Consider the following 57,671-nt stretch of genomic DNA (forward strand, 5'->3'; position numbering starts at 1 on the left):
CATTGTATAAGGAATATACAGTTCGGCTCTTGTACCCACAGGCATATAAATCAGTGCAGCAGCCCATCCTTGAATCAAACCGGAAAGTGCCATTGTAGTCGGCTCTGCTATTTCCGGATTAAATTCACCGGAATAGTTACTGTCGAAAACTTCTCCAGTCACATACTTACCCTTATAACTGATCTTTACAGAATCTGTATACAACGGATAAATACATTCCTGAGGATCCTCACGATAATCTTTTATCCATTTGATATACACCTGCTGCAATTTGTTAGGGGTAAAAGTAAGATCTTCTTCCGGTTGGACAGCATAGCTCTTAATACTCCACTTATCCTTTTCTATGGTTGTCACCTTACTGTTGTTCAAATCTCCAGGCAGTCTGTTAGCCTTTGCTTCGGCAGCGATAGAATCCAGATAATAGTCATTGAACAAAGCCCATTCACTATTAGAATCCGGAGTTTCGTCATCGTTGTTGCATGCCACAAAGGCAAAAGAAAGCATGAAACATAGTACAACAAATCCAAAAATCTTCTTATTCATGTTGCAGTATCAATTATTGCAATGTTTTCAGCAGACTGGTAATGCTTACCTTGTCGGCAATAATATTATTCAAATCGGCAATAGCCACACGTTCCTGCTGCATGGTATCGCGGTTACGCAATGTCACGCAGTTGTCTTCCAGTGTCTGGTGGTCGATGGTAATACAGTACGGAGTACCGATTGCATCCTGACGACGGTAACGTTTTCCGATACTGTCTTTTTCATCGTACTGACAGTTGAAGTGGAACTTCAGGTCGTTGATGATTTCACGTGCTTTTTCAGGCAGACCGTCTTTCTTTACCAACGGCATTACGGCCAATTTCACCGGAGCCAATGCTGCAGGCAATTTCAAAACAACACGGCTTTCTCCGTTTTCCAAAGTTTCTTCTGTATAAGCAGCACTCATCACACTCAAGAACATACGGTCTACACCGATAGAAGTTTCAATTACATACGGAGTGTATGATTCGTTGATTTCCGGATCGAAGTACTTGATGCTCTTACCAGAGAATTTTTCATGCTGGCTAAGGTCGAAGTTAGTACGGCTATGAATACCTTCTACTTCTTTGAATCCGAATGGCATCAGGAATTCAATGTCGGTAGCGGCATTGGCGTAGTGAGCCAGTTTTTCATGGTCATGGAAACGATAATGATCATCACCGAAGCCCAGTGCCTTGTGCCATTTCAGACGAGTTTCTTTCCATGTCTTGAACCATTCAAGTTCAGTACCCGGTTTTACGAAGAACTGCATTTCCATCTGCTCGAATTCACGCATACGGAAAATGAACTGACGGGCAACGATTTCGTTACGGAATGCCTTACCAATCTGTGCAATACCGAACGGAATCTTCATACGTCCAGTCTTCTGTACGTTCAGATAGTTCACAAAAATACCCTGAGCTGTTTCCGGGCGCAAGTATACTTTCATTGCACCATCTGCAGTAGAACCCATTTCTGTAGTAAACATCAAGTTGAACTGACGTACTTCTGTCCAGTTCTTAGTACCAGAAATAGGGCAAACGATTTCTTCATCAATAATAATCTGACGCAATTCATTCAAGTCGTTTGCATTCATTGCAGCCGCAAAGCGTTCGTGCAACGCATCGCGTTTAGCCTGGTGTTCCAACACACGAGGGTTGGTTGTACGGAACTGCTGTTCATCGAATGCTTCACCAAAGCGTTTCGCTGCTTTCGCTACTTCCTTATTTATTTTTTCATCATACTTTGCAATCTGGTCTTCAATCAAGACATCGGCACGATAACGTTTTTTCGAATCACGGTTATCAATCAATGGGTCATTGAATGCATCTACGTGTCCGGATGCCTTCCAAATAGTAGGGTGCATAAAAATAGCCGAATCAATACCTACGATGTTTTCGTGCAGCAACACCATGCTTTGCCACCAATATTGTTTGATATTGTTTTTCAGTTCCACACCCATCTGTCCGTAATCGTATACGGCACCAAGTCCATCATAGATGTCGCTTGACGGGAATACAAAACCATATTCTTTACAATGTGAAACCAGCTTTTTAAAAACGTCTTCTTGTGCCATTTTCTTAGTTTTATTTAATTTCTTATAGTTATTTGTCTATGTAGTAGGGCACAAAGATAAATATTTATAAGTAAATAAAAGATGTTAGTCTCTTAATTTATCTTTTTTTCCTACTTTTGCAAGTAGAAAAACGATCTTATGAAACAAAAAAACATCGATAAATACACATTGATGACTACAGCTCCGGTCCCTCGTCTGATTGGTTCGCTTGCTGTTCCCACCATCATCAGTATGTTAATCACCTCTTTTTATGTAATGGCCGACACCTATTTCGTCGGGAAAATCAATACCCAGTCTACCGCAGCTGTTGGTATTTCTTTTTCTGTCATGGCCATTATCCAGGCTTTCGGATTCTTTTTCGGACACGGTTCTGGCAACTATATCTCACGCAAACTGGGTGCACGCGAATATCAAAGTGCAGAAAAAATGGCTTCTACCGGTTTCTTCTGTGCCTTCATAGCCGGCACGCTTATTACTGTGTTTGGACTGATTTTCCTGAGTCCCATCTGCAAAGCCTTGGGGTCTACTTCTACCATCCTCCCCTACTCGGAAACTTATTTAGGTATTATCCTTTTAGGTGCTCCGTTTATGGCTTCTTCACTGGTATTGAACAACCAAATGCGTTTTCAGGGCAATGCAGTATATGCCATGATTGGAATCATCGTAGGTGCTGTACTCAACATCGGACTGGATCCGCTTTTGATTTTCGTCTTCGATATGGGAATTGCCGGAGCCGGCATTGCTACTTTGGCAAGCCAGATATGCAGCTTTATTATTCTACTCTATATGGATAGAAAAGGAGAAAACATCCGGATACGTTTCAGTAATTTTACTCCTAAACTTTCTTTATTGAAAGAAATTCTATATGGAGGAAGTCCTTCTCTCTGCCGTCAGGGCCTGGCCAGTACAGCTACAATTTTACTGAATGTAGCAGCAGGAAGATATGGTGATGCGGCAATTGCCGGTATGTCTATCGTAACTCGTATCTGCATGTTTATCAACTCTTTTGTCATCGGATTCGGACAGGGATTTCAACCGGTATGTGGTTTCAATTATGGAGCAGGATTTTACACTCGTGTACGACACGGATTTTGGTTCTGTATTAAGCTTGGAGTGATTTTTTTAAGTATCTGTTCCATTATCGGCTACATCTACGCTCCGGAAATTGTATCGTGGTTCAGAAAAGAGGATGCACAAGTGATTGAAATTGGCGCCCGTGCTCTACGCTGGCAACTCATCACCCTCCCCTTAGGCACATGGGTTATTCTTTGTAATATGTTGTTGCAAACCATCCGTAAACCGGTACGTGCCGTAATTCTGTCATCGGCCCGTCAGGGATTGTTTTTCATTCCATTTATACTGATACTTCCTTACCTTCTTGGCTTGCAAGGAGTTGAAATGTGTCAGGCTGCTGCCGATTTATGTTCATTCCTTCTAGCCATTCCACTCACCATAGGAGTATTGAAGGGAATGAGAGAGGATCATCCGCAAGCCATACAAGACAATGTGGAAGGGTAATGACAAGAGAAATACTGTTATTACTTTCTGCCATAAATTACAAGCTATATCCAACGTCGTCGATTTATAATCCGTCGACACTGATTATATAATCGGCGAGGTTGATTATACAATCGCCGCCGTCAATTATAGAAGACAACTAATACAATTAATATATTATATTAAGATAGAGTATAATTCACATTATAAGACCACTATCTACAACTTAGTACATCACAACTTTCTTCAAAAAAATTCGTCCTACTCTTTGTTTTTCTGTATCTTTGCTTGAACTTATATTTTTTGAGCAGATATTTTATGAGCGAAGACATATTGGATAGAGAAGAAACAAACACACCTGAAAAAGAAGAACATTCAGATTACAAGCCGGTAGACCAGACAGACGAAAACGTAAAACATCAGTTGAGCGGAATGTACCAGAACTGGTTTCTCGACTATGCATCGTATGTGATTCTGGAACGTGCAGTACCGCATATAAACGATGGTCTGAAACCTGTACAACGCCGTATCCTACACTCTATGAAGAGACTGGACGACGGACGCTATAACAAGGTGGCTAATATCGTAGGTCACACCATGCAGTTTCATCCTCACGGTGATGCTTCCATCGGAGATGCGTTGGTACAGTTAGGACAGAAAGAGTTACTGATAGACTGTCAGGGAAACTGGGGAAATATTCTCACGGGAGACAGCGCAGCAGCTCCCCGTTACATTGAGGCACGTTTATCGAAATTTGCATTGGATGTGGTCTTCAACCCCAAAACTACGGAATGGCAGGCCTCGTACGACGGCCGAAACAGAGAGCCGGTTACTCTTCCTGTCAAGTTTCCGCTCCTGCTCGCTCAAGGAGTGGAAGGTATTGCCGTAGGTTTATCTTCCAAAATTCTGCCTCATAACTTCAACGAACTGTGCGAAGCAGCCATTGCTTATTTGCACGGAGAGTCTTTCCAACTTTATCCGGACTTCCAGACAGGAGGTTCCATCGATGTATCACGTTACAATGATGGAGAACGAGGAGGCGCGGTACGTGTACGTGCCAAGATTTCAAAGATAGACAACAAGACATTGTGCATCAGCGAAATTCCATATGGAAAGACGACTTCTTCACTGATCGACTCCATATTGAAAGCCATTGAAAAAGGTAAAATCAAGGTACGTAAAGTAGATGACAATACAGCCGGGAAGGTAGAAATTCTGGTTCATCTGGCTCCCGGCGTGTCTTCGGACAAGACGCTGGATGCCTTGTATGCCTTTACCGACTGTGAGGTAAGTATCTCTCCCAACTGTTGTGTGATAGACAATAAAAAGCCTCACTTTCTTTCGGTGAGCGATATCTTAAAGAAATCAGTCGACAATACCCTCGACCTGTTACGCCAGGAGCTGAACATCCAGAAAGGAGAAACTCTGGAAGCCTTGCATTTCGCTTCACTGGAAAAGATCTTCATCGAAGAACGTATCTATAAGGATAAACGCTTCGAACAGGCTGAAAATATGGATGCGGCTTGCGAACACATTGACGAACGACTGACTCCTTTCTATCCTCAGTTTGTACGTGAAGTAACCAAAGAAGACATCTTGAAACTGATGGAAATCAAGATGGCACGTATTCTGAAGTTCAACAAAGATAAAGCTGACGAACAAATTGCACGACTGAAGGCTGAGATAGAAGAAATTGATAATCACCTGGCTCATATCACAGAATATACCATCGACTGGTACAGACGGATTCAGGAAAAATATGGAAAGAATTATCCGCGTCGGACCGAAATACGCAACTTCGACACCATTGTGGCAACCAAGGTAGCAGAAGCCAATGAAAAACTGTACATCAACCGCGACGAAGGTTTCATCGGTACAGGACTGAAAAAAGACGAATTCGTATGCAACTGCTCGGACATAGACGACGTCATTATCTTCTATAAAGACGGAAAATATAAAATTGTACGTATAGCTGACAAACTGTTTGTGGGCAAAAACATCTTGTACGTTAATGTGTTCAAGAAAAACGACAAACGTACAATATACAATGTAATCTATCGGGATGGAAAAGATGGTTTCTACTACATCAAGCGATTTAACATAACGTCTGTAGTACGCGACCGCGAATATAATCTGACACAAGGAACACTTGGTTCGAAAATTGTCTACTTTACAGCCAACCCTAACGGAGAAGCCGAAGTCATTAAAGTGATGCTTCGTCCTAATCCCCGTATCAAGAAACTGGTATTCGAAAAAGATTTCAGCCAGGTCAGCATCAAGGGAAGACAGACAATAGGAACCAAACTGACCCGCTTTGAAGTACACAAAATTACATTAAAACATCGGGGAGGATCTACCTTGGGAGGACGTAAGGTATGGTTCGACCATGATGTATTGCGACTGAACTACGACGGACGCGGACAGTTCCTTGGTGAATTCCAAAGTGACGAACGTATTCTGGTCGTGCTGAAGAACGGCGAGTTCTATACTACCGATTTTGACTTGAACAACCATTATGATGCCAACATACAAATTATAGAAAAATTCAATCCGGATAAAGTCTGGACCGCGGTAATTTACGATGCCGACCAGCAAAACTATCCGTACTTGAAGCGTTTCTGTTTTGAACCGGTCATCAAACGACAAAATTATATCGGAGAAAACAAACGCAGCCAACTGGTATTTCTGTCGGGAGAGGTCTATCCTCGTGTAAAGGTTGTATTTGGAGGAGAAGACAGCGGCAAACAGCCGGTAGAATTTGAAGCAGCCGATTTCACCATTGTGAGAAGCTTCAAAGCCAAAGGTAAGAGAATAACCAACTTCAACACGGAGAGTATTGAAGAACTGGAACCCACTCGTATGCCAGAACCTGAAGAAACAACAGAAGAAGAGAGTAATGCTGCGCCGGATAACAGCGAGAGTGAATATCCTGCCGAAGAAAACGGACAAATGAATTTATTTTAACAGCTATCCGCATGAAACAAACCTTACTTGCTTTTATACTGGGATTGCTTTTCTTCCTTCCGGCCCATGCACAGGAAGACAGTCTACAAGCAACCCGCTACGTCATGCGCTCTACACTTTTTGGAGCTGGATATAACAATGTACTGGACACTTATCTCACTCCACTGGAATATACAGGCCCGGAAATTCGTATTATGCACGAACGGATGAGAATGACCCGCTTAATGAAGGGAAACGTATCTACACAAAGCATCTTTCAAGTCCAAGCCTCATATACGGAAAATATTTCCCAGACAGCCAAAATGTATTACGGACTTATTAACTGGAGTTATGCCCTGCATTACCAGTTCCGCATCAGCGATCAGTTCAAGATTCTGGCAGGTCCCATGATCGACCTGAACGGAGGAGTCATCTACAACGAACGCAACTCCAATAATCCGGCCCAGGCCAAAGCATATGGAAGTATTGCTGCATCCGGAATGGCCATATACAAATTCCATATCAGACAATACCCTTTTGTATTACGCTATCAGGCTAATCTTCCTTTGATGGGTGTCATGTTTTCACCGGAATATGGAGAATCGTACTACGAAATATTTTCACTGAATAATGGAGGGAAGAATGTATTGTTTACTTCCCTGCATAATGCCCCCTCGCTCCGACAGCTCATCACGCTTGATTTTCCGATACGGAAAACCATTATGAGGGTCGGTTACCTGTGCGACATTCAGCAATCTAAGGTAAACAATCTGAAGACTCACTCCTACTCACACGACTTCATGATTGGTTTCGTACGCAACCTTTACTTACTAAAAGGAAAAAATAAAATAAGCATGCCCGAAAAAGTAACTCCTTTTTAACTTATGAAACATATATTGCTCCTATTTATATTCGTATCCGGAATGTTTTTCCCTTCATGCATTCGTGAAGATGTATCCGGTAATACTCCGGAATCTAATTTTGAATCGCTTTGGAAAATCATTGACGAACAGTATTGTTTTCTTGACTATAAAAATCAGGAATACGGATTAGACTGGAATGAAGTGCATAGCCGCTATGCACAAAGAATCACTCCTTCGATGACTTCTGCCGAGTTGTTTGAAGTACTCTCGGATATGGTGAACGAATTACGCGACGGCCATGTGAATCTGAGTTCCGCACTGGCTACTTCGCAATACAGAGCCTGGTTCGACAGCTATCCCCGAAACTTCAGCGACAGTATACAAAGCATCTATCTGAAAAAAGATTACGTAAACTCTTCCGGACTGACTTATCAGATACTGGAAAACAACATAGGCTATATTTATTGCTCAAGTTTTTCAAACGGAATAGGAGACGGTAATTTGGACCAGACTCTATACGAACTCCGCTTATGCGATGGACTGATTGTTGATGTACGAAACAACGGAGGGGGTAATCTGACTACTGCCCAAAAGTTGGCTGCCCGCTTCACCAACGAAAAAACATTAGTAGGTTATATGTGTCATAAAACCGGTCCTGGCCACAATGATTTTTCAACTCCTAAAGAAGTGTATATAGAGCCCTCCGACGGCATACGCTGGCAGAAAAAAGTGGCAGTACTGACAAACCGCAGATCGTATAGTGCCACGAATGACTTTGTGAACTCCATGAAGCAATTTCCTAATGTCACTATAATCGGAGACAAAACCGGAGGAGGCTCCGGACTTCCTTTCAGTTCCGAAATCCCCAACGGATGGTCTATCCGCTTCTCTGCAAGTCCGATGTTCGATCCTCAAATGAATCAGCTGGAATTTGGTATCGACCCTGATGTAAAAGTAGACATGACTACGGAAGATATACAACGCGGGAAAGATACAATTATAGAAACTGCATGTAATTTATTAAAGAAATAACCTCAATATTTGGTAAAAATAAAAATATCATCTATATTTGCACTCGCAAAAGAGAATTTCTAGCGCATGTGGCGTAATTGGTAGCCGCGCCAGACTTAGGATCTGGTGTCGTGAGACGTGTAGGTTCGAGTCCTATCATGCGCACGAATTTTCATTAATAAACTAAATCCCCTAATAGACAGAGTTTATTAGGGGATTTAGTTTATGTTCAGGAAAGAAGTAAAACTCCAATTATAAGTAAACTGTTTTTATCCTATTTTCTTCCACTGCAATCAATAAAAACCTTACCTTTCTACTTGAACCAATCCTAAACGAATCGCTTTTATAACCAAATCTACAGCATTACGGGCTTCGAGTTTCATCATAAGACTCTTACGGTGAGTCTCAACTGTATTGACCGAAACATGTAAGCACTCTGCTATTTCACGAGTCTGCTTACCTACTGCAATTTCCTTAAGTACTTCTTTTTCACGCTGTGTTAACCACATACCACTTTCAGCCATCTCTTTCCGTCTTTTTGCCGACTGTAGTTCAAACTCTTTAAATTCTCGACAGAAATAAATACCTCCCTGTAATACAATCCTCACTGCATCTACCAGTTCTGAAACCTCAGACGACTTAAAGACAATCCCATTTAAATTCTGCTGCATAATTTTCCTGACTATCCAAGGCTCCTCATGCATCGTATTCACTATAATATGGGCTTCCGGATACCTTTGACTAATTTTTTTCAATAAAGTAAGACCATCCATATCCGGAAGTTCAAGATCTAAAATATATAAATCGAAAGATCTCTTTTCAAGCATCAAAAGTACTTCATTACCAGAAGAAGCAAGGCTTACCTCTCCTATTTCAGGCATTTCTGAAATTACAGATTGAAGACCTTGCAAAATCAAAGCATGATCATCAACCAATAAAACTGTTGCTTTTTTATTTTTCATTTAATTTATATTTTTAATACTTTTGACATTAAACTCAACACAACATCCTTCTTATTTGCCTAGTGATTTCCTTTATTTTTATCACAAAAAAAGATAGTTTTAACGATAACAGACTCACCGAAAACCGTGATTTTTCTAGAATATATAATCGTCTCCATACAGATGACTATTCTTCTTTTTATGATTCAACAACTATTCCTCTATTATCATATACAGAAAAATATCATACATCCGTATCCAGCCTTTCTTCCCATAAAATTTTTAATAAACACTTCTAAAAAAGCAACGCTCCCAGCCTTACTGGCCGGAAGCGCGCAACAAATCTTTTTGTAATACATCCACTCCGGGAAATCCTACGTAACGATCTTGTAATTTCCCATCGTAACTTATAATGATATAACCGGGAATACCTTTTATACCATACGTCCGACATAAATAGTCCCACTGACTTTGTGTCAATCTATAATGTACACCTTTTATCTCTGTAATCGCTGTTTTCCAAATATCTTCCGGAGAAGAGGGACCTGTAACATACACATATACTACATCCTTAGAAATCATATCCTTACGCAACGAACGCATCGCCCACATGCTTCTCCTACAGGGTCCACACCATGTAGCCCAAAAATCAATAAGAACAGCTTTCCCTCTATAAGAAGATATAATAGACGGTAAAATATCTGCCCCAGAGACCAAAGAATCAAGTTCCGCTATTACATATCCATCTTCTGCTTTATTCTGACGGGTGATAGATTCTATGATTTCTGCTTTCTTATTAATATAAGTACACAACTCTGTCTGATGAAACCCTTTCATCACCTTTTTATCAGATGATTCTAATTTACGGTTTTTAATCAGATTACTGCATACCGATTTAGCCAAAACCACTTCCTTCCACATTTCAGACTGGGGTTGTCTATTATTATACAAAAGAGAAGCATAATCAGCATAGTCATATCCATACCATGCATAAGGAGACACAACTTCCTCTTTCACCTCCCCCTGCTTTGTTCCACGAATATAACTATCGAGCAGAAGATTCGTCTCCACATACTCCTTATATCCTTTTCCGGCCTCCTTATGATGATGAAGAGAAGTCAACAATTTATTCATATGTTTGTCAGAATCGGCCACAAGCGGATATCCCCATCTAGCCAATTCGGTGTTCAAATTTTTCTCTCCGCCATCAAACCAGGCTTTCTGCTTGTCACGATAAAGATGCGACAGAACCCGAGATGCAGACATGCTCAAACGAGGCAGATGGATATACACAGTCATCTCCTCACCCGGTACAAGAAACAAATCCAACTGAGCGCAATTGATTTGCAACTTGGCACCACCTGCCATCAAAAGTTCTGCTTCAATATGGAAAGAGCCATCCTGACGTACTTTCACATTCCTTCCCCAATCATTTGGAAAAAGCCAGTCGGCATGACGGAAGACTACCTCCATTTCCATCTCTTCCGAATAGCCCAAAATATATCCATTGATAATCGTTCTTCCAGGCTGCAAACGAGGTTCCGGCAAAGAAGGAGTAGGAGTTAAATATTGTGTTTCCAGAAAACTGGGTACATATACATAAGGTTCCGCTTCGTTCAACTGTATCCCCCATATTTTCCAGCCTTCTTGTTCCGACACAAAATCTACAATCTGTACATCCCTTGGAATCGGCTCAAAAGACAAAGTCACTTCCATTCTCCCCGATTCAGGAATCCGCTCCGGCTCAGTCTGTCCGTCAATAGACAAACAATCAGACTCCCGAAGCATAAATTTTTGTGTTCCAGACGTCAAATAAGTATCCGATGAAATCACCGCCACCTCTCCTGGGGTTCCATAAAATACGGCATCTGCCTGAGTCTGCTCCTCAGTCAATACCAGACGCTTGAATTCTATGCGCGAGGTATTTGACGTTACAAAACAAGGATTATTTATATCGCGTTTATGATAAATTCCAGCCTGTGTATGCAAACAAATCAGGCACAAGACACAATATATCCAAGCCCATTTCATAACTTTAAACACAATTATTCTTCGTCGTACGTTTGGTAAAGAAAGTCATTGTAAGGGTACTTCTGTACATGGAGTTCACGGACTTTCTTATAAAGAATATTTCTCAATTCTTCAATATTTGTTTTATTACGAGCTGAAATAAAGATACAGTTATCATTCATTCTCGCCATCCAGGTATTCATCAGTTCTTCCAAAGTGATGTTTTCCTTCGTTTTCGGAGTCAAATCATCTTCTGCTTTTTCCACATACGTGTATGCATCAATTTTATTGAAGACAATCATAGTCGGCTTACCTCCTGCCCCAAGATCAGCAATTGTCTTGTCCACCACCTGAATCTGCTCTTCGAAATCCGGATGAGAAATATCAACTACATGCAAAAGCAAATCAGCCTCACGCACTTCATCCAATGTCGACTTGAATGATTCTACCAAATCTGTAGGAAGTTTACGGATAAATCCTACTGTATCGGAGAGCAAGAAAGGCAAGTTTTCAATAATCACTTTTCTGACTGTAGTATCGAGCGTAGCAAAAAGCTTATTTTCTGCAAAGACCTCACTTTTTGCCATCAGATTCATCAGTGTAGATTTTCCCACGTTTGTATAGCCCACCAAAGCCACACGAATCATGCGTCCGCGATTCTTTCTTTGCGTAGACTTCTGCGTATCAATCTCTGCCAAGCGTTGTTTGAGAAGAGACATACGGTTCAAGATAATACGACGGTCCATTTCCAGCTGAGTTTCACCCGGACCACGCAAACCTACCGAACCTTTACCTCCACCTGCACCGGAACCACCTCCCTGACGTTCCAAGTGGGTCCACAAGCGCTGCAAACGAGGCAACATATATTTATATTGTGCCAGTTCTACCTGTGTCTTGGCATTGGCAGTCTGCGCACGCATGGCAAATATATCCAGAATCAATGAAGTACGGTCCAGTATCTTTACTTTCAATTCATTTTCGATGTTTCTAATCTGTTTAGCAGATAACTCATCATCGAAAATCACCATACCAATTTCATTTTCTTCCTCTTCCTGAGCAAGCAGATATTCTTTTATTTCCTGCAATTTACCTTTTCCGACATAAGTTACAGAACTGGGGGTATCCAACTTTTGAGTAAAACGCTTCACAACCTCCGCTCCGGCTGTTTCTGCAAGAAAAGCCAGTTCGTCCAGATATTCATTTGTTTTACGTTCATTTTGAGTTTGAGTAATCAAACCAACCAACACAGCCTTCTCGGTCTGTGCTTCTGATATCACAAATTCTTTCATTCAGTTTCTTGTATTTCTTTGTCTTGCAAAGATATAATTTTTTCTTTATACAATCATCAAACGTTACTTGTATCGACGACTTACTGTATAAGTAACATTTCCTCCTGTATGAGGTATAAAAAAAGGAGTTAAAGTAGTCAGAGTATTTTTCAACTCCAACTGCTTTAACTCCTCCTATATTATTAATCCCCTATTCTATTAGAATCCAGGATTCTGTTTCAATGCTCCGTGAGAAGCATTGATATTAGCTTGCGGAATCGGGAATACAGCCATATTATCACCCGGTTTTACTTCACCCTTCACCGGATTATTAATTGATTTTCCATTACGCCACATATCCCATGCCATGTGTCCTTCACCATTCAACTCCAGACGACGTTCTGTCAGAATATCCTCAATGGTTACACTAGCAGTAGAACCTGCTACATAGTCTGCAATACGTTCCTTGCGTAAATCATCGATATATTTGGCAGCTGCTGTTTCATCATTGGTTTTCAGAGCAGCTTCTGCAGCGATCAAATAGATTTCAGACAAACGGAATACTTTTGCATTGTTTACGTAAATCTGACCATCACGACCCGGATATTTCTGAGTATAGAAAGCTTTGTTTTCCTGTTTCGGACCATAACTTTCTTCCATAATCATTCCACTGCTTACACGAATATCTTTTGTATAAGCTGGATTTTTCACAAAATCTTCTACAAAAGAGTCACTCATTGCAGCTTCAGCATAACCACTTGGGTCTGTATAATATCCCAACGAGTTACGCTGTGGGTTATACTGCGAAGTAGTCTGGAATTCAAAAATGCTTTCATCTGTAAATTCTTTAGCCCATACAGAAGTATAGTCTGCATATTTGTACAATGAATACGGACCTTCTTCGATAATTTTCTTTGCATCAGCCAAGGCCAGTTTATTATGCTCAGTAGTACCGTTCACATTTACATCATCCAAATACAGGTTGACACGAGCACGCAATGCCAAAGCTGCCCAATAGTTCATATGACCAGTTGTATTATTCTTATCGTGTGTACTTTCAATTGGCTCCATCAGTTTAATGGCTTCATCCAAATCAGCCAAGATAGTTTCGTAAGTCTGCTTCAAAGTCGCACGTTCAGGCACAAATGTGTAATCAAAAGTTTTTGTAGCCAATACGATACCCATATCATCCATGCTTTTTGCTACAGTAGGAAGTTGTGCATATACACGAGCTAGGTCGAAGTGAAACAAGGCACGCAAAGCATAAAGTTCACCCAAACAAGCATTTACTTCATCACCAGTAAGTCCTGCAGCTTGAGCCTGCTCCATAACCTTATTTGTACGAGCAATTGATTTATAGAACAACTGATAGATAGCATCTGGTAAGTTTCCGGTAGAAGTAGCTAGATATCTTGAAATTTCAGTAGCCATATTATTACCGCCTACACATTTATAATCACTACCCTTCAAGTCAGCAAACAGACCAAAGTCACCTGTATAGTTACCAAATTGACTCACATTACCAGTCTGGGTTTCGTATATACCGTTTATGGCATATTTCAAATCGTCTACAGTCTGAATAGCAGAGCCAGAATCCCAAGAATCAGACGGCTCCTTATCCAGTATATCGCAAGAAGCCAATGCTACTGCAAACGCAAATGCTGCTATATATTTTAATTTCATAATTTCTGAACAAGTTTAAGATTAGAATTCTAAGTTTACACCAAATACACAGCTCTTCAACTGCGGAGTATCTACCTGACGGTAACCGTTGATTGCTACATCCGGATCAACATTATCAGTCTTTGCCCAGATCAGGAAAGGATTGTTGGCACGGAAGTACACTCTCAGACGATTGATGTATTTCTTCACCGGAATGTTGTATCCTACAGTCAATTCACGCAAACGGATATTGTCTGTTGATTTAACCTGACGGCTTGAGAAACGGTCAGGACGCTGAGGATTACCATAAACAGGTTTCGGGTTAGCGGCATTATCACCCGGTTTAGTCCAATAGTCAGCTGCATCAGCTTCTGGAACTGTATTTCCTAAACGATAACCATCATTGTGAGTAAAATAACCCGGATAGTCGAACATGTCACCACCGAACTGATAAGAAATCAAGAATGACAAGTCAAAATCTTTGTAAGTGAATGTATTAGTCAAACCACCCATTACATCAGGCAATGCCTTACCTACAATACCCCATCCAGCTTCTTCATATTTATTAGTTGTACCTTTAGAATGATCTGTCGGATCCACATACCACAGACCATCACCATTATCAGGATTTACACCTGCCCATTCCGGTAAATAGAATGAATACATTGATTCACCTTCGCGGTGGATGTACATCTGACCGTCACCATACTGGATATCCTTACCTTCCGGCAGTTCCTTAATAATAGCCTGCTGATAGGTCAAGTTAAAGTTAGTTGTCCATGAGAAGTCCTTTGTAGTAATATTCTGTGAATTTACTTCAATTTCCACACCATCGTTCTTCAATTTACCCAAGTTATCCCAACGGCTTGAAAAACCTGTTTCATAGGCAGTCGGAACCTGGAACAACAAATCAGTAGTATTCTTCAAATAATATTCAGCAGACAAAGTTACCTTACCGAACATATTCCATTCGAAACCAACGTTCAAGTTCTTTGATTTTTCCCAAGTCAGTTCGCTGTTTGCCAACTGTGCCCAATAAATAGCTGGATTATTTCCATATCCAGAACCTGCATAAAGGTCCATGTAACCATAGTAATCTGTAGGCAAGTTACCATTTGTACCGTAAGAAGCTTTTACTTTAAAGTCTGTAAACAACGGCATATCTTCCATGAAGCCTTCCTTACTCAAACGCCATGCACCGGATACAGACCAGAAGTTAGCCCAACGGTTGTCCTTACTCAAGCGAGAAGAACCGTCACGACGGAATGAAGCTGACAAGTAGTATTTGTCATGGTAGTTATAGTTTACATTACCAAAGTAAGACATCATTGCAGAACCATAATCATAACTTGAAGCAGCATCAGGCTGTCCGTTTGACAATTCAGGCAAATGAGTTGAATAGTTTTTAGCGACAGAAATAATCTGCAACAAATTCTGGTCTTCCAATTCAAAACCGGCCATTATTGACAAGTTATGTACATCGTTGAAAGTATCAGTATAAGTCAATGTATTTGAACTTGTCAATGTTGAGTTCTGGAAAGTGTAACGAGAGCCCATACCACCTACAGCAGCACCGTTCACACCGTCACGGTCCCAATACTCAAAGTGTTTGTTGTCGATATAATCGTATCCGAAGATAGATTTGAAGAAAATCTTATCCAGGAAATGCAAGCCCAGTTCAGCATTGGTCAAGCTACGGAACATCTTACTTTGGATCCATTCCATAGCAGTATCGCTATCCTTACCACCCAACATCAGGTGAGGGTTGCTTACCTGGCCATAACCTGCATTTGCATTGTATGTACCGTCTTCATTCTTTACAGGAGCAGTTGGATCCATCGCGAACAGGATACCAAGCGGAGAACTTGTACCCAAACCTTGAGCCTGGTCATTCTGGTCACGGAAACCGTTCTGTGTAGTAGAAGCGATCATCTGTTTTACAGAGAAATCAGCCCAGTTATTGATTTTCTGGTCTACATTTACACGGGCAGAGATACGCTGGAAATCACTTCCTAATACAATTCCTTCGCTCTTGTTGTAACCTACACCTGCATAGAATTTAGTACTCTGGTTACCTCCGTTCAATGAAACCTGATGATTCTGAGTAACTGCTGTACGGTAGATTTCATCCTTCCAGTTTGTATTGGTATTACCTGAAGGATCGTTTACAAATGAAGCTACATCATTATTTTGATCAACAATTTGATAGGCTTCATCTTTAGTCTGAACACCTTCATATACCATATAATAGTTAGCCAAAGATTCACGAGCATATGCGATATAATCTGAAGCACTCATCATATTATACTGGTCAACAGCCATCTTATTCCATCCCACTTCACCGTTGTAAGAAACACGGGTCTTACCTTCCTTACCACTCTTGGTAGTAATGATAACCACACCGTTCGCTGCACGTGAACCGTACAGAGAAGCAGCAGCCGCATCTTTCAACACTGTCATGCTTTCAATATCATCAGGATTCAAAGTACTCAACACACTCTGAGACTTTCCGTAATAGTTCATATCACCATCTGATTTCATAACCACACCGTCGATTACATACAGCGGAGTCTTAGAACCATTAATAGAACCTACACCACGGATATTCATTTCACCCATAGAACCCGGGTCACCAGTAGCAGAAGCTACACGTACACCGGCCATTTTACCAGAGAAAGCCTTATCCAAAGATTCTTTAGAACCTGAAGTAATCTGTTCAGCCTTGATAGTAGAAGCAGAACCAGTGAAAGAAGACTTCTTTGCTGTTCCGTAAGCCACAACCATTACTTCGTCCAGCATCTCACTATCAGATCTCAAAACAACTTTCATAATAGGCTTGATTTCAAGTTCTTGAGTCTGCAAACCGATAAATGAAACCACCAAAGTTTTTGCTGAACTTGGCACATTAGTCAATGTAAAATTACCATCCAGATCGGTAACAGTACCAACAGTAGTACCTTTTACCAATACAGATGCTCCCACGATAGGTAAACCGTCTTCTTCAGAAGTAACAACACCTGTTACTTTAGAGACTTGTGCGTTTACCAGACCTATTCCTATCACCAGGAAGGTCATTAACAGCATCAATTTTCTTTTCATAAAAATCTCTCTTAAAGTTTAACCTTACAATTAATAATTATTGTTTTACTCTAAATCGAGTGCAAAAATAATAATAAAAATTAAATATCTTGCATTTTAAAAGCAAATCATGGCAAAAAAGCTGCTTTTTAACACTTTTACCACCGAAACAAGTATAAATAATTAATATTTATTGAATAAAATATAGACTTATGTAAAGGAGGAAAAGATATGTCAATGCATAAAATTAAGTATCGTATTGTATATAATCGTAAAAAGGTATTAAATAAGAAAGGAGAAGCACTTATCCAGATAGAAGCATACCTTGATAAAAGAAAAGTGTATTTTTCCACACATATTTATATATCTCCTGAACAATGGAATACTCAAAAAAGAATTATACAAAACCATCCTCATCAAGAGGAATTAAATCGTATGATTGATGAATTTATCTTAAAGTTACAATGGAAAGAATTGGAGTATTGGAAAAAAAATATACCTATCACATTGGCAATATTGAAATCGGAAATCAGCAAATCCCATCTTTCCTCGGAATCATTTATTACATTTGGTAGAAAATGGGTAGAAAGTTCTTCAAAAAAGGAAAGTACTAAAAATAACTTGAAAACAACCTTAAATTTATTGCAAACCTATACACACTCTCTCAATTTTTCTGATATAAGGTATTCTTTTTTATTAGACTTTGAACATTATCTAATTAAACGACACTATGCAATAAATACGATAGCTAAACATATGTCACACTTGAAAAGCCTGATTAATGAAGCAATCAAACAAGGATATTTATCCCCAGAAGATTATCCTTTTCGGAATTATCGTGTAAAAACAGGCCCTACCAGACATTCATATTTATTACCAGAAGAGCTTGCGGCATTAGAGAAACTCACCATTCCAGCCCAATGGAATCATCTTTCACACACACTGGATGCTTTTTTATTTTGCTGTTATACAGGGTTACGATATTCAGACTTCAAACAGCTGACTCCGAAAAATTTCATCTTTTTAAACGGAGATCATTGGTTGATATTTCGTTCAATAAAAACGAAAGAAGAAATAAAATTACCTTTAAATTTACTATTTCATGGAAAAGCACTTTTAATAATAAAGAAATATAAAAATAAAGAATCTTTTTTCAAATTAAGACCTAATCCTACGATAAACAAAGAATTGATACGATTGGGAAAAATGGCTCATATAAACAAGCACTTCTCTTTTCATACAGCCCGTCACACAAATGCTACATTATTAATATATAATGGAGTACAAATAACAACTGTACAAAAACTGCTTGGACATCGAAATATAAAAACAACTCAACAATATAGTAGTATTTTCCCTGAAATGATAGTTAAGGACTTAAAACGCTGGCAAAAGTAAAAGGCCTTATTAAATAAAAGAAAACTATAGAAAACAGGTAGAAACCTATATCAAACAACCTTCTCACAAAATACAGGGAGTAAGGTCTTATAAATAGAAAAGATATACATATATTCTCATAATCAACACATTAAAAATATATAAAGTTCAGCAAAAACTTTGGTGGTTTCATTTATCGGTTTGCAAACTCAGGAAGTTGCAATTAAACCGATTGTAAACGTTGTGTTAAAAACAGACAGCGAAACACTGGACGAAGTTGTGGTTGTTGCTTATGGTACAGCAAAAAAAGAATCTCTTACGGGATCTGTATCTGTTGTTGATTCTAAAAAAATAGAACAACGCATCGGTACCAGTGTGACTGGCGCACTGGAAGGTTCGGCTCCTGGTATCCAGGTAAATAATACTTATGGAGAGCCTGGTGCTAACCCTTCAATCCGTATTCGTGGTTTTGGTACGATCAGTACACAGTCTGGAGCAGCCGACCCCCTCTATGTAGTTGATGGTGTTCCTTTCGATGGTAACATATCAGACCTGAACTCAGCAGATATTGAATCTATGTCTGTCTTGAAAGATGCCGCTTCTGCAGCCTTGTACGGTAACCGTGCAGCCAACGGTGTAGTATTGATTACCACCAAAAGAGGTAAGGAATATGGCAAGACTTCAATCTCTTTATCAACTAACCAAGGTATGTACACCCGTGGTATTGCAGAATACGACCGATTGGGCGCAGATCAGTGGATGGAAGCAGAATGGTTGGGCTTAAAGCATTATGCAATGTCTACTCCATCTTTAAGTATGAATGAAACAGACGCTGCTTCATATGCAACCCAGAACTTAATCAGTTCTTTGGTAAAAAGAAACATTTACGATGCAGCAGACAATGCATTGTTCGACAGCAACGGAAAATTAATCGCCAACAAACTTGCAGGTTATAATGACCTGGACTGGGCCGATGCACTGGAGAGAAAAGGATATCGTCAGGAATATACCTTGTCAGCTACGACCACTGGAGAGAAATTCAATGTATATTCTTCTGTGGGCTATTTGAAAGAAAACGGTTATATCATCAATACCGGATTTGAACGTTTTTCGGGCCGTGTCAACACAACCTATAATCCTACCAAATGGTTAAAGACAGGTATCAACCTTTCTGCGACAGCTCAGAATCAGAACTATAACGAGAATGCTTACGGTTCATATTATGCAAACCCGTTCTATACTTCTCGCTACATGGCTCCTGTATATCCAATCTATGCACATAATGCAGACGGTTCTTTAATCTATGATGAAGATGGCAACAAACAATACGATTTGACTTCTTCTTATTTAAGCAACCGACACATCATTTACGAACTTCTGACAGACCAACAGCAACAGAAACGTAATACTTTAGGCGGACAGGCTTACGCTACCATAAACTTACCATATGACCTCTCTGTAACGGTAAAAGGTGATTTGTCTCATAGAACCAATAATATCAGCCAATATAACAACCCAAACATTGGTGATGGTGCAGAAAACAATGGACGTTTGACTAATTACGCCTACCAGTACCGCACATTCAACGTACAGGAACAGGTTAACTGGAAACGCTCATTTGGTAAACATAATGTAGACTTGATGTTAGGACACGAAAATTACGGTTACCTGATGGAAGTTACTTACGGTATGAACACCAACATGAGTGTATCAGGCAATTATACCATGGGGAACTTTACAACCAATTCTTACTACCAGGGATACAATGACGAGTATAAAACAGAATCATATTTGTCTCGTCTGCGTTATAACTTCGATGAGCGTTACTTCTTTGAAGCATCTCTCCGTCGCGACGGTAGCTCACGCTTCCACCCGGATCATCGCTGGGGTAACTTCTTCTCTGTAGGCGGTAGCTGGAACATTTCAAAAGAAGCATTCATGGAAGAAGTTGAATGGGTAGATTATCTCAAGTTGAGAGCTTCTTATGGTGAAGTCGGTAACGATGCCGGTGTTTCTTACTATGGCTATATGGCATTATACGAATTAGGAAAGAATGGTGGTACTGGTGCCTTACTCAAGAAATCACTTCCTGCCGATGATATTAAATGGGAAACTACCCAGACTATCGACATAGGTATTGATGGTAGATTATTCGACCGTCTGAATTTCTCTTTGGGATACTTCGACAAACGTTCTAAAGACCTGTTGTTTGAAGTTAAACTTCCGTTGTCTGCAGGATCATTCCCGATGAACGATGCTTCTGTAAATATGACACAGTATAAAAATATTGGAACGATTTCCAATAGAGGATTTGAATTTGCTGCAGATGTAGATGTACTGAGAACTAAAGACTGGAATTGGAACATCGGATTGGATGCAACTTTCTTAAAGAACAAGATCATTACTTTGCCAGACGGACAGGACATTCTCCAGGGAATGCAGAAATATTCTGAAGGACATTCAATCTACGAATTCTGGACATATCATTTTGTAGGGGTAGACCAAATGACCGGTAATTCACTGTATACCCTTGATCCTGCACAAAAGAGCAAGGCTGCTGAAAGTGGAAAATTAGTAACAATCAACGGAACAGATTACACTACTGATACAACTTATGGTCTAAAAGACTGGGCTGGTACTGCTTTACCTACAGTATATGGTTCATTCCGTACTTCTTTGAGTTGGAAAGACCTCACATTCGGTGCTTTGTTCACTTATTCATTAGGTGGAAAGACTTACGACTCTGGATACGCTAATTTGATGAGCACAGCAGCTGCAAGTGCTTCTGCATTACACACAGATGTATTGAAATCATGGAACGGTGTACCCGAAGGTATGACAGAAACATCGCCTAACCGTATTGACCCGAATGGTATTCCAGTACTTGACCATAACTTAAGTACATATAACAATGCCTTATCAGATCGTTGGTTGACAAGTGCTTCATATCTGGTACTTAAGAACATCAACCTGTCTTACCGCTTCCCTAAAAAGATCATAGGTAAATTAGGTATTGCTGGATTGACTATCAATGCAGGTATTGAAAACTTGTTTACATTGACTTCACGTAAAGGTTTAAATCCTCAGTACTCGTTCAGCGGTTATTCTAAGACGGGTCAAGAAGATGATACTTACGTAACAGCGAGAGTATATAATTTAGGTCTGACTCTGAACTTCTAACTTATTAGTGTGTAAATTATTTATGAAAAAATATATAAAAACAATATTTTCAGGAAGTTTGCTTTTAGCAAGTTCCATGATGGTTTCATGTGCCGGTGATTATCTAGATACTGCCCCCACCTCTTCTGTGGGTTCTGTTGATGCTTTTGCTACTACAGAAAATGCAGCAATGGTTATTAATGGTATTGCGCAAGCCATGTGTTATCAGCAATTTGCCTTTTCACAAGGATACTGCGGAGAAAATCAAATCAAAACGGTTTTTGGAGAATACCCAAGTCAGAATTTCGTATATAACATGTTTGCACCAGGATGGGCACCTATCTTTAATGGTGAATACTATACTCAGAAATCCACTACCTACTGTGCATACCCATGGTACTATTATTATACACTCATCAGTAATGCCAACTCTGTCATTATGAATATAGACGGTGCAGAGGGGCCAGAAACGGATAAGGCTTTTATAAAAGCACAGGCACTCACCTACCGTGCTTATGCGTATACACAGTTGATGGAGTTTTATACTTACCGCTGGTCTGATACTCAGAACGGTACTACAAACGGGGTAGTCTTGCGTCTGGATGAAAGCACAGGTGAAATGCCGCTGTCTACAGTCATGGAATGTTATAACCAGATATATCAAGACTGTAAGGATGCTATTTCGCTTTATACACAGTCTGGCAAGGACCGCGAATCAGGTAAAGTATGGCTGCCTAATTTAAATGTAGCTTATGCTGTTTACGCAAGAGCTGCCTTGAACCGACAGGATTATCAGACAGCACTGGATAATGCGAAATTGGCTCGCGCTAATTATCCGTTGATGTCAAATGCCGAATATAAATCAGGCTTTTGCAAACCTACAAGCGAATGGATTTTCGGCAGCTATGGAGACGGTACTGAAAACATGTGGTACTGGACATTCGGTACTCAGTTTGGTTGCAATGGATATTATGCAAATAATACAGAATATGGTGCAGGAGCTATTGACAGAACCTTGACAGACAAGATTCCTGATAACGATGTGCGTAAATCATTATTCCTTACAACAGATAAGTTCCCAGGCTTTGACTGGACTGACGAAAACGTATTGAATCAGACTTATGCTTACTTTGGTACTGTAAAAGACTCTAAACCTGTAACAACTACAGAAATTTGGAAAGCAGTAAACGCATACGTTACTTCTATGACTCCTTCCGGATTAACAGAAGCTTATCAATCAGGATACTATTATTTAGGTGGACAGCTTAAATTTTGGGTATTCGATACTCCGGGGGTTTCATACCTTTGCCATATCCGTTCTTCGGAAATGTTGCTAATCGAAGCCGAAGCAAATTACTTCTTACACAATGAACCAGCAGCACAAGAAGCTTTAATCGAGCTGAATGCTACTTCTGGTAGAAATCCTGAATATACTTGTAACAAAACAGGAGAAGAGTTATTCCAGGAAATTGTAGATTACAGAGGATTGGAATTATGGGGAGAAGGATTCAACTGGTATGACTACAAGAGATGGAACAAAGACATAGTCCGTGTTGGTATTCCTGACGGAGGAAATGTACATGCAGCCACTGCAACTACAGTGACAGCTACAGGGCACAACAATTGGACATGGGAAATCCCTGAAGCAGAAACCAATTATAATCCTGGAATCAATAAACCTCAAGAAAAATAAGATGGTCCAACCATCATAACCTATCACAAGTGTACTGCAAAATTAATTGCAGTTCCTGCCTCAGTTAAAGAGGGTGCTTCCAAGCACCCTCTTTTTTTATACAACAAACGAACTTAAACACGAATATCCACATACTCATAACGACATACACTCTCTACTGTGCTTTCCTTCATCCATTACCGTAACGACTCCTCATTAATAACAACTGCAGTCCTTACCTGAAAAAACTCGATTTTTTTCAGGTAAGGACTGCAGTTTTACCATGTAAGGACCGAACAAAGATAAAAACAAATATATCGGATATATTCCTTACCTTAAGGAAATGAAAAGAAAGACTCTGCTGCAACAAGTAGTACAAGAGAATACAAACAGAAGCTTGAATAACAAAAAACCTCCTGCAACCCTCAAAAGGGTTACAGGAGGATCTGCTTAAACACTATAGTGATGAAAAGTTATTTCACCTGGATAACCAAATAACGGGACACGCTCCAGAACTGGTTTGGATTAGTAATTTTTAAAGTCAACTGACCTTTATTGTCTTTAACCAATTCATATGATCCTGCCGGATGAGAGGTCAACAACTCAGCGCGTTTAGAAAATAATTTAATTTCCTTTTCTGTACGGATATCAATTTGAGTGAAGTACTCCTGATTGAATTCTTTATCTTTCAACACATCACCCTTCTTCAGAATTTTCTGATCCTTCAATTCTGATTTTGTTCCGAATACATACCATGCTGCATTCAAAGCTTTATCCTGTGCTGCTACAGTTTTTGTCTTTACCTCATTCTCAGCTGTCAATTCATCCACATTCTGATTTAATCCTTCTACAGCCTCATCCAGCTCTGCAATACGAATATTCTTCGAAGCAAGTTCGGCCTGCAAAGTTTCAATCTGACGCTGTTTTGCCGCAAGTTCAGCAGTCAAATTTTTGATCGCTTTCTGCAACTGAGCAGATTTATATCCACTGCTTTTCAACTGAGCTTCCAGTTTGGCAATCTGTTCCCGATTGGATTTCAATTTCTGACTGATAAACTGAATATCTTCTTTTATCTTATCTGCACTTGATTTGCTTTCAATCGCCCCTCCCTGGAGATCAACACGGTTTTCAGCTTCGTTAATTTCCCGAAACCCTTCCTGTATTTCATTGAACGAACCCATAATCTCATCCAGTTCAGCATCTCGATTGGCAAGTTCCAACATCAAAGAGTCATTTTGAACCTGCAATGCATCTTTACTTTGTGTACCACTATTACATGAAGCTAAAAAAGCTGCCCCACATAATGCTAAAAATACAACTTTCTTCATAAAGCTTAATTATTTATAGTTTAAAATTCAATCTTCTTTACCTGCCAAAATAATCACAATCTCTCCACGCGGTTCCGTTGCTGTAAAATGTGCCACAACTTCCTGTAAGGTTCCCCGTACACTTTCTTCGTGTATTTTGGATATCTCGCGACATACTGATACCTGACGTTCAGCACCAAAAATCTCCATAAACTGTGTCAGTGTTTTCAACAGACGATAGGGAGATTCATAAAAAATCATGGTACGTACTTCCTCTTTCAATGCGTTGAGACGAGTCATTCTTCCTTTTTTCTGCGGCAAAAACCCTTCAAAACAAAAACGTTCATCAGGAAGTCCCGAAGATACCAATGCCGGCACAAAAGCCGTAGCTCCCGGAAGACATTGTACCTCAATGCCATTCTTCACACATTCACGCACCACCAAAAAGCCTGGATCGGATATTCCCGGTGTACCGGCATCCGAAATCAGAGCTATAGTCTCTCCGGCTTTCAGTCTGTTCACAATTCCCTCTACTGTTTTATGTTCATTAAATTTGTGATGAGACATCATTGCATTCTTTATTTCAAAGTGCTTCAGCAAAATACCAGAAGTACGTGTATCTTCTGCCAGTATCAGGTCTGCTTCCTTTAAAATACGTATTGCACGAAATGTCATATCTTCCAAATTACCCACCGGAGTAGGAACCACATACAGTCTTCCCATATACATTTTTTATGTTAATAAAGCAAAGATAGAAAGTTTTTGATTTGGCCGTCTACATCATTCCAATATTTAACAGAAGTTGTATCTTTCTTTTCCAGTATTACACAAATACATTTGTTTTTTACGTACATTTGCAACCATACAAATAATATAAATCAATATGGTTGTTTTTTCAGAAGATCACAAACAGGAAACCTGTCGGAGAGGACGTATCGAAGTTATTTGCGGATCCATGTTTTCCGGCAAAACAGAAGAGCTTATCCGACGCTTGAAACGAGCTACTTTCGCCAAACAGAAAGTAGAAATATTCAAGCCGGCCATTGATACCCGATATTCCGAGCAGGCTGTGGTTTCACACGACAACAACTCCATTCAGTCTACTCCGGTAGATTCTTCAGCCAGTATACTCCTGTTCAGTTCCGAAATAGACGTAGTAGGCATTGACGAAGCACAATTCTTCGACGATGGTCTGATAAACGTATGCAACGAACTGGCCAATAGAGGAATACGAGTAATCATCGCAGGACTTGATATGGATTTTAAAGGAATACCGTTTGGACCAATTCCTGCACTTTGTGCCATAGCTGATGAAGTGACCAAAGTACATGCCATCTGCGTAAAATGCGGAAACCTTGCCTACGTATCGCACCGTACTGTAGCTAACGAAAAACGGGTGCTTTTAGGAGAAAAACAAGAATATGAGCCTTTATGCAGATGTTGCTATCAGCAGGCTTTGCAAAAGGAACACAAATAAGCCTATAGTATTATGCTTACCCAAAAGAAAATTACCTTCGACAGCTTTATCAGAGGAATCTTAAGCGGAGCTGTCATCATAGGAATACTCTATCTGTTAAACAGATTGAGTGGAGCGCTGCTACCCTTTTTCATAGCATGGCTGATAGCCTATCTTACTTACCCCATGGTCTTGTTTTATCAGAACAAATTGCATTTGAAAAACCGGGTTGTTTCCATTCTTGCAGTCATGCTTACACTTATTATTGTGATAGCAGCAGCTTGCATGCTCTTTATTCCACCTATGATAGAAGAAGGTATCAAGTTAAAACATCTGCTCGAAGTTTATTTTATAGAAGGAGAAAAATATTCTTCTATACCTGCAACAGTCAGTGAGTTTATCCGGAACAATATTGATATAAACTGGTGGCAGGAAACACTGAGTACTGAAAATATGGTAAGAGCCGCACAAAAGCTGATACCACAGGTATGGAACTTACTATCTACTTCATATAATATTGTATTGGCTATACTGACAGGGTTTATTATCCTCTTGTATTTTTTCTTCATTCTGCTGGATTACGAACAAATAGCCAGCGGGTGGATTAATCTGATACAAGCCAAACACCGTGATATGGTCATCCGTATCACCAACGACATAAAAGACAGCATGAACCGCTATTTCAGAGGTCAGGCTTTGGTTGCTTTTTGTGTAGGAGTTCTATTTAGTATCGGTTTCTTAATTATCGATTTTCCTTTGGCAATTGGATTAGGTATGTTTATCGGACTTCTCAATATGGTTCCTTATCTCCAAATCATAGGTTTTATACCTACCATTTTATTAGCTTTATTAAAGGCTGCCGATACAGGACAAAACTTCTGGTGGGTTCTCGGACTGGCTTTATTGGTATTCTGCATCGTACAGCTTATACAAGATACCATACTCGTTCCTAAAATCATGGGAAAGATTACCGGATTGAATCCTGCCATCATCCTATTATCTTTATCTGTTTGGGGATCGCTGATGGGAATGTTGGGAATGATTATTGCTTTACCTTGTACTACCTTACTGCTTTCCTACTATCAGCGTTACATCAGAAAGAAAGATCTTGCATTTTTATCAGAATCATACAGTTCTGATAATAAAGATGATACGTCAAAAGAAGAAAAATAATTTCAAAAAAGTTATTGCATTATTTGGTAGTTTCAAGAAAACTTCATACCTTTGCACTCGCAATCAGGAAATGACTGCAACACAGGTCTGATTCGCTAGCTCAGCAGGTAGAGCACAACACTTTTAATGTTGGGGTCCTGGGTTCGAGCCCCAGGCGGATCACCAAATAAAAAGAGTTACTTTTTAGTAACTCTTTTTTTGTTTTTACCTTCCTATCCATCCAAATTCATTTAATATTGTCTTCTACCTTATCTATATGTTTTACACTTACTACTACACATCACCCATCGGTAAAATAACATTGGCAAGCAACGGCACACACCTCACCGGATTATGGATAGAGGGACAAAAATATTTCCCTTCGCATTTGCCTGCAGACAAAACCACAACTTTACTTTCGGTCTTCCGGCAAACTCAAGAATGGCTGGATGCTTACTTTAAAGGAGAAAATCCTGATTACTTTCCAAATATCGAACTAAAAGATACTCCCTTCCGACTGGCTGTATGGGAAATACTGAAACACATTCCTTACGGAGAAACGGTAACCTACAAAGATATCGCTAAAGAAGTAGCCCGCCAAAACAACCGGCAAAGCATGTCGGCACAGGCCATCGGAGGAGCTATAGGGCATAATCCTGTCAGCATTATCATACCTTGCCACAGAGTAATAGGAAGCAACGGAAGCCTGACCGGATATGCCGGAGGAATAGAACGAAAAATTACCCTATTGAAATTGGAGGGAATTGATACCGGAAAATTTACACTTCCTCCATCAAAAGACACAAAAAATCCTCTGCGATAAGCCGTAAGACATCATCACAGAGGATTATAGAATTATATTATTACTTAAAACAATTTGCTTGGATATTCCCCAGCATCTACCAATGCCTGGATCTTATCTACGACACTCTGACGGTCGGCAGCATAAGTCACACCAAACCATTTTGAAGTAGTATCCAACACTTTTACTGTAGCTGTTCCATCGTTAATCAACTTATTTACCATCAACGGAATAAAGTATTCAGCCTTAATATTCGAACCGTTTTCTTTCAGAAACTCTACAAAGTAGTCTTCCGAATAACGGAAATAGTCCGGAGTAAAGCCCCACATGTTCATTGAAACAGGAGTATTGTCTTCTACAGCCACCCATTCTCCCTGTTCGTCTTTATAGCTTACCGCACCATTGATACGCATAATTTCTGTGCGTTCTACTACCGTTGTCAGATGGTCATTTTCGTCTGTAGAACAGATACCACGAGCTACGGTACCACTTTCAGACAAAGTATTACCTACACGGAATCCTACCATACAATAGTCGTTTTCTTTTCCTTCTGGAAGTTCCGACAAATATTTTCCGATTACCGCAAAACTGTCGCGACCATAAAAGTCATCTGCATTAATCACGGCAAAAGGTTCCTTGATTACATCTTTTCCCATCAATACAGCATGGTTGGTTCCCCAAGGTTTTACACGGCCTTCCGGGCAAGTAAAGCCTGCAGGCAATTTATCGATTGACTGGAATACAACTTCTACCGGAATATGATTTTCATATTTGCTGATAATCTTTTCGCGGAAATCCTGTTCAAAATCTTTACGGATTACAAAGACGATTTTTCCAAATCCTCCACGAATAGCATCAAATATAGAATAATCCATGATGGTTTCTCCATTTGGGCCCAAACCATCCAGCTGCTTCAGACCACCATAACGGCTTCCCATACCTGCAGCCAATACGAACAAAGTTGGTTTCATAAGTTTATCAATTTTAATTAAGTATGCGCAAAGGTAAAAAGAATTATTATCTATACACACAGTTGACAAACAAAATGCTTCCTATATCGGTTATTTTATGTATATTCGCAATAAAACAATCATAATACTGAAATATGAAAAGAAGCGTCAAATGGGGAACAGCTATACTTCTGTCACCCTTTGTCTTATTTATTATACTATGTATCTTTATATACATACCTCCTATTCAGAACTTTCTTGTACAACAGGCTACTCGATATGCTTCCGAAAGCACTGGCATGCATATCAGTATCAAACGTATTTCTCTGTCTTTCCCACTCGACCTGGTAGTACACAATACACTTGCCGTTCAAGGACGAGACACGATACTGCAAGCCGAACAACTTACGGTAAAAGTACAATTACTTCCTCTGCTGAAACAACAGATAGAACTGGATGGGTTAGAGCTGAAAAAAGCTACAGTCAATACATCAAACCTGATTGAAGGCATGCAGTTGAAAGGAGACTTGGGAAAGTTGTTCATCTCCTCACATGGAGTAGCTCTTTCTCCGGAAACAGCTATCGTCAACAAGTTTTTACTGGAAAACACCCATGTAACATTATGCTTGAACGATACTACTCCCACTCCTCCCGATACTACCTCCAGTGCTCCGATGTACTGGAAGATTATGCTGCAGAAAATTAATCTGCAGAATGTATCTTTCCACATGCAAATGCCCCTCGACAGCATAGACATGCAACTGCAATTGAATAACGCATCGCTTTCCGACGGATTGGTAGACTTGCATCAGATGGCTTATTCTGCCCGACACTTCGAAATAAGAAAAAGCAAGATAAACTACAATACCGGCAACCAGCCTCAGACAGTGGGACTGGACCCCACGCATATTGCTGTTACCAATCTGAACCTGTCTCTCGACTCACTTTATTATGCCGGCAACGACATGAAAGCTCTTATCAAGGAATTCGACCTTGAAGAACGTTCGGGACTGAAAATTACTTCGGCTCAAGGAAGACTTGTTTCCAATGACAAAACACTGAGTGTGCCATCGCTGCAAATCAAGACGACCGATTCTTTCATCGAGTTTACAGCCAATATGGACTGGGGAGTAACAGATACAAACTCTGAAGGTAATATGCATGCCCGTCTGATGGCTGATATAGGAAAAACAGACCTGTTCAGATTATTGCCGGATATGCCGGAAGAGTTAGTCAAGTACTATCCTTCTGCACCACTGCAGATTCGTGCCGGCATAGATGGAAATCTTAATCAACTGAACCTGACCAACTTGACCGTCCGCATTCCGGAAGTTTTCCAAAGCAACATTTCGGGAAGTATCACGAATCCGCTTGACAGTATCTATCGGGATGGTTCACTTTCTCTTTCTACACAAACCCAAAACATGCAATTCATCTCACAAATTGCAAAAGGAATTGCTGTTCCTTCCGACGTGATACTGGAAAGCAAAAACCTGATTAAAGGAACGTTACTCCAGACAACGACCACACTGACGCATCATACCGACAGCATATTCCTGTCCGGAGGTTATAATCTGTCCACTCAGGAGTACGCAGCAAAACTGGATATCAAAGAAATAGACCTGCATAAATTTATCCCACAGGATTCTTTATATGCCCTATCTGCATCTGCCAAAGTACAGGGAAAAGGATTCGATATTTTCTCACATTCCACATCAGCCCAACTTGAAGCAGAACTGAATCATCTGGAGTACGGTTCCCGCTTTTTCTCTGGAGTACAAATAGATGCAACTGTTGCACAAAACAAATTATTGGCACACCTCAATGCCAAAGACAATGCAATAGACATACAGACTACCATAGAAGGCTTGTTTAAACCCAAGCAGATAGATGCAACTGTTAATGCCAGCGTTAACCAGCTGGATCTGTATGCCATGCAACTGACTCCCAATCCACTGAAAGTATCACAGCAAATCAGTGTTACGCTACAGACAGACATGAAGCAAACCCACAAAGTACGTGCAGATGTAACAAACAACAAACTGATTACTGCAGAAAAAACATTTTCGACAAAAGATTTACATGCAGGCCTGGCGCTTACAAAAGACTCTATCCGGAGTTTTGTAAATGCCGGCGATCTGACTTTCCTTTTCAAATCACAGCAAAATCTTGATAAACTGACAGCCAGTCTGAACAAGATTTCCAAAGAACTGGACTCTCAGTGGAAAAAGAAATACATTGATCAGCCTTTTATCAAGACACTATTACCGACTACTCGCATCAAGATTATATCCGGAAAAGACAATCCGATAGCCAATCTTTTGTCGAGCAACCACATCTACTACAACCGGCTGTTAATTGACTTGAATACTTCTGCCCAAACCGGACTGAATGGTTCAGTCAATTTGTATGGATTACACACAGACAGCCTGTCTCTTGACAGTATTTACTTCACGGCCCAACAAGACACTGCTGAAATTAATTTCCGCAGTGGTATAAAAGCATTGGCTAATTCTCATCAAGAGGCTTTTGATGTATCCCTAAACGGTTATGTAGGGGCAAACGACGCACAAATGATAATTGAATACCTGAACGGACAAAAAGAACGGGGGGCTTATATCGGCTTCAATGCTAACTTAAGAAATAAGGGTATCAGCTTACATGTCATACCGGAAGAACCCACATTGGTCTATCGCCCGTTTAAGGTAAATCCACGTAACTATGTTTACCTTAGCGACAAAGGTAAAATTTTTGCCGACATGAGCCTCTACGACAAGAATCATACCGGAATGCATCTCTATTCGGCTCCCGATTCTACCGTACAGCAAGACATTACTTTTATGCTCAACAAGATAGACATTGCCGAATTCAGAAGAATCATTCCCTATATGCCCGATATAGCCGGATCCATCACTGCAGAAACCCATTATGTACAGAATGAATCCGAATCGCAGATTGCCCTTGAAACAACTGTCGAAAAACTGGCCTACAACAAGCAACCATTAGGAGACTGGTCTATTAGTACTGTATATCTTCCCAAAGAAAATGGAGAGCACAGCATAGACGGCTTTGTGGTACACAATGAAGAGGAAGTTATGACCATAAATGGCTCTTACTTCACCCCTCTTACTCCTAAAGGCACAGATAAGATAATGGCAGATATGGAAATTCATCATTTCCCACTACCTGTTGCCAATGCATTCATTCCAGATAAAATGGCCATGCTAAAAGGAGACATTGATGGCAATTTATCCATATCCGGCTCTACCACCCAACCTCTTTTCAATGGAGAAATAGGATTGGACAGTGTGGCTATTGACATTCCTCAGGCATCGCTTAACTTACGCTTCGACAACCGGCCTGTTAAAATTACAGACAGCAAACTGGTTTTCAAAGACTTCAGCATATTTACTGAAGGGAAAACTCCTTTTGCCATCAATGGAACTGTGGACATGAAAGATATGGCACAGATACAGATAGACCTCAAAATGAATGCGCATAACTTCGAATTGCTGAATGCCAAACGTACTAAAGAAGCACTCGTATACGGCAAACTGTATGTAGACTTTAACTCGGTACTAAAAGGTACGCCTGAATCTCTTACAATGCGTGGAAACATGAATATATTAGGAAGCAGCAACTTTACCTATGTATTGAAAGATTCTCCACTCACAGTAGAAGACCGACTGAACGAAACGGTCACTTTTGTCAATTTCAGCGATACTGCCCAAACCACACGTCATCCGGTACAAGCCATGACATTAGGAGGTATTGATATGCTGATGACACTCCACATAGACGAAGCAGTGCAATGCCGCGTAGACCTGAATGAAGACGGAAGCAACTACATGCTGCTGGAAGGAGGAGGAGATCTTTCTTTCCAATACCAGCCTGACGGAAACATGCTGCTTAACGGACGCTATGCCCTGATGAGTGGAGAAATGAAATATGCCATGCCTATTATTCCACTAAAAACCTTCTATATACAAAGTGGCAGCTATATAGAATGGACAGGAAATGTAATGAACCCGAATCTGAATATCAAAGCATCCGAGCGAGTTCGTGCCTCTGTTACACAAGAAGGACAAAGTTCCCGCATGGTTACCTTTAATGTGGGGGTAAGTATTACCAACCGGTTGGAAAACTTAGGTTTTACATTTACGCTCGAAGCTCCCGAAGACGGTACCATACAGAACGAGCTGGCTTCCATGTCGGCAGAAGAAAAAAACAAGCTGGCAGTAACGATGCTTGTTACAGGTATGTATCTGAGCGAAAGCAATATGGGGTCCGGAAAAGCATTCAATACAAACAATGTACTCAACTCTTTCCTGCAAAAGGAAATACAGAGTATAGCCGGAGATGCCCTGAAAACGGTCGATATCAACTTTGGAATGGAGACTACAAACGAAGAGGAGACAGGAAGCAGCAGAACAGATTATAACTTCCAGTTTGCCAAACGCTTCTGGAACAACCGCTTCCGGGTTGTCATAGGCGGAAAAATCTCGACAGGAAACGATGTACAGCAAGACGAGTCGTTCATCGACAATGTATCATTGGAATACCGCTTAGACAACAGTGGTACCCGGTACATTAAACTATTCCACGACAAGAACTATGAAAGTATCCTCGACGGTGAAGTCATAGAAACCGGAGCCGGTATTGTTCTACGAAAGAAAATCAGTCGTTTGGGAGAATTATTCATATTCAGAAACCGAAAAAAGAATCCTATTGAAACACAGACAAATGAGAAGGAAAAGTAACACCCATATTATTCTGTATATATTCCTGTTTATGCTCATTTTTACAGGATGTTCTACCACCAAGAATCTGCCGGCGGAAGAAGTGCTATATACCGGAATCAACGACATTACCGTGCAGAATGAAGACCTCAATGCTGCAGGAAAAAGAACTCTGGAAGAAGTGGAAGGAGCCATCAGTGTGGCGCCCAACAACTCTTTTTTCGGTAGCCCGACCATGCGTATTCCTTTCCCGTTAGGACTATGGATTTACAATGGTTTCGAACGGTACGAAAAAGGTATCGGCAAATGGATATTCAAGAAATTTGCTGCTGACCCAGTCTATCTGTCAAAGGTAAATCCCGACACACGTGTCAAAGTAGCAAGCAACCTTCTCCGAGATTATGGATACTTCAACGGGAAAGTTACCTACCAGGTAGATAGTACCAAAAATCCAAGGGCTGTGAAACTCAGTTACCACATTGACATGGGACGCCCTTATTATCTGGATTCTATCATGTACGAGGGATTCTCCCCAAGAGCAGACAGCTTGATCCGTGCTACCCGAAACGAACGTCTTTTACACCGGGGAGATAACTTCGATGTAACAAAACTGGAAGCAGAACGCCAAAGAATTGTCGATTTGCTGAGAGATAACGGATATTATTATTGCCGGAATGAATTTATCACTTTCCTGGCCGATACACTGATGCGTTCGGGATATGTCAACTTGAAAATTGTACCCAGAAAAAACATCCCTCAAGAAGCCTTACGCAGATATCATATCGGCCATACTTCTGTTTATCTGACCGGATACAACGGAGAACGACCAACCGACTCACTCCAGACACGTAATTTTACCGTCCACTATTCGGGCAAGAAACTGGGCATCCGTTATGGAGTGCTCCGTAAACGGTTCTTGTATCGCTCGGGAGAGTTATACTCACAAAGCAGACAGAATTATACTCAGGAAGCATTGTCCCGTTTAGGCGTATTCAAGTACAATGAAATGCGATATACCCCCCGTACAGAGAACAGTGATACACTTGATGTACAGGTGAATGCAATGTTCGATTTGCCTTACGACAGTGAGCTGGAACTCAATGTCACCACCAAAAGTACAAAGCAAACCGGTCCGGGAGCCATATTCAAGTTGTCGAGAAAAAATTTCCGTGGCATGGGTGCTTCACTCAATCTGGAAATGAAAGGTTCGTACGAATGGCAAACCAGTTCTACAGTCGATGGAGAAAGTTCGGTCATGAATTCCTATGAACTGGGCGCGGGGCTGTCGTTAGAGTTTCCACGACTGGTTCTCCCCTGGATTCGCGACCGTGTAGACCCCTTCCGTTTCCCGTCACAAACCAACTTCAAAGTGTATGTAGATCAGGTAAACCGTGCCCGTTACTTTAAGATGCTATCGTTTGGCGGTAATGTATCCTACAGCTTCTACCCACGTCGTGGAATGAAACATACCGTAACCCCCATACATCTGGCATTCAACGTTCTGCAACACCGTACAGCGGCTTTCGACTCAATAGCTACGGCCAATCCGATGCTGTTCCGAAGTCTGGACGACCAGTTTATTCCTTCGCTGACCTATACATTTACCTACGACAACTCGTGGGAACAAAAACGAAACCGGATATGGTGGGAAAACTCCATCACTTCTGCCGGAAACGTTACTTCGCTTATCTATGCAGCGTTCGGACAAAAATTCAGCCAACAGGATAAAAAACTGCTGGGAAATCCGTTTGCCCAGTTCCTGAAAGTTTCTTCGGAAATGCGTCATCTGCTTTATCTTAGCGACAAACAACAATTGGCTACCCGAGTAATGGCAGGTGTCATTTGGGCATACGGAAACAAGACAATTGCCCCTTATAGCGAACAGTTCTATGTAGGTGGAGCCAACAGCATCCGTGCCTTTACGGTCCGTTCCATTGGTCCGGGACGTTTTCATCCGGCGGAAAACTCACGCTACTCTTATGTCGATCAGACCGGAGACATCAAATTGGAAGCCAACCTGGAATACCGATTCCGCATCTTGTCTAAGTTTTTGGGAGGAAATCTGAACGGAGCAGCCTTTCTCGATGCCGGAAACGTCTGGCTGATGCGAAAGGATGAAGCACGACCGAATGCAGAATTCAGCCTCAACAGATTTTTCGACAGCATTGCACTGGGTACAGGTATCGGTATCCGTTACGACTTGTCGTTCCTCATTCTCCGCCTCGACTGGGGAATTGCCCTGCACGTGCCCTACGACACCGGCAAGAGCGGATACTACAACATTCCACGCTTCAAAGACGGAATGGGTATCCACTTCGCCATCGGTTATCCATTCTGACGATACGGCATCACTCCAACCGACAGTAAATCATCCGATTCAAGACTATTTATACAATGCGATGATTTACTGTCGGTTGCTTATATTGTTTTATAATCGACGCCGCCGGCTGTACAAACGGCGTCGCCGGCTATAAAACCAACGGCGTCAACTGTACAGCCAACGGCGCTGAATGTACACTGTTTCTTTTCTTTTTTTCTGCCAATACTTTTGCAGCAGCCCGACATCTGCTACAGAATGCCGCCATAGAATACAGACTTACAATCATTTTTTTTGTACTTTTGCAATCTAATCTCTTTACTTTATGAAAAAAGCAACAATTGTATTAACCCTGATAGCCTGCTGCATGCTTTCGTGTACAGGAAATCAAAAAAAGACCACACATATGGAAAAAGGCAATGAAACACTGGTTTGCATGGAAACCACAATGGGAAACATTACCGTGAAACTGTACAACGAAACTCCGAAACACCGCGACAACTTCATCAAGTTGACCAAGGAGGGCGTGTACGACAGTACCTTGTTTCACCGCGTCATCAAGAACTTCATGATTCAGGCAGGCGACCCGCAAAGCAAGACTGCAACCGATACAACCACGCTGGGCAACGGTGATGTGGGCTATACCATTCCTGCAGAATTCAATCCTAAATTCTTCCACAAAAAAGGAGTATTGGCCGCAGCACGTCAGGGCGATGAAGTAAATCCGGAAAGAGCTTCTTCAGGCTGCCAGTTCTATATTGTAACAGGCCGCAAATTCAGCGAAGCACAGATGGTAAATATGGAAAACCAGATGAACGATGCCCGTTTGGAAACCGTATTCAACACGTTGGCCCGCAAACACATGAAAGAAATCTATAAAATGCGTAAGGCAGGCGATACCGACGGACTGATGGAACTGCAAGACTCACTGGAAGCACAAGCACGTGCAGAAGTTGCCAAAGAACCTGCACTGAAATTTACCCGCGAACAGATTCAGGCTTATACTACTGTAGGTGGTGCTCCTCATCTGGACGGAGCTTACACCGTATTTGGAGAAGTGGTAGACGGTATGGACGTAGTAGAAAAAATAGAAAACGTAGGCACCAACCGTGCAGACCGTCCGAAAATAGACATACGTATTCTTAAAGCAACTGTTATCGAATAACCCTTTATGATTCATATTAACCGTCATATTTTATCCAACGGCTTACGCATCGTACACAATGAAGACAACTCCACCCAAATGGTGGCACTCAACATTCTGTACGATGTAGGTGCCCGCGACGAAGATCCCGAACACACCGGCTTTGCCCATCTGTTCGAGCATCTGATGTTCGGCGGGTCTGTACATATCCCCGATTATGACCCCCCCGTACAAAATGCCGGAGGAGAAAACAATGCCTGGACCAACAACGATATTACCAATTACTACATTACACTTCCGTACCAGAATGTAGAAACCGGATTCTGGTTGGAAAGCGACCGTATGCTGAGTCTCGATTTTTCACCGCAAAGTCTTGAGATACAACGTCAGGTAGTAATAGAAGAATTCAAACAGCGTAACCTGAACCAGCCATACGGAGATGCTTCTCACCTTCTCCGCGAAATGGCTTATCAGAATCATCCTTACCGCTGGCCTACCATCGGCAAGGAAATCAGTCACATAGCCCAGGCCACGTTGGAGGAAGTAAAAGATTTCTTCTACCGTTTTTATGCTCCCAACAATGCCATACTGACTGTGACGGGACATATTTCTTTTGAGGAAACAATCCGACTGGCAGAGAAATGGTTTGGCCCGATTCCTGCCCGCCCTATACGTAAAAGGGAGCTTCCGTCAGATCCTCCTCAAACTGCTATCCGGCGCAAAAGCGTAGAACGGAAAGTTCCGGTAGATGCCATTTACATGGCGTTTCATATGTGCAACCGCCACCATCCGGAATATTATGCCTTTGATATGATTACCGATATCCTGTCGAACGGCCGTTCTTCCCGCTTTATCCAATCGCTGGTGCAAGAACAGAAACTCTTCACTGCACTGGATGCCTACATTGCAGGAAGTCTGGACGAAGGTTTGCTGCACATCACCGGAAAACCAGCTCCGGGAGTCACGCTGGAAGAAGCTGAAAAGGCTATCTGGACCGAACTGGAAAAGATGAAAACCCAGCCTGTAGCAGAAGAGGAACTGGAAAAAGTAAAAAACCGCTACGAAAGCGAGCAGATATTCAGTAACATCAACTACCTGAACGTGGCAACCAACCTTGCCTATTTCGAGCTTTTAGGAAAAGCGGAGATGATAAATGAGGAAGTAGAAAAATACCGTGCGGTTACCGCCGAACAGATACAGGAAACTGCCCGCAAGACATTTATTCCGGAAAATTGTAACATTCTTTATTACCGAGCAACGAAATGAATTGGACACATTACCGTGCACTCCTGACATTGGGTATCCCTATTGTCATTGGTCAAATCGGAGTCATTATATTAGGATTTGCCGATACTTTAATGATTGGACATCACAGTACTACAGAGCTTGCTGCAGCAAGTTTTGTAAACAACATGTTCAATCTGGCCATTATCTTCAGTACCGGATTCTCCTACGGATTAACACCGGTAGTAGGAAGTCTCTTCGGACAAGGCAAGTCACATGCAGTAGGGAAAGCTCTTAAAAGCAGCCTGGCAGCCAATACAATGCTGGCCTTCATCGTGTGCCTGGTAATGGGAATACTGTATCTGAATGTGGGAAGCCTGGGGCAACCGGAAGAACTGCTTCCTTATATCCGTCCTTATTTTCTTGTTCTGCTGACCTCACTTCCGTTTGTACTGTGGTTCAACGGATTCAAGCAGTTTACAGATGGAATAACAGATACAAAAGTGTCCATGTGGATTTTGCTGAGCGGTAATATTCTGAATATTATCGGAAACTATCTGCTGATTTACGGTAAGCTGGGCATGCCGGAAATGGGGCTGACGGGTGCCGGAGTATCCACACTCATTTCACGCATCCTGATGGTTATAGCCTACCTTGTATTATTCTTTGGTACTTCGCGTTACCGTGTGTTCCGTGAAGGATTCAAGCGTAATGCTCTCGACAAGGCAGAATTTAAATTACTCAACAAACTGGGGTGGCCCATTGCCGGACAGATGGGTATGGAAACTGCCTCATTCAGTCTGAGTGCCATCATGGTAGGCTGGCTGGGAAGTACAGCTCTGGCTACCTATCAGATTATGATAGCCGTTTCTCAAGTTTGTTTCATGATGTATTATGGTATGGGAGCAGCCGTATCGGTACGTATCAGCAATTTTTACGGTCAGAACAATTTGGTCAGTGTCCGGAAAACAGCCAATATAGGCTTCCATATTATCCTGGCTATGATAGTATGCACTTCTATCCCCATATTTCTGCTCCGTCATCAGATTGGAGGATGGTTTACCAATGATCAGGCTGTAAGTCTGATGGTAGCACAAGTGATTATTCCTTTCCTGCTCTATCAGTTTGGCGACGGACTGCAAATCAACTTTGCCAATGCGCTGAGAGGTATCGCCGATGTCCGTCCGATGCTTCTGTTTTCATTTATTGCCTATTTTGTGATTTCTCTTCCTGCCAGCTACCTGTTTGGCTTTGTATGCGACTGGGGAATCATAGGTATCTGGATGGCCTTTCCTTTCGGACTGACCAGTGCCGGAATTATGTATTACCTGCGTTTCCGATATAAAACCCGGAAAGAACTATAACCTGACTCATGCTTTCTACTTCAACCAAAATAGCTTTCGGATATATCATTCTGATAGGACTGCTCTTTGGAGCCATCGGATATATCTACAAACAGATGGAACTACTGACTTCGCCCACCGGTTTCGAGGAAAATATAGAAAACCGGCGACGTACAACCCACGAAATCATCAGTCAGCTTTATAAAGCGGAAATCATCGGACAGACCTTACGTGTAGGAGAGCTGAATGAATATCCGGCATATAAAAGAGCCATGAGAAATGTAGGAAAGTCGATTGACTCCCTGCAAACAATGCTGACAGATACCCTACAGCAGGCACGTCTGGATACGGTACGCATTTTGGTAAAGAACAAGGAACGCAACATGAGACTGGTCTTGGAGGCTTTAGGACAACCTCCTACAGACGAGCTGTACAAGCAACAGATAGACAGTCTGATAGCTCAACAGGACTCTCTGTTGAGCAGTACTCATATTCGCCGTAAAGTCATTACTCATCGAAACACCTATACCATTCATCATAAACCCAAGAAGTTTTTCAAGCGTCTGGCCGATCTTTTTTCTCCAGGAAAAGCCGATTCGACTCAAGTCAATAATGTCATTCAAGAAGAGTATACCGACACTATAGACGAAGCATACAATCCTGTAGATACATTGGCTGGTATGCTGAGCAATATACAACACCGTGTATTCCAAACCCGGCAGGAGCAGTTACGCACGGTTGAAAAGCGTATTTACCGCCTGCGTATAGCTGGCAGCAAACTGAGTCAGCGTGTAAACCAGTTATTGGAAACCATTGAAGACGAAGAACAAAAAGTAGCTGCATATAAATTTGAGACGGAGCAACGTATCCGTGAACAAGCTGCATGGACGATGGCTACCATCGCAATACTGGCAGTATTGGTAATCCTTATATTCTTTATCATTATCTGCCGCGATATTACCCGAAGCAACCATTACCGGAAAGAACTGGAAAAAGCAAAATCGTATGCAGAAAACCTCTTGGTAGCACGCGAAAAGCTGATGTTAACCATTACGCACGACATCAAAGCACCAACTGGTTCGATTATCGGTTATATCGACTTGCTTATCCGACTTGTAAAAGACAAAAGACAACTGTTTTATCTGGACAACATGAAAAGTTCGGCCCAGCATTTGCTCGACCTGGTGACTTCGCTTTTGGACTACCATCGTCTGGAAGCTGGAAAAATGGATTTGCATCCGGTAGCATTCAATCCGCACCAATTATTTGAAACTATCTATACCAGCTTTTTACCTCTGGCAGAAAAAAAGAACCTGAAGCTGGAATTTGCAGATGAATTCAAACCAGGACTTACTCTGGAAGGAGATCCTTTCCGTATCCGGCAAATTGTAGAAAACCTGCTTTCGAATGCATTGAAATTTACTAAAGAAGGAAGTATTACTTTACATGCCAAGTATCAGGGCAACCAGTTTATATTCAGTGTAACTGATACAGGGTGCGGAATGACACCGCAAGAACAGGAACGTGTGTTCCAAGCCTTTATCCGTCTGAGGAGTGCACAAGGACAGGAAGGATTTGGACTTGGTCTTTCCATCACCCAGAAGTTAGTGGAATTGCTACAAGGTAAGATTGCCATCGAAAGCACTCTTGAAAAAGGAAGTACGTTTCGGGTATCTATGCCTCTTCCCTCTATCTCCGCTTCATCGAAGAATAAGGAACAGCATCTTGTACCTGTCAAGCCTCTTCGTATTTTACTAATAGACGACGACCGTATCCAAATGAATCTGACGGAAGCAATGTTACGCAACATTCTCGACCCACAAACTACGATCCAATGTTGCGAACAGCCGGAAGATCTTTTTGGGTTTATCAGCCAGCAACCGTTCGACATTCTGTTTACCGATATTCAGATGCCTGCCATGAATGGCTTTGAATTATTGGAAAATCTGAGAAAACTGCCGGTAAAACAAGCACAAAGCATTCCGGTCATAGCCATTACCGCACGAAGTGACATGGACGAATCGCATTTTCAGGAAAAAGGATTCGCCGGATGTTTGCATAAACCATTCAACCAGTCGGATTTACTTCAAATACTGCAGCAATTCTCAGTCTCACTGAACAGACAGATTCCCGAAAAATCGACTGAAAAAGTTTCTACCTCCGCAAGCAAATACAATTTCAGTCCGCTGACTGCTTTCTCTGCCGATGATACCAATGCGGCACAGGAGATTATTAAAATATTTATTCAGGAGACACAAAAAAGCACCGGCTTGCTGCAAGAAGCCTTGAGCAGAAATGATATTCAGACAATCAGCGCCATTGCCCACAAGCTACTGCCTACACTAACTATGATTGAAGCAAAAGAAATTGTACCTTCTCTACAACAGCTGGAAAGCAGAAAAGGAGCAGAACAAATTACGGATGAGGACATAAAACAGACTAAATGGATTATACAACAAGTTACCTGCATCCTTGAAGAAGCTGAAAAATATGTAAAAAAGATATCTTTGCACCAATGCTGAAATGAAAAATTTAACCTGGAATGATTTCCGCATACTAAAAAAGCTTATCTTTGTACAAATACATATAAACATAGGTACACATGATTCCGTCTATACTAATCGTTGAAGATGATTTGACATTTTCTACAATGCTGAAAACATGGCTCGGGAAAAAAGGGTTCGAAGTGGAAACAGCAGGAACAAATGCACGCGCCCGCAAGCAAATAGCAGCACGCCAATACGACCTGATTCTCTCCGATTTACGTTTGCCCGATCAAGACGGAATCCACCTTCTTTCATGGCTTCGGAGCAAAGAATGTACCACACCGGTTATTATCATGACCAGTTACGCTGAAATCCAAACAGCGGTACAGGCTATGAAGCAAGGTGCCAGTGACTACATCAGTAAACCGGTGCAACCGGATGAACTTCTGAAAAAAATACACGAAGCAATTCATAAACAACAAATTCCTGTAACTCCTGTACCTGAGTTTAATTCACAGAATTTTCTGGAAGGAGAAAGTGAGGCAGCCCGCCAATTATACAATTATGTAAAACTGGTGGCGCCTACCCAGATGTCTGTACTTATCAACGGAGCAAGTGGCACAGGCAAAGAGTATGTAGCACATCGTATACACGAATTAAGCAAACGGGCTGGAAAGCCTTTTATTGCCATAGACTGTGGTTCTATCCCCAAAGAGCTGGCTGCTTCTGAATTTTTCGGCCACATAAAGGGTTCGTTCACTGGTGCTCTTCATGACAAACGAGGTGCCTTTGAAGAAGCCAATGGAGGTACTTTATTCCTCGACGAAGTAGGAAACCTAAGCTACGAAGTTCAAATTCAGCTTTTACGCGCTTTACAGGAACGACGTATCCGTCCTATTGGTTCCAATAAGGAAATAGAAGTTGATGTACGTCTGATTAGTGCAACCAACGAAAATCTTACCGAAGCCATCTCTAAAGGTAATTTCCGTGAAGATTTGTATCATCGTCTTAATGAATTTACCTTATATATGCCTTCTCTGAAAGAACGACCGGAAGATATCCTTCTGTTCGCCAATTTCTTTTTGGATCAGGCTAATCGTGAACTGGAGCGAGACTTAATAGGATTTGATGCAGCAGCAAGTGAAGCACTGCAAAAATATGATTGGCCGGGTAATTTACGTCAATTAAAAAACGTTGTAAAGCGTGCCACACTTCTTGCACAAGGAGATTTTATTACAATACGCGAACTGGGAGAAGATATCTTACGTCAACCTGTTTCCTTTGTTCCTCAATCTTTAAATCTATATGATGAGGAAACTGAGAAACAACGTATTCTACGGGCACTTCAACAAACAAACAATAACAAAACCAAGGCAGCTCTGCTATTGGGAGTAGACCGCAAGACTCTATACAACAAACTGAAATTGTATAATATTCCACAATAAAATGTGGAATAATTCTACAATATCCCCACACAATTCCACAAATTCCTCAATAAGACAAAATTGCATTTATCTTATTAATCAACAAGTTACATATTCTACAGACTTTGGCACACGAATTGCACTTCTAATTACAGAAGATATTAAAAAGAGAAAAAACACACAGCCAAAAAGACATAGGATATAAACTAAACTAGACTATAACCCAACCCCATAGAATAAAAGTTCAAAAGGGTATATATCGATATAACCTTTTGATAAAATGAAGATGCCTATGTGTTAAATAGAAAGAGAACGCTGCGACAGCGTTCTCTTTTCTTTTTTATCTTCTTTCTTTAATGAATAGTAACCATTGTAGCTCCAAAACCATACTCACGGAACGAAGCATCCTGACTAGAGTAATTTTTATATTTCCGCTTCAACTCATCCAAAATGGCACGGCGCAACACTCCATCCCCCTTTCCATGAATAAAGACAATTTTCTGTCCTTTTTTATTTTTATATTCTTCAAGCGTTTTATGGAATACATCCAACTGATAACTTAACATTTCTGCATTCCCCATCCCAGTAGTATCATCCAGCAATTCATGGATATGTAAATCGACTTCCACCAAATCATTTTTCATTTTGGCCTGTTTACGCTGGAGCTTTCCCGGCACCTCCGGCTGAGCTTTCTTCAACAAAGCTTCCTTTATATCATCAGCCGAAACAAAAACCTGCTTTACAGTTTCATCATCACGCACTACATCGTAAATAAGAGCTGGCTCTTCAAAGAATTCAGACGGTTGAAAAGTATGCAGCTTATAGAATTTTACCGTATCAATACGAATTTCCTGACAAACTGCCGGTTTCAGCAGGAATGTACGGTCGTCTTTGTAAGCAATCAATTGTACTGCCACGTGCTCCATTCCATTTAATGCACTCTTTTCAAATTCTTCCAAATGAAGTTTCATATTGGGTTTCACAGTACCTCTGCTGCGCAGTGTCCAGCTTTTTCCTTCAGCCGACAAATACAAATAATCGATAAAATAATTGCTGTCGTTTACCAGATAAGCATCGAAAGATGTAGAAGATATAGCTTTTACATCTTGAGGTACATAAGCCAGGAACACATTCAATATATCGTTTCCACGAATTTCGGGTGCACGATAGGTAATAGGCTTTTCCTCTTCCGGTTCTTCTTCTACAACCGCAGGTTCAGGCTTTGATACCGACTTCAACGGAATGTTATAATCGTCTGTCTGAATTACCACACACTCTTTTATCAGCATTGGAATTTCAAAACCATCTTCTCCTTCCACCAATGCAATATCTTTTCCTTGAAATCCTCGTACTATTCCACCTCCTACTTCACTCAGAAAGCGGACTTTATCTCCTATTTTCATATTTGTTCATTTTTTTATTCATACAAAAGTAAAGAGTTTAAAGAAATACACCTCCAATATTTAATAAAAAAATCAACCCTTTTCATCTATATAAACTAGGAATATTATACTTTTGCAAACTATAAACTAACTGACTGACAAGATGGAAGAAACAAAACACATAAAAATCAACGATTATAATTATCCACTTCCAGAAGAACGTATTGCTAAATTTCCTCTTCCGGTACGAGATCAATCTAAACTTCTGGTATACCGAAAAGGCGAAATAAGCGAAACAGTTTTCACTTCATTACCCAACTATCTGGAATCGGGTAGCTTAATGATATTCAATAATACAAAGGTCATCCAAGCCCGCCTTCATTTCCGTAAAGAGACAGGTGCCTTGATCGAGATATTCTGCCTGGAACCTATCCAGCCTAATGATTATGCCCTCAATTTTCAGCAAACCCAACATGCTGCCTGGCTCTGCATGATTGGTAACCTGAAAAAATGGAAAGAAGGCAGTCTGCAGAAGGAACTCACCGTAAAAGGAAAACCGCTCACTCTTACTGCCACACGCGGAGCTTGTCACGGGACCAGCCATTGGGTAGATTTTACCTGGAACAATGACGAGGTGACTTTTGCGGATATACTCGAAGTGTTTGGAGAACTTCCTATCCCTCCTTACCTCAACCGGGAAACACAGGAAAGCGATAAAGAAACCTACCAAACCGTATATTCCAAAATAAAAGGCTCAGTAGCAGCGCCTACAGCAGGTTTACATTTCACTCAAAGAGTATTAGATTCGCTGGCAGAAAAAGGTGTCGATCTGGAAGAAGTAACTCTTCATGTAGGAGCAGGTACTTTTAAACCTGTGAAAAGCGAAGAAATAGAAGGTCACGAAATGCATACAGAATACATCTCTGTCAATCGCCGCACCATTGAAAAATTGCTTGCGCATCAGGGAGAAGCTATTGCAGTAGGAACTACCTCTGTACGAACATTGGAAAGTTTGTACTATATAGGAACTACAATCAGTCAACACCCGGATGCCAGTCAGGAAGAATTACATGTAAAACAATGGCAACCTTATGAAACTTCCTCTTCTTTAAGTACTATAGAAGCATTACAGCAGATACTGAATTACATGGAGAGACACCAGCTGGAGACTCTTCATACCAGTACTCAAATTATCATTGCACCAGGATATGAATATAAAATAGTAAAAAAGATGATTACCAACTTCCATCAGCCACAAAGCACCCTGTTACTGTTGGTTTCAGCTTTTGTAAAAGGAAATTGGAAGAGTATCTACGATTATGCACTCAGCCATGATTTCCGCTTCCTGAGTTATGGAGATTCATCACTGCTAATACCGTAAAATAGAAATATATAACTTTATCAACCCCATAGAAGAAACACGGTTTTATCTTGATAAAAGTCAAGAAAAGCCGTGTTTCTTTATTATATACCATTTATCAAAGAACAACTACTCATAAAAGAGAATATATTTGCGTCGGATAACATGGACAAACAACTAAACGAGCACATTATTAAACTCTGTAAAACAGGGAAAAACGACACTAATAAACTAAACAAAAGTAAATGATGAAACAGGTAAAAAGTTTTTTTAAGGTGGTAAAAAGAAATCTGCAATGGAGTGCCATAGCCATCTATGGACAATACTCTAAATAAGTGCAGTGTTTTCAGAAGAATACAAATACAATTACACCGAACTAAGGTTGTTTGTGAGAACAGACAACCTTTCTTTTTGATTTAATTGATATATAATAAAAAAGCACTTCCAGTTAGAAGTGCTTTTTGTTGGGCTACTCGGACTCGAACCAAGAAAAACAGGACCAGAATCTGTTGTGTTACCATTACACCATAGCCCAAACTTAACAGATATCCTCTCCGTGAGGACCTCCATGTCTTTAAGTGAGTTGGGCTACTCGGACTCGAACCAAGAAAAACAGGACCAGAATCTGTTGTGTTACCATTACACCATAGCCCAAAATCACAAGATGTTGTCATCTTTTTGTTTTGACGGTGCAAAGGTACAACATTTTTTGAACACACAAAGCATTTATCACTTTTTTTTCAAGAAAATATTTTCTTTTCCTAAAAATACGATGTCTTTACCTCATCGTATTTCTATCTAAAGAGAACTTTTATCACTAAAAATATAAAAAAGAGAAAGAGAATTAAAGCACTTTCTTTCGTGATATACAGAAAAGCAAGTATATTTGCCAGACATATATTAATGATAACTTTGAATAGAACAAAATAAGAAAGAATGAACGAAACAAAAATCTTAGTAGAAAAAATAACTGAAGGCATTCAAGAGAAAAAAGGGAAAAACATCGTAATCGCTGATTTAACCAACATCGAAGATACAATCTGCAAATATTTTGTAATTTGCCAAGGAAACTCCCCTAGTCAAGTAGCAGCAATTGTCGATTCAATAAGAGACTATGTTCGCAAAGAAACAGGAAACAAAGTATATGCTATCGACGGATTGCGTAATGCACAATGGGTAGCTATGGATTACAGCGATGTGTTAGTACACGTATTTTTACCGGAAGTAAGAGATTTCTATAATCTGGAACACTTGTGGGCTGATGCAAAACTTACTCACATTCCTGATTTAGACTGATATTTTAAATCCATAAACACTTTTTAGATGAATTATGAACGAAAATTTAAATAATAACAAGCCGAAAATCAATGTTCCCCGCCCTAATCTGACGTGGCTGTACATTGTAATAGCGGCAGTATTTGCTTATCTATTATTTACCAGCGACGGAGGTAGTGCCAGCAAGGAGGTAACCTACACCGAGTTCAAAGACATGGTAAGTAAAGGCTATGCAAGTAAAATTACCGCCTACGATGACAATACGGTGGAAATGCAAATCAAACCAGAACATATTGTCGACGTATTTAAAAAAGATGCTAGTAAAGTAGGAAGAAGTCCTTCCATAACTGTAGAAGTCGGTTCAATAGAATCGCTAGACAAATTTCTTGAGCAAGAACAGACAGAAGGACATTTTACCGGTACTATCAATTACGAAAAGAGAAACAATTATTTCGGAATGATATTCTGGAACATTGCTCCGTTCCTTCTTCTGATTGGTATCTGGATGTTTGCTATGCGACGCATGAGCGGTGGAGCCGGAGCTGGTGGCGGAGGTAACGTATTCAACGTTGGAAAAAGTAAAGCACAATTGTTTGACAAAGGTTCTACACGTGTTACTTTCAAAGATGTAGCAGGACAAGCAGCAGCCAAGCAGGAAGTTCAAGAAATTGTAGACTTTTTGAAACAGCCGCAAAAATATACCGATTTGGGAGGAAAGATTCCTAAAGGCGCTTTGTTGGTTGGCCCTCCGGGAACTGGTAAGACCTTACTTGCTAAAGCTGTAGCAGGTGAAGCAGACGTACCATTCTTTTCTATTTCAGGTTCCGATTTCGTAGAAATGTTTGTCGGTGTAGGTGCTTCACGAGTACGCGATCTTTTCCGTCAGGCAAAAGAAAAATCACCTTGTATCATCTTTATTGACGAAATTGATGCCGTTGGTCGTGCACGTGGAAAAAACCCCAGTATGGGAGGAAATGACGAACGTGAAAATACATTGAACCAGTTGCTGACTGAAATGGATGGATTCGGTTCAAACAGCGGCGTAATCATTCTTGCAGCTACAAACCGCGTGGATATTTTGGATAAAGCGTTATTGCGTGCAGGACGTTTCGACCGTCAGATCTATGTAGATTTACCCGATTTGAACGAACGTAAGGAAGTATTCGGAGTACATCTGCGTCCATTGAAACTGGATGATAGTGTAGATATTGATTTGTTATCACGTCAGACACCAGGATTTAGCGGTGCAGATATTGCCAACGTATGTAACGAAGCCGCATTGATTGCCGCACGTCATTCTAAAACCGCTGTAGGAAAAGATGACTTCCTTGCTGCTATCGACCGTATTGTAGGAGGACTGGAAAAGAAAACCAAAGTAATGACTGCAGCAGAAAAGCGTGCCATTGCATTGCACGAAGCGGGTCATGCTACTATCTCGTGGTTCCTGGAACACGCCAATCCATTGATTAAAGTGACCATCGTACCACGTGGACGTGCCCTTGGAGCAGCCTGGTATCTGCCCGAAGAACGACAGATAACGACTAAAGAGCAGATGCTCGATGAAATGTGTGCTACACTGGGAGGACGAGCTGCCGAAGAAGTATTTATCGGACACATTTCTACCGGTGCCATGAACGACTTGGAACGCGTCACCAAACAAGCATATGGCATGATTGCCTATGCAGGTATGAGCGACAAGTTACCTAACTTATGCTATTACAGCAACGATGAATACAGCTTTAACAAGCCTTATAGTGAACATACTGCCGAACTGATAGACAAAGAAGTTCAATCGATGATCAATGAGCAGTATGCACGTGCAAAAGCGTTATTGCAGGAGCACAAAGAAGGTCATAATCAGTTGGCACAATTGCTGATAGATAAGGAAGTAATCTTTGCAGAAGATGTAGAAAAGATTTTCGGCAAACGTCCGTGGGCTTCACGCTCCGAAGAAATCATGGCTGCAGAAACAACTGCAGAAAGCAACTCTGAGGAAAACACAGCCCAACCGCAGGAAGCAAAAGTTCCTGAAACTGAAACGACTTCTGCAAGTGAAGAAAAGCAACAATAAGAATTAGAAAAAGTAAAGAATCTGTAGCCTGTTTTTTGTGCACAGATTCTTTGCTTCTTATAAAGTCAAAGTTTTGAAAGAACAACGTCTGAATTTGCATTCCTTATATTTAAGGATTCAGCAAGACAAAGACCTCAAATCAAAATTGAAGAACTCATAAACTCAGTAAACATTAACCCTCAAAAAATATTGCCGTGAAGAGCAACTTTATCCAACGAGCCATTACAGGTATAATTTTCATAGCTGTACTGATAGGATGTATTTTGGGAGGTGGAATTCCCTTTACCATCCTTTTTGCACTAATTAGTGCATTAACGATCCATGAATTCGGTACGATCGTAAACCGTACCGGAAAGGTTCAGATGAATAAGCGTATTACCGTATTATCAGGTGTATTCCTCTTTCTTTGCTTCAGTTATACAGGAGTAGTACCGGGTACATACGAAATCTTTATCCCCTACCTGTTTCTGATCATGTATCTGCTTATCAGTGAGCTTTACATGAAACGTAAAGATCCTATCAATAACTGGGCCTATGGAATGATGAGCCAGCTTTATATCGCTTTACCTTTTGCCCTGCTTAATGTATTGGCTTACCATACGACAGAAGCAGAAGGTATATCACAGTATAACCCAATTTTACCTTTGTCTATTTTTATTTTCAACTGGGTAAACGACACAGGCGCTTACTGCACAGGTATGCTTTTTGGAAAACATCGCTTGTTCGAAAGAATTTCTCCTAAAAAATCATGGGAAGGTTCTATCGGAGGAGCAGCATTCAGCATTGTAGCCGCTATCGTCTTAGCTCACTTCTTCGACTTCCTGACCGTAGCACAATGGATTGGCTTAGGACTGACTGTAGTCATTTTCGGAACATGGGGCGACTTGACAGAATCTTTGCTAAAACGAACATTAGGTATCAAAGATTCCGGAAACATCCTTCCCGGTCACGGAGGAATGCTCGACCGTTTCGACAGTACCCTAATGGCTGTACCGGCCGCAGTAGTTTATCTGTATGTTATTTCATTGGTATAACACCCTGCCTCAATAATAAGGCCATAAAAAATAAGCGTGAACAATATATCGGAATATATTGCTCACGCTTATTTTATAATCACACTTTATAATATTATCTTTTCCATAACGAACAGACAATAGCCTTGGCAGCTCTTTCGGAAGCCCCGGGAGCCCCCAAACGTTCTATCAGGCAATCATAATCATCTAGCATCCGGGCTCGGGAATCTCCTCCTTCCAAAATAGCCGAAAGTTCCGCTTTCACATTCTCCACAGTCATACCGTCGGCTACCAACTCTGTAACCACTTCTTTATCTGCTATCAGATTAACCAGCGAAATATATTTCACTTTCAAGATATGCCGACGAAGGAAAGAAACCAGTTTACCCATTGCTGTATAATAACATACCACCTGCGGCACACGAAATAAAGCGGTTTCCAATGTAGCTGTACCTGAAGTAACTAAAGCAGCCTCAGCCTGCTGCAACAAACGATAAGTCTGTCCAAATACAATCTTCGTATCAGCAGCCATGTACTCACGGTAGAAAGAAGGATCGATACCGGGTGCTCCAGCCACTACAAACTGATATTCCGGAAAATCTTTTGCAGCTTCTATCATGCGAGACAGATTATCTTTTATTTCCTGCTTCCTGCTACCGGCAAGCAAGGCAATAATAGGCCGTCCGTCCAAAGAATTGACTGTTCGGAATGTTTCTGCAGTTTCCTGTCCTTTTTTCCGGAATTCGTCTACAGCATCTACACACGGATTACCCACATAACATACCGGATACTGATGCTTCTTAAAGAAATCGACCTCAAAAGGAAGAATGGAGAACAAACGGTCTACATCCCGTTTTATATTCTTGATGCGATACTCTTTCCATGCCCAGATTTTAGGAGAGATATAATAATACACTGGAATCTGTGTATGCTTTTTAATATATTCAGCAATCTTCAGATTAAAGCCCGGATAATCTACTAAAATCAAAACATCCGGACGCCATGCTTCCACATCGTGCTTACAATAATCCATGTTGCGGAAAATAGTACGCAAGTGCAACAGCACAGGAATGAACCCCATGTAAGCCAATTCCTTATAATGCTTCACACAGGTACCTCCCACCGCTTTCATCAAATCACCTCCGAAAAAGCGAAATTCAGCTTGTGGATCTTCCTGCTGCAAAGCCTTCATCAAATTAGAAGCATGCAAATCGCCCGATGCCTCTCCTACAATCAGGTAATATTTCATAAGTTCCAGGTTTTCAATTCTTCCATCAACTTATAATCCGTCACATCCACTTTTGTCGGAGTAATTGCCACATATCCGTTGTCTAAAGCCCAATGATCTGTTGCCTCTGCTCCCACTTCCAGATTACAATAGTCCCCTGTCAGCCAAAAGCTGTGTCCTCCGCGTGGGTTTTCTGTCTTTACAAACTCGTTAATCCACACCCCATTGGTCTGACGGCAAACGCGTACACCTTTTATTTCCGCTGTATCCGGGAAGTTTACATTCAGACAAGTTCCGTTGGGAAGACCTTTTTCCAGCACCTTTTCTACAATAGAACGTACATAAGGTAGGACTGGTGAGAAATCGGCATCTGCCGCATGATTACACAACGAAAAGCCTACCGAAGGAATCCCCTTCAGACAACCTTCTATTACCACTCCCATAGTACCCGAATAATGTACATTGACAGAAGAGTTATCTCCATGATTAATACCACCGATAACCATACTGGGAACACGCGTTACGATATCAAACAAAGCCAGCTTAATACAGTCTACAGGCGTCCCTGTACATTTATAAATAAATAATCCCGGTTCTTGTTGTATCAGCGAATACTGCAAGGGCTGCACAGAAGTAATTGCTCCCGATGATCCTGAGCGAGGACCGTCTGGCGCTACCACAACCAAATCTGCAACCGGACGTAGAGCCTTTATCAATTCACGTATACCTTTTGCATTAAACCCATCATCATTCGACAACAATAAAAGCGGTCTTTCTTTAGCCATAATTCTACTTATTTTATTTATGGCAGTAAAGGTACAATCTTTCAGGCGATTGCCCAAGCAATCCTCAGACTACATTGCGTTTACAAATCTTAATCTTCTCAAACTTAGAAGCATAATTAAGTAAAAATATGTATCTTTGCCCTGCTCAAGTTATTAACAAAAGCAGTGAGTTATCAACACATCTTACGAAATATAGGGTCAGATGATAGGTACTCTCCGCTATTATTAGTTACTTCGCTGTCAGAATAAACTGATTAATATGGGAAAAATTATTGCTTTAGCCAATCAAAAAGGCGGAGTAGGCAAAACTACGACAACTATTAATCTGGCTGCATCATTAGCTACCCTGGAAAAAAAGGTTCTGGTAGTCGATGCAGACCCACAGGCAAACGCTTCATCCGGTTTGGGAGTAGACTTAAAAGATATAGATTGCTCCATATACGAATGTCTGATAAACCAAGCTGATATAAGAGAAGCGATTTATACAACCGATATTGACGGATTGGATATCATTCCTTCGCACATCGATCTTGTCGGTGCAGAAATTGAAATGCTGAATCTGGAAAATCGCGAGAAGATTATGAAACAGGCCTTAGAACCTATGAAAAGTGAATACGACTATATTCTGATAGACTGTTCACCTTCGTTGGGACTGATTACCATCAATGCGCTTACCGCTTCCGATTCTGTCATCATCCCGGTGCAATGTGAATACTTCGCACTGGAAGGTATCAGCAAATTGCTGAATACCATTAAAATAATAAAAACAAAATTGAATCCGGCATTGGAAATAGAAGGCTTCCTTCTCACCATGTTCGATTCTCGTCTGCGTCTGGCCAACCAGATATATGATGAAGTAAAACGACATTTCCAGGAACTGGTATTCAAGACCATTATACAGCGTAACGTAAAACTGAGTGAAGCTCCAAGCCATGGTATTCCGGCCATCTTGTATGATGCAGACTCTACAGGAGCAAAGAACCACCTGGCATTGGCAAACGAAATTATAAATAAAAACAGCAAGTAAAAAACTATGGCAGTACAGAAAAAGTTTGCATTAGGCAGAGGACTTGACGCATTGATTTCTACCGAAGAAGTAAAGACTTCGGGCTCCTCTTCTATCAACGAAATTGAGCTGAATAAGATTTCTGTCAATCCCAATCAGCCTCGCCGCGAATTTGATCCGGTAGCCTTACAAGAACTTGCAGACTCCATCGCGGAAATAGGTATTATCCAACCTATCACATTACGTAAACTCAATGAAGATTCTTATCAGATTATAGCAGGAGAACGACGCTACCGCGCTTCTATACAGGCCGGACTGAAAACGATTCCTGCTTATATCCGTACGGCAGACGATGAGAATGTAATGGAAATGGCGCTGATAGAAAACATTCAGCGTGAAGACCTTAATTCACTGGAAATAGCGCTGGCTTACCAGCATCTTATAGAGCAATACGAACTGACTCAGGAACGTTTGAGCGAACGCATCGGAAAAAAACGTACTACTATAGCCAATTATCTGCGTCTGCTGAAACTACCGGCTCAGATACAGGTTGCTCTGAAGAACAAGGAAATAGACATGGGACATGCACGTGCTTTGCTGGCACTGGACGATCCCAAGACACAAATCCGCATTTTCAACGAAATTCTGCTTCAAGGATATTCGGTTCGTAAAGTAGAAGAAATTGTAAAAGCACTCACTTCAGGAGAAAGCATCGAATCGGGGGGAAAGAAAATCGCTCCCAAAGGTGCAAAGCTTTCTGAAGAATATACTATGCTGCAAAACCATCTGTGCAGTTTTTTCGGAACCAAAGTACAGCTGTCATGCAGTGCCAAAGGAAAAGGGAAAATCAGTATTCCATTTAATAACGAAGCCGACTTGGAACGTATCATGGAAATTCTGGATACACTAAAGGCTGAATAAAAGAAGAACAAATTGAGACAACAACGTTATCTATACATATCATCTGTAATTCTGATTTTGTGTTTCATCTTTGGAGCACAAACAGAAGTTTCTGCCCGGCAAACCAATCTATCCGGTTTGTGGGGAGATTCTATACAGGTGCATCATCATACAGACAGCATTGCTTTGCAGGATACGGTGAGAAGCGAATGGTCGGATATCCACCAAAAAGAACTGGAAAAACTGGAAGCTCCGGTAGATACAGCCGCACTCATCCGCCAAAACGATTCCATCCAGCAAACAATGTTACAACAACAGCCTGCAGAAACCAAGAAAAAACGCTGGTTGCCCGTACCCAACAACTCCATTTGGCTGGGACTGGTAATTCCCGGTGCAGGACAGATTTACAATCATAAATACTGGAAACTCCCCATCATCTACGGAGGATTCCTGGGATGTACCTATGCCCTTACCTGGAATACCAAAATGTACAAAGATTACTCACAGGCTTATCAGGACATCATGAGCGACAATCCAGAAAACGATAGCTACATGGATGTCATTAAAAACGGTATAACCAAGGAAGATGTCTTGAATAATCTGGACTATTATCAGAATATATTCCGCCAGCGCAAGGATGCTTTCCGACGTCAGCGAGACCTAAGTATCATTGCCTTTATTGCTGTATATCTGCTTTCAGTTGTCGATGCCTATGTGGATGCCGAGCTGTCGAACTTCGATATTTCGGACGACTTGACCATGACACTGGAACCTACTATATTCAATGATGCATATCGTGGCCGACCGCAAGGTATAGGCATACAATGCAATATTAAATTTTAATCCATGAAAAAAATATTTATCGGTTTACTAACTCTGCTAAGTACTTCTGCACTGTATGCACAACAGACAGAACAAAGCATAACGGTCCGCTCGGCCAGTGGAACTGACCAGGTAATTGACTTACCGGAAGGTATGTTGTCTACTACAGATAGTTTGTACTTAGACTGGATATCCAAGAACTATATCAATTTAGGGGAAAACTGCACAAGCACCGCCACCAATCCTGTTGTCAGCGACTCGGTCTATATCGACCGTCTGCAGCGTATTCCTGCCATTATTGAAATGCCTTACAACGAAGTGGTAAGAAAATTCATCGACATGTATGCTACTCGCTTGAGACAGAAAGTAGCATTTATGCTGAGTGCAAACAATTTCTACATGCCTATCTTCGAGGAAGCACTCGACCTGTACGACCTTCCACAAGAGTTGAAATACCTGCCGGTCATTGAATCGGCCCTCAACCCTACAGCAACTTCACGCGCAGGAGCAGTCGGACTCTGGCAGTTTATGCTGACTACCGGCAAAATCTATGGGTTGAAAAACAACAGTCTGGTAGACGAACGCCGCGACCCTATCAAGTCGACCCGTGCCGCAGTACGCTACTTGAAAGATTTGTACGAAATATACAACGACTGGAATCTGGTATTGGCTGCCTACAACTGCGGACCGGGTACTATCAATAAAGCCATCCGCCGTGCCGGAGGAGAAAAAGATTTCTGGACTTTGTACAACTATCTTCCTAAGGAAACCAGAGGATATGTGCCTGCATTCATTGCTGCCAATTATATCATGACATATTATTGTGAACACAATATCAGTCCGATGGAAATGCGCATGCCCGAAGGAACCGATACTATTCAGGTATCTAAAAACCTGCATTTGCAGCAAGTAGCAGATGTTTGTAAAATCAACATCGACCAGTTGCGTGCCTTGAATCCGGAATTTAAGAAAGACATTATTCCGGGCAACGAAGAGCCTTATGCATTACGTTTGCCTAACAACATGATTAGCTGTTTCATCGAACACGAAGACAGCATCTACAACTATAAGCCGGAAGTATACCAGAAACGCCGCTCTACAGTAGCTATTGCAACTCCAAAATCATCTTCTTCGGGTAAAGCCGTATACCACAGAATACGCAACGGAGAAACATTGGGCGGTATTGCCGCAAAATATGGTGTCAGCGTAAGTCAGCTACGCCGCCTGAACGGAATAAAAGGAAGCAATATACGGGCTGGAAAATCAATCCGTATCCGATAAATCACTACCCTATCAGAGGCTGAAACAGAATCAGTTGTCTTGTCGGTACTTCGAAGGTTTAAATACAAACGAAGATCTACTGATACACGACAGTTGATTCTGTTTTTATTTTTCATCCATCAGTCTTCATACCCAGATAAAATATATTTTTAGAGAAAAACGATTGGGATTTCCGCATCGAAGCACATATTCGTTTGGACTGAACTTTCTGAGCAAGGAAACAACCCGACGTAATCTTTTCAGCTCCTTCAAAGATAGCCTTGCCTCGTTAGACGAATTTCCAGTACTTTCAAGTGATGAGTGCAGTTTCTCCTTGAAAGTAGTATAGTTTTTTCAAGGAAAAACTGCACTCATCACTTGAAAGTACCAGGCAAAAGAATATAAACGGAATTAAATTTGTCGCATCAAATAAAAAGATGAAGCCAAAAGAAAAAGCCCGACTTGTATGTCGGGCTTCTTCTTTCGTCTGATTTCGAGATGAACAATCAGCACAATCTATATACCTATTAATTTTGTGACAAATCTACAGCATAATTTGCACGTTTTCCTGACGGATAAATACCAGTCATGAACAATACCTGATCAGGAGATTGTGAAGCTGCCTTCATTACATCTTCCAAATCCT

Annotated in this window: 39 protein-coding genes and 4 tRNA genes (2 of these 43 cut by a window edge); 27 read left to right on the forward strand and 16 right to left on the reverse strand. The window is 41.0% G+C overall.

The window, feature by feature from the left end:
• A protein-coding gene (locus O6P32_RS07345; RefSeq protein ID WP_269877730.1) for an FKBP-type peptidyl-prolyl cis-trans isomerase crosses the window boundary here: on the reverse strand, positions 1 to 543 show its 5' portion. Its footprint begins 141 nt before the window's first position; 543 of the gene's 684 nt are visible here — the first part of the coding sequence; its start codon is at positions 541 to 543; its stop codon lies beyond the left edge, outside the window.
• A gap of 13 nt (positions 544 to 556) precedes the next feature.
• Positions 557 to 2,098, reverse strand: a complete 1,542-nt coding sequence (locus O6P32_RS07350; protein ID WP_269877731.1) for a glycine--tRNA ligase — start codon at positions 2,096 to 2,098, stop codon at positions 557 to 559.
• A 138-nt stretch (positions 2,099 to 2,236) separates the two neighbouring features.
• Between O6P32_RS07350 and O6P32_RS07355 the strand changes: the two genes are divergently transcribed.
• From O6P32_RS07355 to O6P32_RS07375, 5 genes are all read left to right on the forward strand, one after another.
• Entirely contained in the window at positions 2,237 to 3,616 is a 1,380-nt protein-coding gene (locus tag O6P32_RS07355; protein WP_269877732.1) for an MATE family efflux transporter, read from the forward strand.
• Between the two features lie 297 nt (positions 3,617 to 3,913).
• Positions 3,914 to 6,559, forward strand: a complete 2,646-nt coding sequence (locus O6P32_RS07360) for a DNA gyrase/topoisomerase IV subunit A (protein ID WP_269877733.1) — start codon at positions 3,914 to 3,916, stop codon at positions 6,557 to 6,559.
• Positions 6,560 to 6,570: 11 nt separating this feature from the next.
• Positions 6,571 to 7,419 (forward strand): DUF3316 domain-containing protein, encoded by an 849-nt coding sequence (locus O6P32_RS07365; protein ID WP_269877734.1) that lies wholly within the window; start codon positions 6,571 to 6,573, stop codon positions 7,417 to 7,419.
• A 3-nt stretch (positions 7,420 to 7,422) separates the two neighbouring features.
• Complete coding sequence (locus O6P32_RS07370) at positions 7,423 to 8,433, forward strand: S41 family peptidase (protein ID WP_178267080.1); 1,011 nt, start codon at positions 7,423 to 7,425, stop codon at positions 8,431 to 8,433.
• A gap of 62 nt (positions 8,434 to 8,495) precedes the next feature.
• Positions 8,496 to 8,577: transfer RNA gene (locus O6P32_RS07375), tRNA-Leu, on the forward strand.
• A gap of 140 nt (positions 8,578 to 8,717) precedes the next feature.
• On the opposite strand, the gene O6P32_RS07380 is transcribed toward O6P32_RS07375, so the two are convergent.
• The 5 genes from O6P32_RS07380 to O6P32_RS07400 form a co-directional block, all read right to left on the reverse strand.
• A complete protein-coding gene (locus O6P32_RS07380) occupies positions 8,718 to 9,374 on the reverse strand; it encodes a response regulator (protein ID WP_269877735.1) in 657 nt (218 codons plus the stop codon).
• A gap of 297 nt (positions 9,375 to 9,671) precedes the next feature.
• Positions 9,672 to 11,384, reverse strand: coding sequence for a TlpA family protein disulfide reductase (locus tag O6P32_RS07385; RefSeq protein WP_269877736.1), 1,713 nt, complete (start codon positions 11,382 to 11,384; stop codon positions 9,672 to 9,674).
• A 14-nt stretch (positions 11,385 to 11,398) separates the two neighbouring features.
• Positions 11,399 to 12,652 carry a GTPase HflX gene (gene hflX / locus O6P32_RS07390; RefSeq protein ID WP_178267078.1) on the reverse strand — a complete coding sequence of 418 codons (1,254 nt, stop codon included), beginning with the start codon at positions 12,650 to 12,652 and terminating at the stop codon, positions 11,399 to 11,401.
• 198 nt (positions 12,653 to 12,850) lie between these two features.
• Positions 12,851 to 14,314 carry a RagB/SusD family nutrient uptake outer membrane protein gene (locus O6P32_RS07395; protein ID WP_269877737.1) on the reverse strand — a complete coding sequence of 488 codons (1,464 nt, stop codon included), beginning with the start codon at positions 14,312 to 14,314 and terminating at the stop codon, positions 12,851 to 12,853.
• Positions 14,315 to 14,335: 21 nt separating this feature from the next.
• Entirely contained in the window at positions 14,336 to 17,392 is a 3,057-nt protein-coding gene (locus O6P32_RS07400) for a SusC/RagA family TonB-linked outer membrane protein (RefSeq protein WP_269877738.1), read from the reverse strand.
• A 216-nt stretch (positions 17,393 to 17,608) separates the two neighbouring features.
• On the opposite strand from O6P32_RS07400, the gene O6P32_RS07405 reads away from it, so the two are divergent.
• The 3 genes from O6P32_RS07405 to O6P32_RS07415 all read left to right on the forward strand — a co-directional run bounded on the left by O6P32_RS07405 (position 17,609) and on the right by O6P32_RS07415 (position 23,600).
• A complete protein-coding gene (locus tag O6P32_RS07405; RefSeq protein ID WP_269877772.1) occupies positions 17,609 to 18,769 on the forward strand; it encodes a site-specific integrase in 1,161 nt (386 codons plus the stop codon).
• 162 nt (positions 18,770 to 18,931) lie between these two features.
• The gene (locus O6P32_RS07410) at positions 18,932 to 21,928 is read left to right on the forward strand and encodes a SusC/RagA family TonB-linked outer membrane protein (RefSeq protein WP_269877773.1); all 2,997 of its coding nucleotides are present in this window, start codon (positions 18,932 to 18,934) and stop codon (positions 21,926 to 21,928) included.
• 22 nt (positions 21,929 to 21,950) lie between these two features.
• Positions 21,951 to 23,600 (forward strand): RagB/SusD family nutrient uptake outer membrane protein, encoded by a 1,650-nt coding sequence (locus O6P32_RS07415; protein ID WP_269877739.1) that lies wholly within the window; start codon positions 21,951 to 21,953, stop codon positions 23,598 to 23,600.
• 452 nt (positions 23,601 to 24,052) lie between these two features.
• Here O6P32_RS07415 and O6P32_RS07420 read toward each other — a convergent pair whose 3' ends face one another.
• Both O6P32_RS07420 and rsmI read right to left on the reverse strand, forming a co-directional pair.
• Positions 24,053 to 24,907 carry a Cbp1 family collagen-binding glycoprotein adhesin gene (locus O6P32_RS07420; protein WP_178267076.1) on the reverse strand — a complete coding sequence of 285 codons (855 nt, stop codon included), beginning with the start codon at positions 24,905 to 24,907 and terminating at the stop codon, positions 24,053 to 24,055.
• A 27-nt stretch (positions 24,908 to 24,934) separates the two neighbouring features.
• Complete coding sequence (rsmI, locus tag O6P32_RS07425; protein ID WP_178267075.1) at positions 24,935 to 25,609, reverse strand: 16S rRNA (cytidine(1402)-2'-O)-methyltransferase; 675 nt, start codon at positions 25,607 to 25,609, stop codon at positions 24,935 to 24,937.
• Between the two features lie 160 nt (positions 25,610 to 25,769).
• Here rsmI and O6P32_RS07430 point away from each other — a divergent pair, with 160 nt between their 5' ends.
• The 4 genes from O6P32_RS07430 (at position 25,770) to O6P32_RS07445 (ending at position 28,317) form a co-directional block, all read left to right on the forward strand.
• Positions 25,770 to 26,363, forward strand: coding sequence for a thymidine kinase (locus tag O6P32_RS07430; protein WP_269877740.1), 594 nt, complete (start codon positions 25,770 to 25,772; stop codon positions 26,361 to 26,363).
• 12 nt (positions 26,364 to 26,375) lie between these two features.
• Positions 26,376 to 27,515 carry an AI-2E family transporter gene (locus tag O6P32_RS07435; RefSeq protein ID WP_269877742.1) on the forward strand — a complete coding sequence of 380 codons (1,140 nt, stop codon included), beginning with the start codon at positions 26,376 to 26,378 and terminating at the stop codon, positions 27,513 to 27,515.
• An 89-nt stretch (positions 27,516 to 27,604) separates the two neighbouring features.
• Positions 27,605 to 27,680 (forward strand) — tRNA-Lys (locus O6P32_RS07440).
• A 91-nt stretch (positions 27,681 to 27,771) separates the two neighbouring features.
• Positions 27,772 to 28,317, forward strand: coding sequence for a methylated-DNA--[protein]-cysteine S-methyltransferase (locus O6P32_RS07445; RefSeq protein WP_269877744.1), 546 nt, complete (start codon positions 27,772 to 27,774; stop codon positions 28,315 to 28,317).
• 44 nt (positions 28,318 to 28,361) lie between these two features.
• Here O6P32_RS07445 and O6P32_RS07450 read toward each other — a convergent pair whose 3' ends face one another.
• Positions 28,362 to 29,267 (reverse strand): glycosyltransferase family protein, encoded by a 906-nt coding sequence (locus O6P32_RS07450; RefSeq protein ID WP_178267071.1) that lies wholly within the window; start codon positions 29,265 to 29,267, stop codon positions 28,362 to 28,364.
• Between the two features lie 134 nt (positions 29,268 to 29,401).
• On the opposite strand from O6P32_RS07450, the gene O6P32_RS07455 reads away from it, so the two are divergent.
• The 7 genes from O6P32_RS07455 to O6P32_RS07485 all read left to right on the forward strand — a co-directional run bounded on the left by O6P32_RS07455 (position 29,402) and on the right by O6P32_RS07485 (position 43,944).
• On the forward strand, positions 29,402 to 34,006 hold the full coding sequence (locus O6P32_RS07455; RefSeq protein ID WP_269877745.1) for a translocation/assembly module TamB domain-containing protein: 4,605 nt from the start codon (positions 29,402 to 29,404) through the stop codon (positions 34,004 to 34,006).
• Positions 33,990 to 36,323: a translocation and assembly module lipoprotein TamL gene (gene tamL / locus O6P32_RS07460; protein ID WP_269877746.1), complete on the forward strand. Its 2,334-nt coding sequence runs from the start codon at positions 33,990 to 33,992 to the stop codon at positions 36,321 to 36,323. Before O6P32_RS07455 ends, tamL begins: the two co-directional genes overlap by 17 nt.
• A 346-nt stretch (positions 36,324 to 36,669) precedes the next feature.
• The gene (locus tag O6P32_RS07465; RefSeq protein WP_269877774.1) at positions 36,670 to 37,467 is read left to right on the forward strand and encodes a peptidylprolyl isomerase; all 798 of its coding nucleotides are present in this window, start codon (positions 36,670 to 36,672) and stop codon (positions 37,465 to 37,467) included.
• A gap of 6 nt (positions 37,468 to 37,473) precedes the next feature.
• Positions 37,474 to 38,712, forward strand: coding sequence for a M16 family metallopeptidase (locus tag O6P32_RS07470; RefSeq protein WP_269877747.1), 1,239 nt, complete (start codon positions 37,474 to 37,476; stop codon positions 38,710 to 38,712).
• Positions 38,709 to 40,034: an MATE family efflux transporter gene (locus O6P32_RS07475; protein WP_269877749.1), complete on the forward strand. Its 1,326-nt coding sequence runs from the start codon at positions 38,709 to 38,711 to the stop codon at positions 40,032 to 40,034. The genes O6P32_RS07470 and O6P32_RS07475 overlap by 4 nt, the downstream gene beginning before the upstream one ends.
• Positions 40,035 to 40,042: 8 nt before the next feature.
• The gene (locus O6P32_RS07480) at positions 40,043 to 42,535 is read left to right on the forward strand and encodes a hybrid sensor histidine kinase/response regulator (RefSeq protein WP_269877751.1); all 2,493 of its coding nucleotides are present in this window, start codon (positions 40,043 to 40,045) and stop codon (positions 42,533 to 42,535) included.
• Positions 42,536 to 42,615: 80 nt separating this feature from the next.
• On the forward strand, positions 42,616 to 43,944 hold the full coding sequence (locus tag O6P32_RS07485; protein ID WP_178267064.1) for a sigma-54-dependent transcriptional regulator: 1,329 nt from the start codon (positions 42,616 to 42,618) through the stop codon (positions 43,942 to 43,944).
• Between the two features lie 332 nt (positions 43,945 to 44,276).
• Here the strand turns inward: O6P32_RS07485 and O6P32_RS07490 are convergent, their stop codons facing one another.
• On the reverse strand, positions 44,277 to 45,326 hold the full coding sequence (locus tag O6P32_RS07490; RefSeq protein ID WP_269877752.1) for a DUF2027 domain-containing protein: 1,050 nt from the start codon (positions 45,324 to 45,326) through the stop codon (positions 44,277 to 44,279).
• A gap of 142 nt (positions 45,327 to 45,468) precedes the next feature.
• Between O6P32_RS07490 and O6P32_RS07495 the strand changes: the two genes are divergently transcribed.
• Complete coding sequence (locus tag O6P32_RS07495; RefSeq protein ID WP_269877753.1) at positions 45,469 to 46,686, forward strand: S-adenosylmethionine:tRNA ribosyltransferase-isomerase; 1,218 nt, start codon at positions 45,469 to 45,471, stop codon at positions 46,684 to 46,686.
• Positions 46,687 to 47,129: 443 nt separating this feature from the next.
• Here O6P32_RS07495 and O6P32_RS07500 read toward each other — a convergent pair.
• Positions 47,130 to 47,200 (reverse strand) — tRNA-Gln (locus O6P32_RS07500).
• A gap of 48 nt (positions 47,201 to 47,248) precedes the next feature.
• Positions 47,249 to 47,319, reverse strand: a tRNA-Gln gene (locus O6P32_RS07505).
• 282 nt (positions 47,320 to 47,601) lie between these two features.
• Between O6P32_RS07505 and rsfS the strand changes: the two genes are divergently transcribed.
• From rsfS to O6P32_RS07520, 3 genes are all read left to right on the forward strand, one after another.
• A complete protein-coding gene (gene rsfS, locus O6P32_RS07510; protein WP_178266582.1) occupies positions 47,602 to 47,961 on the forward strand; it encodes a ribosome silencing factor in 360 nt (119 codons plus the stop codon).
• Positions 47,962 to 47,995: 34 nt separating this feature from the next.
• Positions 47,996 to 50,011, forward strand: coding sequence for an ATP-dependent zinc metalloprotease FtsH (gene ftsH, locus O6P32_RS07515; protein WP_269877755.1), 2,016 nt, complete (start codon positions 47,996 to 47,998; stop codon positions 50,009 to 50,011).
• A gap of 194 nt (positions 50,012 to 50,205) precedes the next feature.
• On the forward strand, positions 50,206 to 51,045 hold the full coding sequence (locus O6P32_RS07520; protein ID WP_269877757.1) for a phosphatidate cytidylyltransferase: 840 nt from the start codon (positions 50,206 to 50,208) through the stop codon (positions 51,043 to 51,045).
• A gap of 94 nt (positions 51,046 to 51,139) precedes the next feature.
• Here O6P32_RS07520 and lpxB read toward each other — a convergent pair whose 3' ends face one another.
• Together lpxB and surE are read right to left on the reverse strand one after the other, a co-directional pair.
• Positions 51,140 to 52,273 carry a lipid-A-disaccharide synthase gene (gene lpxB / locus O6P32_RS07525; RefSeq protein WP_269877758.1) on the reverse strand — a complete coding sequence of 378 codons (1,134 nt, stop codon included), beginning with the start codon at positions 52,271 to 52,273 and terminating at the stop codon, positions 51,140 to 51,142.
• Positions 52,270 to 53,037: a 5'/3'-nucleotidase SurE gene (gene surE, locus O6P32_RS07530; protein WP_269877759.1), complete on the reverse strand. Its 768-nt coding sequence runs from the start codon at positions 53,035 to 53,037 to the stop codon at positions 52,270 to 52,272. Before surE ends, lpxB begins: the two co-directional genes overlap by 4 nt.
• Before the next feature lie 259 nt (positions 53,038 to 53,296).
• Between surE and O6P32_RS07535 the strand changes: the two genes are divergently transcribed.
• From O6P32_RS07535 to O6P32_RS07550, 4 genes are read left to right on the forward strand one after another with little or no spacing between them, the layout of a single operon-like run.
• A complete protein-coding gene (locus O6P32_RS07535; RefSeq protein WP_178266587.1) occupies positions 53,297 to 54,064 on the forward strand; it encodes a ParA family protein in 768 nt (255 codons plus the stop codon).
• Between the two features lie 6 nt (positions 54,065 to 54,070).
• The gene (locus O6P32_RS07540; protein ID WP_269877760.1) at positions 54,071 to 54,964 is read left to right on the forward strand and encodes a ParB/RepB/Spo0J family partition protein; all 894 of its coding nucleotides are present in this window, start codon (positions 54,071 to 54,073) and stop codon (positions 54,962 to 54,964) included.
• A gap of 12 nt (positions 54,965 to 54,976) precedes the next feature.
• A complete protein-coding gene (locus O6P32_RS07545) occupies positions 54,977 to 55,786 on the forward strand; it encodes a DUF5683 domain-containing protein (protein ID WP_269877762.1) in 810 nt (269 codons plus the stop codon).
• A 3-nt stretch (positions 55,787 to 55,789) separates the two neighbouring features.
• Complete coding sequence (locus O6P32_RS07550; protein ID WP_178266589.1) at positions 55,790 to 57,046, forward strand: lytic transglycosylase domain-containing protein; 1,257 nt, start codon at positions 55,790 to 55,792, stop codon at positions 57,044 to 57,046.
• Positions 57,047 to 57,552: 506 nt separating this feature from the next.
• Here the strand turns inward: O6P32_RS07550 and O6P32_RS07555 are convergent.
• Positions 57,553 to 57,671, reverse strand: the end of a protein-coding gene (locus tag O6P32_RS07555) for a Do family serine endopeptidase (protein ID WP_178266590.1). Its footprint extends 1,381 nt past the window's final position; only the last 119 of its 1,500 coding nucleotides appear in the window; its start codon lies beyond the right edge, outside the window; the stop codon is at positions 57,553 to 57,555.

Source organism: Phocaeicola acetigenes (genome assembly GCF_027529745.1).
Lineage (GTDB): Bacteria > Bacteroidota > Bacteroidia > Bacteroidales > Bacteroidaceae > Phocaeicola > Phocaeicola acetigenes.

Coding starts and splice junctions, on each gene's coding strand:
- O6P32_RS07350 (WP_269877731.1), bottom strand. CDS start 2,098: ATGGCACAAGAAGACGTTTTTAAAAAGCTGGTTTCACATTGTAAAGAA.
- O6P32_RS07355 (WP_269877732.1), top strand. CDS start 2,237: ATGAAACAAAAAAACATCGATAAATACACATTGATGACTACAGCTCCG.
- O6P32_RS07360 (WP_269877733.1), top strand. CDS start 3,914: ATGAGCGAAGACATATTGGATAGAGAAGAAACAAACACACCTGAAAAA.
- O6P32_RS07365 (WP_269877734.1), top strand. CDS start 6,571: ATGAAACAAACCTTACTTGCTTTTATACTGGGATTGCTTTTCTTCCTT.
- O6P32_RS07370 (WP_178267080.1), top strand. CDS start 7,423: ATGAAACATATATTGCTCCTATTTATATTCGTATCCGGAATGTTTTTC.
- O6P32_RS07380 (WP_269877735.1), bottom strand. CDS start 9,374: ATGAAAAATAAAAAAGCAACAGTTTTATTGGTTGATGATCATGCTTTG.
- O6P32_RS07385 (WP_269877736.1), bottom strand. CDS start 11,384: ATGAAATGGGCTTGGATATATTGTGTCTTGTGCCTGATTTGTTTGCAT.
- hflX (WP_178267078.1), bottom strand. CDS start 12,652: ATGAAAGAATTTGTGATATCAGAAGCACAGACCGAGAAGGCTGTGTTG.
- O6P32_RS07395 (WP_269877737.1), bottom strand. CDS start 14,314: ATGAAATTAAAATATATAGCAGCATTTGCGTTTGCAGTAGCATTGGCT.
- O6P32_RS07400 (WP_269877738.1), bottom strand. CDS start 17,392: ATGAAAAGAAAATTGATGCTGTTAATGACCTTCCTGGTGATAGGAATA.
- O6P32_RS07405 (WP_269877772.1), top strand. CDS start 17,609: ATGCATAAAATTAAGTATCGTATTGTATATAATCGTAAAAAGGTATTA.
- O6P32_RS07415 (WP_269877739.1), top strand. CDS start 21,951: ATGAAAAAATATATAAAAACAATATTTTCAGGAAGTTTGCTTTTAGCA.
- O6P32_RS07420 (WP_178267076.1), bottom strand. CDS start 24,907: ATGAAGAAAGTTGTATTTTTAGCATTATGTGGGGCAGCTTTTTTAGCT.
- rsmI (WP_178267075.1), bottom strand. CDS start 25,609: ATGGGAAGACTGTATGTGGTTCCTACTCCGGTGGGTAATTTGGAAGAT.
- O6P32_RS07430 (WP_269877740.1), top strand. CDS start 25,770: ATGGTTGTTTTTTCAGAAGATCACAAACAGGAAACCTGTCGGAGAGGA.
- O6P32_RS07435 (WP_269877742.1), top strand. CDS start 26,376: ATGCTTACCCAAAAGAAAATTACCTTCGACAGCTTTATCAGAGGAATC.
- O6P32_RS07445 (WP_269877744.1), top strand. CDS start 27,772: ATGTTTTACACTTACTACTACACATCACCCATCGGTAAAATAACATTG.
- O6P32_RS07450 (WP_178267071.1), bottom strand. CDS start 29,267: ATGAAACCAACTTTGTTCGTATTGGCTGCAGGTATGGGAAGCCGTTAT.
- O6P32_RS07455 (WP_269877745.1), top strand. CDS start 29,402: ATGAAAAGAAGCGTCAAATGGGGAACAGCTATACTTCTGTCACCCTTT.
- tamL (WP_269877746.1), top strand. CDS start 33,990: ATGAGAAGGAAAAGTAACACCCATATTATTCTGTATATATTCCTGTTT.
- O6P32_RS07465 (WP_269877774.1), top strand. CDS start 36,670: ATGCTTTCGTGTACAGGAAATCAAAAAAAGACCACACATATGGAAAAA.
- O6P32_RS07470 (WP_269877747.1), top strand. CDS start 37,474: ATGATTCATATTAACCGTCATATTTTATCCAACGGCTTACGCATCGTA.
- O6P32_RS07475 (WP_269877749.1), top strand. CDS start 38,709: ATGAATTGGACACATTACCGTGCACTCCTGACATTGGGTATCCCTATT.
- O6P32_RS07480 (WP_269877751.1), top strand. CDS start 40,043: ATGCTTTCTACTTCAACCAAAATAGCTTTCGGATATATCATTCTGATA.
- O6P32_RS07485 (WP_178267064.1), top strand. CDS start 42,616: ATGATTCCGTCTATACTAATCGTTGAAGATGATTTGACATTTTCTACA.
- O6P32_RS07490 (WP_269877752.1), bottom strand. CDS start 45,326: ATGAAAATAGGAGATAAAGTCCGCTTTCTGAGTGAAGTAGGAGGTGGA.
- O6P32_RS07495 (WP_269877753.1), top strand. CDS start 45,469: ATGGAAGAAACAAAACACATAAAAATCAACGATTATAATTATCCACTT.
- rsfS (WP_178266582.1), top strand. CDS start 47,602: ATGAACGAAACAAAAATCTTAGTAGAAAAAATAACTGAAGGCATTCAA.
- ftsH (WP_269877755.1), top strand. CDS start 47,996: ATGAACGAAAATTTAAATAATAACAAGCCGAAAATCAATGTTCCCCGC.
- lpxB (WP_269877758.1), bottom strand. CDS start 52,273: ATGAAATATTACCTGATTGTAGGAGAGGCATCGGGCGATTTGCATGCT.
- surE (WP_269877759.1), bottom strand. CDS start 53,037: ATGGCTAAAGAAAGACCGCTTTTATTGTTGTCGAATGATGATGGGTTT.
- O6P32_RS07535 (WP_178266587.1), top strand. CDS start 53,297: ATGGGAAAAATTATTGCTTTAGCCAATCAAAAAGGCGGAGTAGGCAAA.
- O6P32_RS07540 (WP_269877760.1), top strand. CDS start 54,071: ATGGCAGTACAGAAAAAGTTTGCATTAGGCAGAGGACTTGACGCATTG.
- O6P32_RS07550 (WP_178266589.1), top strand. CDS start 55,790: ATGAAAAAAATATTTATCGGTTTACTAACTCTGCTAAGTACTTCTGCA.